This is a genomic window from Pseudomonas sp. GW821-FHT05D12 (genome assembly GCF_059419825.1).
Window position 1 is genome coordinate 171,900 of the sequence record NZ_JBWKSN010000009.1, and the last position, 56,672, is coordinate 228,571.

The window sequence follows — 56,672 nt, forward strand, 5'->3', positions numbered from 1 at the left end:
AAGGCCTGGACCATCCGCGCTGGCTGTATGTATTGCCCAATGGCGACGTGCTGGTGGCGGAAACCAACGCGCCACCCAAGCCGGATGACGCCAAGGGTATTCGTGGCTGGGTCATGGAGAAAGTCATGGGCCGCGCCGGCGCCGCTGTGCCGAGCCCGAACCGCATCACCTTGCTGCGTGACGCCGACCACGACGGCGTCGCCGAAACGCGCACGGTGTTCCTGGAAAACCTCAATTCGCCGTTCGGCATGACCCTGGTCGGTAACGATCTGTACGTGGCCGACTCGGACAAGCTGTTGCGCTTCCCCTACCAACCAGGTGAAACCGCGATCAAGGAGGCCGGCACCAAAGTCGTCGACCTGCCGGGCGGCAGCATCAATCACCACTGGACCAAGAACGTGGTGGCAAGCAAGGACGGCAGCAAACTGTATGTGAGCGTCGGGTCCAACAGCAATGTCGGTGAAAACGGCCTGGATGCGGAACAGGGCCGGGCGGCCATCTGGGAAGTCGATCGTGCCAGCGGCGAGCACCGCATCTTCGCCTCCGGCCTGCGCAACCCCAACGGCATGGCCTGGGAACCACAAAGCGGCAAGCTGTGGACGGCAGTGAACGAACGCGATGAAATCGGCAGCGACCTGGTGCCGGACTACATCACCTCAGTCAAGGACGGCGCGTTCTATGGCTGGCCCTTCAGCTACTACGGGCAGCATGTGGACGTGCGCGTCAGCCCGCAGAACCTGGACCTGGTCGCCAAGGCGATCGCGCCGGATTACGCAGTGGGCCCGCACACCGCCTCCCTGGGATTGACGTTTGCCGAGGGCAGCAAACTGCCAGCCCAGTTCAGCAACGGCGCATTCATCGGCCAGCATGGGTCGTGGAACCGCAAGCCGCACAGTGGCTACAAGGTGATCTTCGTCCCGTTCGAGGCTGGCCAGCCGAAGGGGCAGCCCGTGGACGTGCTGACCGGTTTCCTCGACAAGGATGAGAAAGCCATGGGCCGGCCGGTGGGCGTGGTGATTGATCAGCAGGGGGATTTGCTGGTGGCAGATGATGTGGGGAACAAGGTGTGGCGGGTGTCGGCCGCTAAATGATGGGTAGGAGCCGGCTTGCCGGCTCCTACAGTGATACGGTCCGTCATGGGTTACGCGCCAGATTGCCTGGCAATACGCGCTTGGCACTCAGGTAGGCATTCTGCCAATACGCCTTGGACAAGGTATCCAGCTTCACCGTACCGCCAGTCTGTGGCGCGTGCACGAAACGGCCCTCACCCACATAGATCCCGGCGTGGCTGACCTGGGAGCCGCCACCGGTGGCGAAGAACAACAGGTCGCCGGTTTGCAGGTTCTGCTCGCTGACGTCCTGCGCGCGCATCACGATCAGCTCACGGGTGGTACGCGGCAAGGAAATACCGGCCGCATCGCGAAACACAAAGCCGATCAAGCCACTGCAGTCAAACCCTGAGTCCGGCGTGTTGCCGCCCCATCGATAAGGCGTGCCAACCAGGCCCAAGGCACGGAAGAGCACATCTTCGGCAGCAGGCGAAAAATTCTGTGTGGAGTAGTTGAACACCGGCTTGGGTTTCACCGCTACGGGAGCGGGCGGCGGTGGACGGCTGGCGCAGGCGCTGAGCAGCGCGGCGCAAACAATGAGAATCAGGCGGGCCGAGGTCGACATGTGCAGAACAATCCTGGTCTGGATGCGGCTTTCGCTGCCGAACGCTGAAAACCAGAACGCGCAAGCAAAGCTCGCGCGAACGGATTTCAACAATATCCAGGGATTCTAGCGCTTACACGTCAAACTTCAAGTATCACTTTAAGTTTACTTGCTAGCGGTAACTGTCGTCGGGGCCATGGCGAGTGCGCGCTTGGCTTCGATGAAGGTTTTGCTCCAGTAGCTGTCACCCAGATTATCGACTCGAACACCGCCACTGCGACGGCTGCTGGAGTGGATAAACTGGTTATCGCCCAGGTAGATACCGGCATGGCTGACGCGACCACGACCCGCTGTACTGAAGAAAAGCAGATCACCGGGCTTGAGGTTGTTGCGTGCGACCAACGGTGCATTCACGTTGATCATTTCGCGCGTGGAGCGTGGCAGGTTCATGCCCGCTTCTTCACGAAACAGATAACCGATGAAGCCGCTGCAGTCGAAACCGGCTTCAGAAGTACCGCCGAAACGGTAACGGGTACCGATCAGGGACATGCCGCGTTCGAGGATACTGTCGGCGAGGACTGGAAGCTGGTAAGGCTTGTTGCCGGCGAAGTCGGCCAGTTCCTTTTCAGTTGCCACTTCTTCCTCATAAACAGTGGAAGACTGTGCAGCAACGAATTTTGCCTGATTTTGAACCTGTGGTTTTTGCTGTTCTGCCACCTGTTGAGGGTGGGAGGCGCAACCAAACAACAGGGTAACGAGTGCGAGAGGCACGAGGGGTGCGAAGCGATTTAGCATGGGCACGACCGTGGCTGATATGTAAGGAAGTCGAGACTATGCCTTCTATCACATCGATTTGCAAATTCAATCGTGATCTATGTGACTTCTTGTTTGGACTATGACATCTAAGCCCTTAACACCCCTTACCCGCCTTTCGCGTGGCCAAAACGGCCCAAACGCGGGTTTTCTGACGCCTGGAAATTGCCGAAAGTCCTGAAAACAAAGGGCCGGCTACCAGCCAAGGGTTTCCTTGAGGAAGGGAATGGTCAGCTTGCGCTGGGCTTGCAAAGAGGCCTGGTCGAGCTGTTCGAGCAAATCGAACAACGCGCTCATGCTGCGCGTACCGCGAGTCAGAATGAAGTGTCCGACCTCGTCGGTCAGGTGCAGGCCGCGACGGGATGCGCGCAACTGCAGGGCACGCAATTTGTCTTCGTCGGACAGGGGGCGCATCTGGAAGATCAACGCCAGGGTCAGGCGCGATTTGAGGTCTGCCAGCTTCACCGGCAATTCACGCGGCGACGTGGAGGCGGCGATCAGCAGGCGCCGGCCACTGTCGCGCAGGCGGTTGAACAGATGAAACAGCGCCTCTTCCCACTCCGCCTTGCCGGCAATCGCCTGCAAGTCGTCCAGGCACACCAGCTCGTATTGCTCGAGGTGATCGAAGATGCCGATACCGCGGTCCATCAACTCCGCCAATGGCAGGTACACCGCCGGCTCGCCCATCTGCTCGAAACGCAGGCACGCGGCCTGCAACAGGTGGGTACGCCCTACGCCGTGCTTGCCCCACAGATAGATCAGGCTTTCGGTCCACCCGGCGTCGGCTTCGCAGAGCCGCTCGACATAGCCGAGTGCAGCGGCATTGGCGCCTGGGTAGTAGTTGATAAAGGTGGCGTCATCACGCAGACGCACACCCAAGGGCAGCTGAATCGGTTTCATGCTGACTGAACGGCTCCAAACGAACCGTTAGTGGCCTCTGTGTAAAGTTTGCAAAGTTTATACCCGTGACGCCGGGCGCACAATGCAGCAGACCACAAGCAAAATCAAAGGTTTGCGTTAACTTGGCGGTTTTTCGCAGATTGTTTGACGCCCCGCCCCCAGAAACAACAAACCCGGCTCAGGCCGGGTTTGTGATGAAACGGTTACAGGTCCGGATCTTCGACCCCGGTATACGCATCCGAATCCTTGTACAGATCGTGCACATGGCGCACCAGCACCATGATCACCGCCGCCACCGGCAGCGCCAGCAGGATGCCGGTAAAACCGAACAGCTCACCGCCCGCCAGGATCGCAAAGATCACCGCCACCGGGTGCAGGCCGATCCGGTCGCCCACCAGCAACGGCGTGAGCACCATGCCTTCCAGGGCCTGGCCAACCATGAACACCGCGACAATGCCCAGCATCGGGTACAGGTCGCCGCCAAACTGGAACAACCCGGCAACCAGCGCCGCGCCGATCCCGATCACAAAACCCATGTACGGCACGATAGCCGCCAGGCCGGCGATCAGGCCGATCAACAGGCCCAGCTCCAGGCCGATCGCCATCAAGCCTGCCGCGTAGATGATCCCCAGGGCCAGCATCACCAGCAACTGTCCCCGCACGAAGGCGCCCAGCACCTCATGGCATTCGCCAGCCAGGGCCACGATGCGCTCTTCGCGGTTGCGTGGCAGCAGGCTGCGGATCTTGGCCATCATGATGTCCCAGTCGCGCAGCAGGTAGAACGCCACCACCGGGATCAACACCAGGTTGGTCAGCCAGCCGATCAGCGCCAGGCTGGATGCGGTGGCCTGACTGAGCACCACCCCGACAATGTCGGTGGTCTGGCCCATGTGCTCGCTGATCGCAGCCTTGACCTTGTCGAACTTCCAGAAGCCATCCGCCAACCCCAGCTTGGTCTGCACCCACGGCATGGCCGTGTGTTGCAACCAGTCGAGCATTTGCGGCGCCAACTCGTACAAGCGAAACAGTTGCTTGGCCAGCATCGGCACCAGCACCAGCACCAATGCAGTGATGATCAACGTGAACAGGGCAAACACCGTCACCACGCCCAGGGTCCGCGACAGTCCGGCTTTTTCCAGGCGATCCACCACGGGATCGAACAGATAGGCGAGCAACAACGCCACCAGGAACGGCGTCAGGATCGAATGCAGCAAGAATACAAAAGCGCACAGCAGGACAAGTCCGCCAAGCCACACCCAACGACGCGTATCCGCCATAAACCACTCCATCTGTCTTTGCTTCTATATAAAGGAAGAACGTTTACCAGCGAAAACGCAGCTGCGCCTGCGGCTCAGGAGCGGGCGCCGGCTGGGTGCCATCCCCCACTGACGGCTGGACAGGCGCCTCGCCGGCCGGCACCTCCTGCAACTTGGCCAGGCTCAACTGGGTACGCAACTGGTCGGCGCTGCCGTTGACGCGATACACAATGCGATTGCCATCCACCCGCAGCGGATGGCCACCAAACGGCTCGAGCAGATGACCCAGGGCCGCGTAGCGCTCCAGGTTCATGCCCTGCACTTCCAGCAATTGTTCGGCGCTCGCACCGGGCTTGACCGCAAAACGCGGCGCCAGCTTCTGGCTGACGGCCAACATCACCGCATCGGCCACGGCGGCGGTGTCGGCGCCTTGCGCGGTGCCCTGATCGCTCTTGTCGCCCAGCCACAGGCGCCATTTGGCCTGCCATTGGTTGCCTTCCTGGCGCGCGTGCACGGCGAGCAAGGCATCGGCGCCGTAGCGTTCGGAAGCGGCGCGCAATGGCGTGGCATCGGCGCTTTCAAGGTTCGGCGCGGTGGCAACGACCTGCTCATCCAGATCGCCCAGCGGCAGGCGCAACGGCAAGCCACGGTGTTGTGCCGCACGGCGCAGCGCCTGGGCGACGGTCTGACCATCGCCCACCAGGCTGCTGCCTTCGGTGGAGTCGTTCAGCCACCAACCGAGGATCGACGGCCGGTTGCTGCCCCAGATCGACAAGCCGGCGTCACGCAGGGCGCGATCGGTGCTGACTGGATCGAAATCGACTTGCAGGCTTTCCGGCGGGCCGGCGTCGTAGCCGTATTGACTGATGATTTGCTGCGGATCCTTGCGCACCGCCGCCAGGCCCGGGCCATCGGCGGCCTTGGCATCGCCGGTGAGGCGGATCACCAGCGTCTGCACGGCGCGCTGGGTGGCCTGGTCGCGCTCCTGCGGGGACTGACTGCTGACCGGTTCAAGTACTTGATAAAGACCATTGAGGGTTTCGGCATGACTCGCCAGGCTGACCCAAGACAGGCAGCCCACAAAAAAGAATTTACACAGACGCATGGAAGATTCCCGAACGACAAATTTAGCGGCTGGAACAGACCGCGTGAACTCGGCTTGGCAAGGCTGTGACCACAGCGACCGGTAAAACATTCACAGGGTCTCGGTAAGTTTTCGTACTGTCATAACGATAGCGGATTAAAGGCTATACCTTAATACGCAGCATGGCAGACCCGATTAGCATTTTTTTAACCGGCTTTTTTCAGATATGCAGCCCTGCCCGTCGGCCCGAGGATGGCCGCTGCCCCTCAAGCCTGATAAAATCGCGCGCCTTCGCAGACCGTCAACGGCTGGGCCGCTGTTCAAAAGCCCCTGCCCGCTCGGTCGTTACCCAGAAATCCCCCCTAAAGGCCTGGATCATGAGCAAGCAACCCTCCCTGAGCTACAAGGACGCCGGTGTAGACATCGACGCCGGTGAAGCATTGGTCGAACGCATCAAGAGCGTCGCCAAGCGCACTGCGCGCCCCGAAGTCATGGGCGGCCTGGGCGGTTTTGGCGCCCTCTGCGAAATCCCGGCCGGCTACAAGCAGCCTGTGCTGGTTTCCGGCACCGACGGCGTGGGCACCAAGCTGCGCCTGGCGCTGAACCTGAACAAGCACGACAGCATCGGCATCGACCTGGTGGCCATGTGCGTCAACGACCTGGTGGTGTGCGGCGCCGAGCCGTTGTTCTTCCTGGACTACTACGCCACCGGCAAGCTCAACGTCGAGACCGCCACCCAGGTAGTCACCGGCATCGGCGCCGGCTGCGAACTGTCGGGTTGCTCTCTGGTCGGCGGCGAAACCGCTGAAATGCCAGGCATGTACGAAGGCGAAGACTACGACCTGGCCGGCTTCTGCGTCGGCGTCGTGGAAAAAGCCGAGATCATCGACGGCTCCAAAGTCGCCGCGGGTGACGCCCTGCTCGCCCTGCCTTCTTCCGGCCCGCACTCCAACGGCTACTCGCTGATCCGCAAGATCATCGAAGTGTCCGGCGCCGATATCGAGAACATCCAGCTCGACGGCAAGCCACTGACCGACCTGCTGATGGCCCCGACGCGCATCTACGTCAAGCCACTGCTCAAGCTGATCAAGGACACTGGCGCGGTCAAGGCCATGGCCCACATCACCGGCGGCGGCCTGCTGGACAACATCCCGCGCGTGCTGCCAAAAGGTGCCCAGGCAATCGTCGACGTGGCCAGCTGGCAGCGTCCTGCAGTGTTCGACTGGCTGCAAGAGAAAGGCAACGTCAACGAAACCGAAATGCACCGCGTGCTGAACTGCGGCGTGGGCATGGTCATCTGCGTGGCACAAGAGCACGTGGAAACCGCGCTGAATGTACTGCGTGAAGCCGGCGAGCAGCCATGGGTCATCGGCCAGATCGCCACTGCCCCGGAAGGCGCAGCCCAGGTTGAACTGAAGAACCTCAAGGCGCATTGATGTCCCAGACCTGTGATGTCGTGGTGCTGCTTTCCGGCACCGGCAGTAACTTGCAGGCCCTGATCGACAGCACGCGCACCGGCGACAGCCCGGTGCGCATCGCTGCGGTGATCTCCAACCGCAGCGACGCCTACGGCCTGCAACGCGCCAGGGACGCGGGCATCGAAACCCGCTCCCTGGATCACAAGGCTTTCGAAGGCCGCGAGGCCTTCGACAGTGCCCTGGTCGACCTGATCGACGCTTTCAACCCCAACCTTGTGGTACTCGCCGGCTTCATGCGCATCCTCAGCGCGGATTTTGTGCGGCACTACGAAGGGCGCCTGCTCAATATCCACCCTTCCCTGCTCCCCAAGTACAAAGGCATGCACACGCACCAGCGCGCACTCGACGCCGGTGACAGCGAGCATGGCTGCAGTGTGCACTTCGTCACCGAGGAACTCGATGGCGGGCCTCTGGTCGTACAGGCAGTGGTTCCGGTAGAGTCTGACGACTCGGCGCAGACGCTTGCGCAACGGGTTCACACCCAGGAACACAGGATTTATCCGCTGGCGGTTCGCTGGTTTGCCGAGGGGCGGTTGATTCTTGGCGACCAGGGTGCATTATTGGACGGTCAGTTACTTGCGGCCAGCGGCCACTTGATTCGAACCTAGGAGATTTTATGCGTCGCGCCTTGCTCTTCGCTTTTGCGCTGTTCGCCTTGCCTGCCGTGCAAGCAGCAGACCTTCACCCTTTCTCCGCGAGCTACACCGCCGACTGGAAACAGTTGCCCATGAGTGGATCGGCTGAGCGCAGCCTGACCAAGAACGGCGACGGCACCTGGACCTTGAATTTCAAGGCTTCCATGATGATCGCCAGCCTGACCGAAACCAGCGTGATCCAGTTTGACAAGGATGCCCTGCAACCGAAGAGCTACACCTTCGAGCGCGGCGGCCTGGGCAAGGCCAAGAAGATCAACCTGGACTTCGACCAGGCGGCCAAGAAAGTCACCGGTTTCGAGAACAAGGACCCGGTCAATGTGCCCTTGCAAAGCGGCATGCTCGACAAGTCCACCTACCAGTTGGCGCTGCAGCGCGACGTGGCAGCGGGCAAGAAGAGCATGAGCTACAACGTGGTGGAAGGCACTGACGTCGACACCTACGACTTCCGCGTGATCGGCCCGGAAAAGGTCCAGACCAAGGTCGGCTCCATCGACGCGATCAAGGTCGAGCGCGTGCGTGACCCGACTCAGAGCAAGCGCATCACCCAGATGTGGTTTGCCAAGGACCAGGGCGGCATCCTCGTTGCCCTGCGCCAGGTCGAGACCGACGGCAAGGAATACAACATCATGCTGCAGGACGGTACCGTGGACGGCAAGGCTGTCAAAGGTAGCTGATCGGTAGATGGAATAAAGAGCCTCGCGAATGCGGGGCTTTTTTTCGCCTTGGATGTGTGGCGGCTTGTAGAACGCCATCGCCGACAGGCCCAATACAGGGCTAAAAAGACTTACTCGAACATGAAACTTTTGTCATATAACTCAGCACCCTGCGGCGCAATGTCGCGGTTTTCGCGGCCTGCAGCACTGTTGCGTTTTGCGCAATGATTTGTTGCGTGCAAAATCGGTTTACTTAGCAAGCTAACAAAACATATAACAAAGGCCTGCGACGACTTGCCGCAGATCCACCAGAGATTGGAGCAAGCAGATGACTGTAAAAGTAACTGAACGCGACGACGAACATATGTCCCACGAAGCACTGGGCCATGGGATTCACATCTGGGATGTACACCAACAAGATATGTTGGTCGGCATGTTTCACAATGAGAGCGACGCTCATAATTATAAAAACGAGCTTGAAGCCCTTGAAATGAGAAACCAGGCGCAAGGCTCCTGAGACGCTGAAATCCTGTAGGCATCCCAGCCCCACGCAGCTGGGGTGCCGATAAACAAAAACCCCGCCTTTTGAGCGGGGTTTGTGTTTTGTTGGCTTGGTTTTTTTTGGGGGCGCTTCGCACCCCAACGCAGGGCAAGCCTGCTCGCCACAACACACCTGTCACTCTGACGAGCCTGCTTGCCACGACACTCCTGTCATCCTCACAAGCCTGCTTGCCACGACACACCTGTCATCCTCACAAGCCTGCTTGCCACGACACGCCAGCCATCCTCAAAAGCCTGCTTGCCACGACACACCTGTCACCCTGACAAGTCTGCTTGCCACGACACACCTGCCATCCTCACAAGCCTGCTTGCCACGACACGCCTGTCACCCTGACAAGTCTGCTTGCCACGACACACCTGCCATCCACACAAGCCTGCTTGCCACGACACACCTGCCATTCTCACAAGCCTGTGTGCCACGGCGACGCTGCAGCTCCTCACAATCGGGTCATTGCAATGCTTTGACGCCTTACCACATCAGATCGTCAGGGATCTGGTACGCGGCGTACGGATCATCCTCGTCCGGCACCTGGCTTTCGGTGAGGATGTTGAGCTGCACGATACGTTCCGGGGCGCGTTCCTGGATCTTCAGGGCGGCCTCGCGCGGGATCACCTCGTAGCCACCGCCGTGGTGCACGATGGCCAGGGAGCCGTTGCTCAGCTTGTTGCGCATCAATGTGTTGACCGACAGGCGCTTGACCTTCTTGTCATCCACGAAGTTGTAGTAGTCCTCGGTGGTCAGCTTGGGCAGGCGCGAGGTCTCGATCAGTTGCTTGACCTGGGCCGTGCGGGCCTTGGCCTCGGCTTTTTCCTGCTGCTGGCGATTCAACTCCTGGTCGCGCTTGACCTTCTCGGCCTGCGCCTCGGCAGCCAGGCGAGCCTGGGTATCATCGGCCTCGATCTGGCCCTTGTGGACCAGGCGCTGCTGTTTCTGTTTCTCTTTGCCGACCTGCTTGGCCTGCTTTTGGTTGACCAGACCTGCTTTGAGCAACTGGTCGCGAAGGGAAAGGCTCATGGTGCTTACTCACTTAGGCAACTGCTCAACCGCAGCTGGACACATTCTTTTCCTGACGTTTGGCTTCGCCCCACAGGGCGTCCAACTCTTCGAGGGTGCAATCTTCTATGGGTTGGTGCGTGTCGCGCAATGCCTGTTCGATAAATCGGAAACGGCGTTCGAACTTGGCGTTGGCGCCACGCAGCGCGGTTTCGGGGTCGACCTTGAGATGACGGGCCAGGTTGACTGCCGCAAACAGCAGGTCACCGACCTCGTCGGCGATGGCCACCGGGTCGTTATCGGCCATGGCTTCGAGCACTTCATCCAGCTCTTCGCGCACGTTGTCGACCACCGGCAAGGCCGATGGCCAATCGAACCCGACCTGGCTGGCGCGCTTCTGCAATTTGGCGGCACGCGACAACGATGGCAACGCGGTCGGCACATCGTCCAGCAGCGAGAGCTGCTCCGGTGCGTCGGATTTTTCCGCGCGCTCCTCGGCCTTGATCTGCTCCCAGCGCGCCTTGACCTGCTCCTCGCTTAACTGCGGAATATCCAGCGGCGCGTACAAATCACCGGTCGGGAACACATGCGGATGGCGACGGATCAACTTGCGGGTGATGCTGTCGATCACCCCGGCAAATTCGAAGCGCCCTTCTTCGCGCGCCAGCTGGCTGTAATACACCACCTGGAACAACAGGTCGCCCAGCTCGCCCTGCAGGTGATCGAAATCCCCGCGCTCGATGGCGTCGGCGACTTCGTAGGCTTCTTCCAGGGTGTGCGGGACGATGGTCGCGTAGGTTTGCTTGAGGTCCCACGGGCAGCCGTATTGCGGGTCCCGCAGGCGCTTCATGAGGTGCAGCAGGTCTTCAAGTGAATACATCAGTCAATCTCTGCCCATTGTCTGGAACCGCTGAAAATCTACTGTGGGAGCTGGCTTGCCTGCGATGGCCTCCACTCGGTCTGTCAGACAGACCGAGTCGCCTGCATCGCGGGCAAGCCCGGCTCCCACAGAAAGCAGCCCTCCCACATTTTCAGACCGCATTACGGGGTGCGATTACGCCGGGTTTCAATGATGTTCGGCAACTGGGAAATCCGCCCCAGCAACCGCCCCAGCGCATCCAGTCCCGGGATCTCGATGGTCAGGGACATCAACGCGGTGTTGTCCTCTTTATTCGAGCGGGTGTTGACCGCCAATACGTTGATCCGCTCGTTGAGCAGCACTTGCGAGACGTCACGCAGCAGGCCGGACCGATCGTAGGCGCGGATGACGATGTCCACCGGGTAGGTGAGCACCGGCACCGGGCCCCAGCTGACCTGGATGATCCGCTCCGGCTCGCGCCCGCCCAACTGCAGCACCGAGGCGCAGTCCTGACGGTGAATGCTCACGCCACGGCCCTGGGTGATGTAGCCGACAATGGCATCGCCCGGCAGAGGCTGGCAGCAGCCGGCCATCTGGGTCAGCAGGTTGCCCACGCCCTGGATCTGGATATCGCCGCGCTTGCCCGGCTTGTAGCCCGTGGCCTTGCGCGGGATCAGCTCCAACTGCTCGTTGCCGCGTTCCGGCTCGACAAGTTGCTGGGCCAGGTTGACCAGCTGCGCCAGGCGCAGGTCGCCGGCACCGAGGGCGGCGAACATGTCTTCGGCGATCTTCATGTTGGCTTTTTCGGCCAACTTGTCGAAGTCCACCTGCGGCAGGCCCAGGCGCGCCAGTTCGCGTTCGAGCAGGGTCTTGCCGGCGGCGACGTTCTGGTCGCGCGCCTGCAGCTTGAACCAGTGGACAATCTTCGCCCGCGCCCGCGACGTGGTGATGTAGCCCAGGTTCGGGTTCAACCAGTCGCGGCTCGGCGTGCCATGCTTGCTGGTGATGATCTCGACCTGTTCGCCGGTCTGCAGGCTGTAGTTGAGCGGCACGATACGCCCGTTGATCTTGGCGCCACGGCAGTTGTGGCCGATCTCGGTGTGTACGCGGTACGCAAAGTCCAGCGGCGTGGCGCCCTTGGGCAGGTCGATGGCGTGGCCGTCGGGGGTAAAGATGTAGACCCGGTCCGGCTCGATATCCACCCGCAGCTGTTCCGCCAGGCCACCGATGTCGCCAAGCTCTTCATGCCATTCCAGCACCTGGCGCAGCCAGGAGATTTTCTCTTCGTACTGGTTGGACCCGGCCTTGACATCAGTGCCCTTGTAGCGCCAGTGCGCGCACACCCCCAGCTCCGCCTCTTCGTGCATGGCGTGGGTGCGGATCTGCACTTCCAGCACCTTGCCCTCGGGGCCGATCACCGCCGTGTGCAGCGAGCGATAGCCGTTTTCCTTGGGGTTGGCGATGTAGTCGTCGAATTCCTTGGGAATGTGCCGCCACAGGGTGTGGACGATGCCGAGCGCGGTGTAGCAATCGCGCATTTCCGGCACCAGCACGCGCACCGCACGCACGTCGTAGATCTGGCTGAAGGCCAGGCCCTTGCGCTGCATTTTGCGCCAGATGGAATAGATGTGTTTGGCGCGGCCGCTGATGTCGGCATCCACACCGGTGGCCTGCAGCTCGGAACGCAGCTGGCCCATCACGTCGGTGATGAAGCGCTCACGGTCGAGGCGCCGCTCGTGCAGCAGGGTGGCGATCTGTTTGTATTGATCGGGTTCGAGGTAGCGGAAGGACAGGTCCTCCAGCTCCCACTTGATATGGCCGATGCCCAGGCGGTGCGCCAGTGGCGCGTAGATGTCGAACACCTCGCGGGCCACGCGGTTGCGCTTTTCGTCGTCAGCGGTCTTTACCGCACGGATCGCGCAGGTGCGTTCGGCCAGCTTGATCAGGGCGACGCGCACGTCGTCGACCATCGCCACCAGCATCTTGCGCAGGTTTTCGACCTGGCCCTGGGTGCCCAGCACCATCGACTGGCGCGGGCTCAGGCTGGCACTGATGGCAGCCATGCGCAGCACGCCGTCGATCAGTTTGGCCACCACCGCGCCGAAGCGCTGGCTGACCGTCGGCAACGGAATGTGCCCTTCACGCACGCCGCGATAGAGCACGGCGGCGATCAGCGAATCCTGGTCCAGCTTGAGATCGGCGAGGATCTCGGCGATTTCCAACCCGGTGCGAAAGCTTGAAGTGCCTTCGGCCCACAGGTTCTTGGCCGCATTGTCTTGCTGTTCAGACTCACGAGCGAACTCGCAGGCTGCTTTCAAGGCTTCACGGTCCAGTGCCGGGTCGACACTGATGGCATGATCCAGCCATGCCTCGAGATTGATACTGCCGTCGGTGTTGATCGGCTGGTGTGCTCTCACCTGTACCATCTTGCTTACCTTCCCTACGACGCACCTTCGGTGCGCCAATATCATCGCCGACCTTTTACTGCAGACTCCCTGGCAGATCACAGGCCTTGGAGAATGCAGGCCAGTCGGATTAAACGGGCATCCTAGCCCGCTTCAAATAACGCCATGGCCTCGACATGCGCTGTTTGCGGAAACATGTCGAGGATCCCGGCACGTTTTAGCCGGTAGCCTTGCTTGACCAACTCAACCGTGTCCCGCGCCAGCGTGGCCGGGTTGCAGGACACATACACCAGGCGCTTGGCCCCAAGGGTGGCGAGCTTGCGCACAACCTCCAGGGCACCGTCACGGGGTGGGTCCAAGAGTACCGCAGAAAAGCCCTGTTTGGCCCATTCCGCGTCAGTCAAAGGCTGGGACAAATCGGCCTGAAAAAACTGCACATTATGCAAATTGTTGCTGACGGCGTTGAGTGCCGCGCGGTCCACCATGGTCTGCACGCCTTCCACCGCCACCACTTCACGCACCTGGCGCGCCAGTGGCAGGGCGAAGTTGCCCAGGCCGCAAAACAGATCCAGCACCCGCTCGTCGGGTTGTGGCGCCAGCCATTCCAGGGCCTGGGCGACCATCGCCTCGTTGACGCCGGCGTTGACCTGGACAAAATCCCCTGGCCGGTACGCCAGCTCCAAGTCCCATGCGTCGAGTCGAAAACCTAGTGGCAGATCAGCCTCGACGGGTTCCGGCTGGCCCTCGCCATGCAGCCACAATTGGGCTTCATGGAACGCGCAGAATTCTTTCAGGATCAGCAGATCCGCATCCGACAACGGCGCCATATGCCGCAGCAGCACGGCGACGGACGAGCCACTGAACAGCTCCACATGGCCCAGCGCCTGCGGCTTGCTCAGGCGGCGCAGCATGTTGGGCAGGCGCTGCATGATCGGTTGCAAGGCCTGTACCAGCACCGGGCAATCATCGATGGCAATGATGTCCTGGCTGGCCACGGCGCGAAAACCCACTTCGAGTTTTTTCGCCTTGGCATCCCAGCGCACAGCCACGCGGGCGCGGCGCCGGTAGCCGAATTCCGGCCCGCTCAACGGGGCTGCCCACTCCAGCGGTTCGACCGCCGCCACGCGGGACAGCTGCTCGGCGAGCATGCGCTGTTTCAGGGCAAGTTGTTCGTCATGGGGCAAGTGCTGCACGCTGCAGCCGCCGCAGCGGCCAAAGTGCGCGCATGGCGCCGGGCGGCGCAGTTCGCTGGCCTTGAAGACCCTTTCGGTGCGCGCCTCGACCACTTTGCCATGGGCGCCCAACACCCGCGCTTCAACCTCTTCGCCGGCGAGCGCGCCGTTGACGAACCAGGTGCGACCTTCAAAGAACACGATGCCACGGCCATCGTTGGCCAGGCGCTCGATGGTCAGGCGCTGTTTCTTGCCCACGGGAATCTGTGGGGCCCGGCTGCCGCCCGTCGGTTGGAAGCGCAGGCCTCTCTCGTGCTTGGCCATCAGTTGGGCGCGTCGAAGATGCCGGTCGACAGGTAGCGGTCGCCTCGGTCACAGATGATCGCGACGATCACCGCGTTTTCCACTTCCCGGGACAGGCGCAACATGCCCGCCACCGCGCCACCGGAGGACACGCCGCAGAAGATGCCTTCTTCACGCGCCAGGCGGCGGGTGGTGTCTTCGGCTTCACGCTGGGCCATGTCGATGATGCGATCCACGCGCGTCGAGTTGTAGATCTTCGGCAGGTACTCTTCGGGCCAGCGGCGGATGCCGGGGATGGCCGAGCCTTCCATCGGTTGCAGGCCGATGATCTGGATGTCGGGGTTCTGCTCCTTGAGGTAGCGCGAATTGCCCATGATGGTGCCGGTGGTGCCCATCGAACTGACGAAATGGGTGATGGTGCCCTGGGTCTGGCGCCAGATTTCCGGACCGGTGGAGGTGTAGTGCGCCTCGGGGTTATCGCCGTTGGCAAACTGGTCCAGCACCAGGCCACGGCCTTCGGCGGCCATGCGCTCGGCGAGGTCACGCGCGCCTTCCATGCCTTCTTCCTGGGTGACCAGAATCAGCTCGGCGCCATAGGCGGTCATCGCTGCCTTGCGCTCCGCGCTGCCGTTGTCGGGCATGATCAGGACCATCTTGTAGCCCTTGATCGCAGCGGCCATGGCCAAGGCGATCCCGGTGTTGCCGGAAGTGGCTTCGATCAGGGTGTCGCCGGGCTGGATCTGCCCACGCAACTCGGCGCGGGTGATCATCGACAGCGCCGGGCGGTCTTTTACCGACCCGGCCGGGTTGTTGCCTTCGAGCTTGAGCAACAGGGTATTGCTGGTTTCACCCGCCATGCGTTGCAAGCGGACCAGGGGCGTGTTGCCGACGCAATCGGCGATTGTAGGGTACTGCAAGGTCATGGCGTATTCGCAATCCAGACTGCGGGGGCGAACATCATACCGGGAAAGGCTGGCGGGCCATATCACGCAAAGTGCGGTGCTTATGGCGTAAAGGAATAAGCACGCACTGTGTGGACGCGCGCCTACAGGAAATGTGCGGGCTTGCCGGCGATGGCCGCCCCCCCGGTCAATAGCCTACCCGCCCTGTCCGTCGCCATGATTCTTGCGAAACACCTCCTCCCCCATCGCCGCAATCTGCCCCTCGATCAACGCTTCAAAAGGTTTGAGCAACGGTTCGAAGGAAGTTGGCGCCTCCAGCACCTGTAACGCCTGCACGATCGCCTCGACCGTCGACAGCGCACCCGGCCCCGGCGCCTTGCGCAATCGGTAGCGGGAAACCGCGCCTTCGGCCAGCGTCACCCGTGGCAACGCCGCCAGCAACGGATTGAGGTGCAGCAGCTTGCGCGCCTTGCGCCACGTGCCGTCGGGAACTACCAGCAACAGCGGTTGATCCCCAGACGCGTAGGCGTGCAACGGCTGGGCATCGTCAGCCGGAAACAACAGCCGCGCCTGATAGCCGGGCGGGTTCAATAATGTCGACAGGTCGTCGAATACCTCACCCACGACCAACTGCGCGTTGTTCAACCCCAACGCCGCCAGTCGCGCAGTGTTCAGCGCATGGTTGACCTCACTCGGATGCTGCAGCAGCAACACCCGCGTGCGGCTGTCGAGGCTCGGGATCAGCGCGCACAGGCAGTGAGTGGCGGGCCTCAGGCAGCGGGGGCATTGGGGTCTGGACATGATTATCAGGCCTGGTTGAGCTGAGCTTTGAGCAGATCGCGGAAAGTCTGGATCAGCGGTTCACGGCTGCGACCGCGGCGCATGATCATCGAGAACGGCGCCTGGTAGCCGAAGGTGGCCGGCAACAGGACGCGCAGGTCGCCCTTGTCGGCCCAGGCCTGGGCGTAGTGCTCGGGCAGGTAGCCGATGTAGGCACCGGACAGCACCAGGATCAGTTGCGCCTCCATACTTTCCACGGTCGCCGCGCTGTGCTTGAAGCCATGGCGCGCCAGCTCGGCCTGGCTCCAGTAGCCGCGTCCGACCATGCGTTGCTGGGTGATCACCTGTTCGGGGATGCGTCGCTCGTTGAACAGCGGATGCCGGGTACTGCAATACAACCAGTGCTGCTCACGGTACAGCGGCATGTAGATCAGCCCGCTCATGCGGTTGGAAAAGGCGCCGATGGCCAGGTCCAGGCGGTTGTCCTGCACGCCGAGTTGCAGTTCGTACGGGCTCATCACCGACAGGTGCAGGTGCACCGCCGGGTGCTCGAGGCTGTAGGCGCCGATCACTTCGGCGAACGGCAAGGCCTTGTCGCTGACGGTGGAGTCGAGCACGCCCAGCTTGAGCGTACCGCGCAGCTCGCCCTTGAGCGCGGCGGCGTATTGCTCGAAGCCTTCCAGCTCGCCCAATAGACGCAAGGTTTCCTGATGAAACAACTCGCCCTTGCTGGTCAGGCTGAACCCGCCCCGGCCGCGATGGCACAGCACCAGGCCCAGTGCGCTTTCCAACTGGCTCATATAGGTCGAGATGGCCGAGGTGGACAGGTTGAGTTCGTGCTGCGCGTTGGCAAACCCCTGGTGGCGCACGACGCTGACAAAGATGCGCAGGAGTTTCAGGTCGGGCAAGGCGTTGGCCATCGGGTCTCCAGGTGTCTCGTGGCAAGCGGGCTAGTTTTGGTGCACAGGCTTGTTTGTGTTGCACAAGCCTGCTGGTTGCAGAGGCTTGTTGTGCTGCACAAGCCTGCTGGTTACAGAGGCTTGCTGTGTTGCACAAGCCTGCTGGTTACAGAAGCTTGCTGTGTTGCACAGGCTTGTTGTGGCGAGCAGGCTTGCCCTGCGTTGGGCCGCGCAGCGGCCCCGAAACCTGACGACTCATTACTTCTGGAAAACCGCAGTGTGTTCTGGGGGCTGCTTCGCACCCCAACGCAGGGCAAGCCTGCTCACCACAACAAGCCTGATCACCACAGAAAACCTGATCACCACAGAAAGCCTGCTCCACAGAACCCCCGCTCATCACAGAGAACCTGCTCATCACAGTCTACCTGCTGGCATTAGTTTAGAAAAATCTGAACTAAGTATTTGCCCCTGCCGATTCTTCCCGTCCCGGGCTTTTCGCAGAATCGGCCTCTAATAAACAAAACAACGATGAGGCAATCCCGTGGACAAGATTTTCCACCAACCACTGGGCGGCAACGAAATGCCGCGCTTCGCCGGCATCGCCACCATGATGCGTCTTCCCCACCTGCAAACGGCCAAGGGCCTGGATGCCGCCTTCGTTGGCGTGCCCCTGGACATCGGCACCTCGCTGCGCGCCGGCACCCGCTTCGGGCCGCGTGAAATTCGCGCCGAGTCCGTGATGATCCGCCCGTACAACATGGCCACCGGCGCCGCACCGTTCGACTCGCTGTCGGTGGCGGATATCGGTGATGTGGCGATCAACACCTTCAACCTGCTCGACGCCGTGCGCATCATCGAAGAAGCCTACGATGAGATCCTCGAGCACGACGTGATCCCGCTGACGCTGGGCGGCGACCACACCATCACCCTGCCGATCCTGCGGGCGATCCACAAGAAACACGGCAAGGTCGGGTTGGTGCATATCGACGCCCACGCCGACGTCAACGACCATATGTTCGGCGAGAAAATCGCCCACGGCACCACGTTCCGCCGCGCCGTGGAAGAAGGCCTGCTCGATTGCGACCGCGTGGTGCAGATCGGCCTGCGTGCCCAGGGCTACACCGCCGAAGACTTCAACTGGAGCCGCAAACAGGGCTTCCGTGTGGTCCAGGCCGAAGAATGCTGGCACCACTCTCTCGCGCCATTGATGGCCGAAGTGCGTGAGAAAGTCGGCGGCGGCCCGGTGTACCTGAGCTTCGATATCGATGGCATCGACCCGGCCTGGGCGCCCGGCACCGGCACCCCGGAAATCGGCGGGCTGACCACCATCCAGGCCATCGAGATCATCCGTGGCTGCCAGGGCCTCGACCTGATTGGTTGCGATCTGGTAGAAGTTTCGCCGCCCTACGACACCACCGGCAACACCTCGTTGCTGGGCGCCAACCTGCTGTACGAGATGCTCTGCGTACTGCCCGGCGTGGCGCACCGCTGATGAGCGCGCAAGCCGAGGTGCTGCGTGCCGCCGCCGATCTGGTGGCGGCCTTCGCGCGCAATGACCGCGAGGCCTATTTCGGCGCGTTCACCCACGATGCCAGCTTTGTGTTCTACACCCTCCCCCAGCCGCTGCTCAGTCGCGATGCCTACCAGGCGTTGTGGGACAGCTGGCGTCGGGACGAGGGATTCGAGGTGCTGTCCTGCACCTCAAGCAATGCCTTCGTCAGCCTGCAGGGTGACGTGGCGATATTTATTCATGACGTGGCCACCGAGTTGCGCATGAACGGGGAGCAATTTCATAGCCAGGAACGCGAGACCATTGTCTTCAAACGGCAAGGGTCTGGCGCAGAACAACAAGGCCTGTGGCTGGCCTGTCACGAACATTTGTCCGCTATGCCGGAAGGGCTGCCGCCCCATTAGCCAATGTGATCGGAGCAGATCATGAATAATAAAAACAACGAAAATAGTATTCGCAAAATAGAAACCAACGGGGTCGAACAGATCCCGGACCACGAGCGTACCGCCGGCCCCAAGGATCTGTTTCGACTGATCTTCGGCGGTGCCAATACCTTTGCCACCGCCGTGCTGGGTGCCTTTCCGGTGTTGTTCGGCTTGTCGTTCCAGGCCGGCGTCTGGGCGATCGTGCTGGGCGTGCTGGTGGGTGCGCTGATCCTGGCGCCGATGGGCCTGTTCGGGCCGATCAATGGCACCAACAACGCCGTGTCTTCCGGTGCGCACTTTGGTGTGCACGGGCGGATTGTCGGCTCGTTCCTGTCGCTGCTGACCGCAATTGCCTTCTTCTCACTGTCGGTGTGGAGTTCAGGCGATGCGCTGGTAGGCGGTGCGAAACGCCTGGTGGGCTTGCCTGAAACTGACCTGACCCTGGGCCTGGCCTACGGGCTGTTTGCGCTGCTCGTCCTCACCGTCTGCATCTACGGCTTTCGCTTCATGCTGTGGGTCAACCGCATCGCGGTGTGGGCGGCGAGCCTGTTGTTCCTGCTGGGGATCTTCGCCTTCGCGCCGGCCTTCGACAGCCACTTCGCCGGCACCGTCGCCATGGGCCAGGCCGGGTTCTGGGCGGCCTTCATCGGCGCCGCGCTGGTAGCCATGAGCAACCCGATTTCCTTCGGTGCATTCCTCGGCGACTGGTCGCGCTACATCCCGCGTGAGACGCCGAAAATGCGCATCATGCTGGCGGTGGTCCTCGCACAGATCGCCACGCTGATCCCGTTCCTGTTCGGCCTGGCCACCGCGACCATCGTGGCGGTCAAGGCACCGGACTACATAGCGGCCAACAACTACGTCGGCGGCCTGCTGGCGGTTGCGCCCAGCTGGTTCTTCCTGCCGGTGTGCCTGATCGCGGTGATCGGCGGCATGTCCACCGGCACCACCTCGCTGTATGGCACGGGACTGGACATGTCCAGCGTATTCCCGCGCCTGCTGTCGCGGGTCAAGGCCACGCTGCTGATCGGCGTGATGTCGATTGCCTTCATCTTTATCGGACGTTTCGCCGCCAACCTGGTGCAGAGCGTGTCGACCTTCGCCGTGCTGATCATCACCTGCACCACGCCCTGGATGGTGATGATGATCATCGGCCTGATCGTGCGTCGCGGCTTCTACTGCCCGGATGACCTGCAGGTCTTCACCCGCGGTGAAACCGGCGGCCGCTACTGGTTCAGCCATGGCTGGAACTGGCGCGGGCTGGGGGCCTGGATCCCGAGCGCGCTGGTCGGCCTGTGCTTCGTCAACCTGCCTGGGCAGTTTGTCGGGCCGCTGGGCAACCTGGCCGACGGGATTGATATCAGCCTGCCGGTGACGCTGGGACTGGCTTCGGTGGTGTACCTGACCTTGCTGCGTGTGTTCCCGGAACCAGCGGCCGTTTATGGCCCCAGGGAGCTGCTGCACAGCCCCACGGGAGCAAGCTCCCCCGCCACAAAAAGCGCCTCAATAGCCTAAAAAAATAATCGGAGAACCGCCGTCATGGCTTTGGATTTATTCGTCGTACTCATCTACGCCGCCGGCATGCTCGTGCTCGGCTATTACGGCATGCGCCGCGCCAAGACCCACGAAGACTACCTGGTGGCTGGCCGCAACCTGGGCCCGTCGCTGTACATGGGCACCATGGCCGCCACGGTGTTGGGCGGGGCGTCCACCGTCGGCACCGTGCGCCTGGGTTACGTGCACGGCATCTCCGGCTTCTGGCTGTGTGCCGCGCTGGGCATGGGCATCATTGCGCTGAACCTGTTCCTGGCCAAGCCGCTGCTGAAGCTGAAGATCTTCACCGTGACCCAGGTCCTGGAAAAACGCTACAACCCCATGGCCCGCCAGGCCAGTGCGGTGATCATGCTGGCCTACGCGCTGATGATCGGCGTGACCTCGATCCTGGCTATCGGCACGGTGCTGCAGGTGCTGTTCGGCCTGCCGTTCTGGATCTCGGTGCTGCTCGGTGGTGGCGTGGTGGTGGTGTACTCGACCATCGGCGGCATGTGGTCGCTGACCCTGACCGACATCGTGCAATTCGTGATCAAGACCGTCGGCCTGATGTTTATCCTGCTGCCGATCTGCCTCTACCGCGTGGGCGGCTGGGATGAACTGGTGGCCAAGCTGCCGGCATCCAGCTTCAGCTTCACCGCGATCGGCTGGGACACGATCATTACCTACTTCATGATCTACTTCTTCGGCATCCTGATCGGCCAGGACATCTGGCAACGGGTATTCACCGCCCGTGACGAAAAGGTCGCCAAGTACGCAGGCACGTTCGCCGGCTTCTACTGCATCCTCTACGGCCTGGCCTGTGCACTGATCGGCATGGCCGCCCATGTGCTGATTCCGGACCTGGACAACGTCAACAACGCCTTTGCGGCCATCGTCAAAATGTCGCTGCCGGACGGCATTCGTGGCCTGGTGATCGCCGCTGCACTGGCTGCGATGATGTCCACCGCCAGCGCCGGCCTGCTGGCCGCCTCTACCGTGCTGACCGAAGACCTGCTGCCGCGCCTGCGCGGTGGCAAGCAGTCGAGCCTGAGCATCAACCGCCTCTTCACGATGCTGACCGGCATTGCCGTGCTGGGTATCGCGCTGGTGGTGAGCGACGTGATCAGCGCCCTGACCCTGGCCTACAACCTGTTGGTGGGCGGCATGCTGATCCCACTGATCGGGGCGATCTTCTGGAAACGCGCGACCACCTCGGGGGCGATTACGTCCATGACCCTGGGCTTTGTGACAGCGCTGGTGTTCATGATCAAGGATGGCTTGGATGCCAACACACCGATCTACTACAGCCTGGCAGTAGGGCTGGTGAGTTTTGTGCTGGTGAGTTTGTTGTCGCGCCGGCCAGCGGGTGTAACAGCCAGCGCGGTTTGAGATACAGCGGGATTTAGAGCGGTTTCTTCAGCGGGCGCGACGTCGGATGTCGCGCCCGTTTTTTTATCAGTGCATTGCCGAACCCGAGGGCGCTCTAGCCTGGATGATTTCCTGGACCAGGCAGGCCCAAATCAACCCATGTGCTGTGCAATCGGAATAGGTTGCTTCGGACACGATCTGGTTGTATGCAGCGCAATACACTATCGAAAGCCCATCCAGTTCGCCTTCCCCCAGCGCAGTAACGACAAACTGCTCTTTGCTCAACTCTGCAATTTGCACCGGGCTTAGAGGCCGGGGACGGAACTGAACCCCAGACTGCAGCAACAACGCCGAAACCCCTTCCCTAAAACGGCTGGATTGCAGACCTTCAATTGATGCGTCAATCGAAGGATTGTCCGCCAGGAGCTTTTCAAACAGCTCGATGCCGACGCGATTTAACTCGTCATTCAAATACTGATTCGCGAGCAGTAGATAATCGTTATGCAGCGGTTTGACAGTCGTCATCACAGGCCTGCGAAGGGCTCCCTCGCCGGGCTGATTTGCGCCGTATACGGTGACTCGATAATTTACCAACCGGAACATCATGGCTTGCAACAAGCCGTTGACACCTCGACCGATGATCGAGACGCGTGGCGCATCGGCATAGGCGTGCAGGGAGGGGATCACCAATGATTGTGCACGCTTGCGCCTGACAATGCAGTGCAAGGCCTTGACGCTCAGTTGGACTGAAACCGCGTAGTCAAGGTCGCATTGGCAGGCGTCGGTGCTGGCCGCCTGCGTCGTCAGCGTCGCGGGTTTGCACCAGGTGGAGAGACTGCAACCGAGCGCTTCTGTGCGCATCCGAAATGCATGCAATATCCCGGGATCGGAGTCCAATACAAGCTGGGTGTGTTCAGCGGTTGCCAGGGTCCGCAAAGCGTCATCACTGAAGACATCCGGGTTGGCGATACAGACCAGGCGAGCGAGTGTGTGCATACGCTGGATGAGATTCCCGTCGATACGATGAGCGAAGTCATCATTCAGGGATAAGCACAGGGCGACAGCAGAGGCTCCCTTTAGCGCCTCGGACCAATCCTTAACAAATGACACTCGACTGTCGATATTGCCCGGTGCTCGGCCGTGTCTGTCCAACACTTTGACCCGCACATTCGGATCTCGATCAAGTAACAGTTTGACAAGCTCTTTACCCACATTGCCGTATCCCAACACACAGATATCGGGCGGTAGTGAGCCATCGGCCCGTTTCAACCAGTGTGCGATATAGACCGCGACATGCGGGGCGTCGACCCCCAGCGTGTTGGCCACTCGAATGCCATTGGACTCGCATAGATCCAGCCGCACGTTATCCAGGCTTGTGCCTCTGCGGATTAAATGAAGGTCTCCAAACGGATGAGAGATACGCCATTGCTCAATGACATCTGCATCGACGGCTTGGTCCCCGAGAATAATCGTCGAGGGACGCAGGAGTCCGATCTGTATGAGCAGGGCCTGCTTGGCTATTGTCGGGGGAAGAAACACTACGTTACCGGGCGCCTGCGCCTTCCAACTCTTCGAGGCCGGTGCGATATGCAGAATATTTTCGGTCGTGGCAATGAGCGACGCGGCGACGGGCGGAACTGAAGAGAGCAACATGGCTTTGTCTCCAACAATTCTGAATTACTGATACCTCGAAGTGAGGAACTCAATAAAGTTGGGCGCTACGGAGCGGCGCTTGAGCTTCAACCTATGCCGATTCTTGGAATTAGATAAGCCAGCTATTTCTGACGAACAGGTAGTCCAATTCCGACAGTTGCACGCCAAAGCCTGACCCACGCCCCGCTACTGCTTGAGCGCTTTAAACAAATCATCGCAGTCCTTGCAGCCAAAATATTGCGCGGATGCCGAGCATTCGACCTCACCCGTAGCGCCTGCCCTAACCCGCCAAATACAGGCGTTTCCCTGATATTTCAGCGTGCCTTCAAGGTAACAAGGCGCCCAATCAAACTGGTCATGCAGTGTGCGGCCGTCGATAGGCTCGGCACGTTTAAAAAAGGACGACACCTGTCGCTCATCCAGTGCAACGTCACTGGGTCGGCACCGTTCAGGCTCGTCGGAATGGAAGCCAGAGATGAGAATGTCCTCGATAACCGCATGGGAGGACGAACATCCGGCAAGTAATACACACACGCCGAAAGACAATGACCTTAAATTCATTGCCATACCGCACTGCTGGCTTCACCTGGATGCTTATATGAGATTTGCGGGTGTGTGTAGACGTCAGCCGGTGTCAGACGAAAATGCCCATACAACTCAGACACGAGCCACTGCAGGGACTCATTCTGCATAGCGGTCACCTCCTCATAACGTGCAGCATCCAGATGTTTGCCAACCAGTTCGATACCCAGGGAATCAGCATTCATGGGGTATCGCTCAGGATAGTCCTTGGTACGCTCATATCTGTCCAATGCCCGAATCTGCAACGTCCAGGTGAGTGCCTGGATAGTTTGGATCTGAGGGGTATCGCACGTCGTCTTATCAACGGCCAGGCACTTGGAACGAAGGTAGCGCCCAACGTGATAACAGCATTTTTTCAGGCTGGCCGTCTGGTAGATAACGCCATTTTTTTCGATGAGAAAGTGCGCACCGCTGCCTTTGGCAAGGTAGCCATTAAAGGTGTGCTGCGCCGTGGGCGCGTCGGTCTGGTGGACCACTAAAGCACGCACACTGCGCAAATCGCCGTGTTCGATCGTTTGAAACCGACGATGCTCGACTCTTTCGGAAATCAACATTCCTTCGCTATCAACACTCGACATTTCAATGCCTTTTCATCCCTGTAAAGACAAAAATATAGGAGAGCGAATGGGGAAAAGGCAGGGATGACGTAACAAGCAGAAGGGTCCGACATTGAGGCGTGCCTCATCAGACAATCAAGCGGTGCGAATAGTACGAAACGTGCACTCGGATTACAGGGAACCGGTGAGGCCCTGAAGAACGACTGACGGCGTCAGCGCTCGCGCGATTGAATCCCGTGAGCGCCTCAAGACTTACCTGCGACGTGGACGACGCTGCTCATCGTCGGTGCGGATCGGCACCGGCTGCAGTGGCGGCTCGATCAAGCCCAGTGCAACACCGAGGTCGTGGAGCCAGTTCTGGATTTTCTCTTTCATGGTTGCCCCCTTTGAGGGTAATGCTGGTAGGCGCAAGTTCTGTCGCCCTTTCCTACACTGATAGTAGCCCGAAGTCCTACGTATTGCTTGAACGAAACCACAACGAACTATTACTGGATTGATCAAAATCCTGACAGATCGTTCAAGCGATTGCGCGCGTGTCCGGCAGGAACTCGGCCTTGCCCTCTTGCTGCAGGTCGATCCACGCATTGAGGTTAGCGCCGAGCATACCCTTTCGCCACATCAGCCAAGTGGTAGCAGTGGCGAAAGGCCCTGTCAGCGGATGAACGGACACGCTGTCCTTGCCCGGCAGGCTGTCGAGCATGGATTCAGACATCAGCGCCACGCCGGAGCCTGCGATCACGCAGGCGAGCATGCCTTGATAGGACTCGATCTCAATCGCCCGGCCCATGGCCACGCGCTCGTGGGAAAACCAGGTTTCCAACCGCGCCCGGTAGGCGCAACTGCGTCGGAAGGTGAACACTGCGCGGCCGGCGACATCCTGCGGCCCGCGCACTGGTGGATGGTCGGCTTCGCAAATCAGCACCAGGCGCTCTTCACACAAGGCCACGCCGTCCAGCGTGGCGATCGTGATCGGGCCGTCCACAAATGCAGCATCCAGGCGACCGGTAATCAAACCTTCAAGCAGCTCGCCACTGGGCGCCGATTGCACCTGCAGGTTCACCATCGGGTAAGCCTTGTGATAACGCGCCAGCAGCTTCGGCAAATGCACGGCAGCCGTGCTGTACATGCTGCCGAGTACAAAATCACCCGCCGGTTGCCCGCCTTGCACGGCGCCATGGGCTTCATCATGCAGAGCCAGCAGGCGCGTGCTGTAGTCCAACAACACCTTACCTGCAGGAGAAAGCTGCAAACGCTGGCGCTCGCGCACGAACAGCTCTACGCCGAGCTGCTCCTCCATTTGCTTGAGGCGCGTAGACAGGTTTGACGGCACCCGGTGCAACCGGTCAGCCGCCCGCGTGATGGAGCCCTCTTCCGCCACGGCCTGGAAAATGCGCAATTGACTGAACTCCATACCTTTCTCCAAAACAGAACAAGTTACTCACTATTATTCATTTTTACAGAAAGTCAATCCGCTTTAGCCTGAGGGTATTCGCTGACCCGCAGGAAACCTGACCATGTCCCCTTTGATCCGCTTACTTGCCAGCTTTGTCGCCTTGATGATGGCGATGGGCATCGGCCGCTTCGCCCTCACCCCGCAAATGCCGCATTTGCTCAGCGAGGGGCAGATCGACTTGACCGGCGCTGGACTGATCGCTGCCGCCAATTACCTGGGCTACTTTGTCGGCGCGGTGGATTCGATCTTCGCCCGCAGCCATCACCACGTACGCGGTCGCTTGTACGGCGGGCTGTGGCTGTGTGTGCTGCTGACGCTGGCGTCGTACTGGGCCCACGGGTTCTGGCCGCACCTACTGCTGCGTTTCGGCACGGGTGTGGCAAGCGCCTGGGCGCTGGTGATGATCACCAGCCTGAGCCAGCCGCTGGCGATTGCCGCCGGCCGCCCACGCCTCGGCGCCCTGGTGTTTGCCGGGCCGGGGCTGGGGATTCTGCTGACCGGGTTGCTGGCGCTGGGCTCGAACCTGCTGGGCCAAAACTCCGCAACGCTGTGGCTGGTGTATGGCGGGGTGGCATTGGTGATGCTGCTGGCGATCCTGCCATTCTTGCCCAAGCCTTCGGCCGCCAGCGCGCCCGTTTCCAGCCACACCGAGGTGGCCAGTAATGGCAGCATCACGCACCTGTGCTGGGTCTACGTGCTGTATGGCCTGGGCTACATCATTCCGGCGACGTTTCTGTCACAGATGGCCAGCGCGCAATTCAAGGGCGCTTGGCAGGCCGATCTGTTCTGGCCCTGCTTTGGCCTGGCCGCGGCGATTGGCGTGGTCGCCGCGAGCCTGCGCCGCAAGGACCCGCACACCACCCGTCGCTGGTTGATGGCGACCCTGTGGTTGCAAGCGGCCGGGGTGTTCGCCTGCCTGCTGGGCAATGGCTGGGGGTTGGCGCTGGGCGTGCTGCTGTGCGGCGGGCCGTTCCTGGCGTGCATGCAGTTGGTGATGGCGCGCTTGCGCGAAGTCGCCCCCCACGGCTACCAGCGCAGCACCGGGCTGTTGACCGCGAGCTTTGCGATCGGCCAACTGAGCGGGCCATTGCTGGCGTCGGTCAGCAGCCAACTCAGCGGCGGCCTGCAACCGGCGCTGGTAGTCGCCGGTGCGGGCCTGCTGGTAGCGGGCGGGGTGTTGGTCAGCCGGCAACCATCGGTGCAGGCACTCGCACCTGTTCGCGCCGCGACAACACCAGGAAAAACAGCCCACCCAGGAAGCATCCGGTAAACCAGGCAAAATTGGCCATGCCCTGCAACGCCGGGGTGAAGGTGATCGCGACGCCCACCAGCGTCGCCGGCACCAGCGCCTTGACCGCCGTCCAATTCACGCCGCCGTCGAAGTAATAGCGCCCGCCTGGGCTGTCATCGAACAGCGCATCGACATCGATCTTCTGCTTTTTGATCAGGTAGAAATCCACCAACAGAATCCCGAACAACGGCCCGATGAAGGCGGCGAGGATGTCCAGGGTGTAGTGAATCATCAGCGGGTTGTTGAACAGGTTCCAGGGGGTGATGAAGATCGATGCCACGGCCGCGATCATCCCGCCGGCGCGCCAGCTGATTTTGCTCGGTGCGACGTTGGCGAAGTCAAACGCCGGGGAGACGAAGTTGGCGACGATATTGATGCCGATGGTCGCCGTGACAAAGGCAAAGGCGCCCAGCAACACCGCCATGCTGTTATCGATGCGCGAAACCGTCGCGATCGGGTCATGGAGCATTTCACCAAACACCGGCAAAGTGCCCGAGACGATCACCACGGTGACCAGGGAAAACGCCAGGAAATTCACCGGCAGCCCCCAGAAGTTGCCGCGCCGCACGTCGCGCATGCTGCGGCAGTAACGGCTGAAGTCGCCAAAATTCAGGGTCGGCCCGGAAAAGTACGACACCACCAGCGCCGTCGCCACGATCACCTGACCGAACGCCTGCCAGCCCGACAGCGACTTTTCTGCCAGGGTGAAGCTGATATTCGCCCAGCCGGCCTTCCACACAATCCATCCAGCCAGGGCAAACATCACCGCGTAGACCACCGGACCGGCCCAGTCGATGAAGCGGCGAATCGACTCCATGCCGGCCCAGAAGACCGCTGCCTGCAGCACCCACAGGCTGAGGAAACCAAACCAGCCCAAGTACGACAAGCCTGCGAAATGCGGCTCTGCATACACCGCCATCTGTGGGAAAAAGCGCAGCACCACGATGATCAAGGCACTCGACGCCAGGTACGTCTGAATCCCGTACCAGGCCACGGCGATCAGGCCGCGAATCACCGCAGGAATATTCGCTCCGAATACCCCAAAGGCCAGCCGGCAGATCACCGGAAAAGGCACTGCCGCTTGCTGGCTCGGCTTGGCCACCAGGTTGGCGATCAATTGCACGATGCAGATGCCGGCGAGCAAGGCAATCAAGACCTGCCAACTGGCCAGCCCCAACGCGAACAGGCTGGCGGCGAACACGTAGCCGCCGACGCTGTGCACGTCACTCATCCAGAAGGCAAAAATGTTGTACCAGGTCCACTTCTGCGGCAGCGGCCCCAGGTCCTGGTTGTACAGGCGCGGGCTGTAGCCTTTGGGCAAGTGTTCGGTCATCGCTGGGCTCCTCGAAATACCTGCCTGCGCTACCGTAGCGGGTGCATACGGAAGGCGGCATGGTTTGTATACGAGGTATTCAGCAGAATACATGCCAATGGCACACAATCCCTGTGTAACGGCGTTCCAAAGGGGTTTGTCAGCGGTTAGCGACTGGGTTTCGCTCAGTAACGGTGCACGTAAATCCTGTACACAATCATTGGTGCACTCGATGTGCACACAGGTATCCCACCGTGCAGCAGGCCGCCGTCAGGAAGGTGCCCCACGCCATGTCCATGATCGCAAGAGCAGCCGACCAGCCGTGCAGCGTGGCCCAATTGCTCAGGTCATAGGTGCCGTAGGCGACCAGCCCAAGCAAGGCGCCAAGGCGCGCGGCGCGTTGCCAGCTGGCGCTGGGCAAGACCACGAAGACGACACAACCGAGGGCATAAAGGAGGTAAAACAGCACCGCGGGCAACAGGCGCGGCTGATCAAGCATCAGCGGGCCCAGCAAGGATTTGTAGGTCGGGCCCATCAGGACGCCGAGCCAAAGGCCGTCAAGGACGAGAAACGCGAGCAACGTGCCGAGGTAGGCGAACAGCGATCGTTTGGACATTGCAGTGACCTTCTGTAGGCGCTGGCTGGCCAGCGACGGCGTGTGAGGAAACACCTTAAAGGCCACTGGCCTCATCGCCGGCAAGCCGGCGCCTACAGGAGAGCAAATCGCACTCAGCTTAGTTCAATGCGATCCGCATGAATCACGATCTGGCCCTGCTTGTAGAGCGCACCGATGGCTTTTTTGAAGTTGCCCTTGCTCACGCCGAACAAGTTGCTGATCACCGCCGGGTCGCTCTTGTCGCTGACCGGCAGGGTGCCATTGTTTTCACGCAACTTGGCGAGGATCTTGGAGTTGAGGCTGGACGCCGCTTCCTGGCCGACCGGCTGCAGGCTCAGGCTGATGTTGCCATCGGCGCGGATCTCTTTGATAAAGCCTTTCTCTTCCTTGCCCGGGCGCAGGAACTTGAACACTTCGTTCTTGTGGATCAAGCCCCAATGCTTGTTGTTGATGATCGCCTTGAAGCCCATGTCGGTGGCTTCTGCGACCAGCAGGTCGACTTCCTGGCCCACCTGGTAGTTGGCAGGCGTCTTGTCGAGGTAGCGATCAAGCCGCGCAGTGGCGGTAATGCGCTTGGTGTGTTTGTCGAGATAAACATGCACCACGCAGTATTCACCGGCGCTCAACTGGCGTTTTTCTTCCGAATACGGCAGCAACAGATCCTTGGGCAAGCCCCAGTCGAGGAACACGCCGATACTGTTGACTTCAACAACTTTCAAACTGGCAAACTCGCCAACTTGAACTTTGGGTTTTTCGGTCGTGGCGATAAGTTTGTCATCGCTGTCCAGATAAATGAAAACGTTAAGCCAGTCTTCATCTTCACTGGGAATATCTTTGGGGATGTACCGATTAGGCAAGAGGATTTCACCGTCTTGCGCACCGTCCAGGTACAAACCGAAGTTCGTGTGTTTAACCACTTGCAAGCTGTTGTAGCGCCCGACTAAAGCCATTTCCAAATACCCTCATTGCGTGGGCGGCATTCTACCCGAGTTGCGCTCGCCACGCGCGCGCGCCTGAAAAATCGCGGCGTGCGTGGCGTTCTACTGGCACCGCCCCGCTCGTCCGATCATTCGGCTGAATTTCGGCGCGCCCGTCACGCCTCACAGCCCACTGGTTTCCAGTTAAAACAGTAAGTTAGGGGGTTAATTCAGAAACCAAGTTTGCGCATTTCCCGCCTCACGACTTATTCCCGGGGGATATTTGCCAAGCAATTGTCAAGTATTTCCTGTACGATGCCTGGCCAAGTTAATTTTCTACAGGTTAGTGGCCGCCATGCGCGTAAAAGCATCCAACAGCAAAGCAAAGCCAGCTCCCGCCGTTGAAACCAGCGAATCGATCAACAGCCAGATTGCTGCTTTCCTCAAGTCCGGTGGCGAAATCCAGCAAATTGCCAAGGGCGTCAGCGGCCAGACTTTCGGCCCGTCCAAGCAGATCAGCCTGGGTAAAAAGTAACACCGCGCAACACACCTGGTCCCTAAGCGCCTTGCCATCAAGGCGCTAGGACTAGAGCCGCAAATTCCCTCTTAAACACACTCAATCTCGCGCCAATCGACGAACGGGGCTCAGCTCCTGGCATTCGCCGGTATGCTTGCACACGTCTAGCACGGGCATCTCCCCGACTTTCTTCGTCACTGCTCCTCGCTTTTCACGGAGTGAAGCATGTTCAAACCCTGCATTTTCCTGGTCGCAGCCCTGGCCGCCAGCCCCCTCGCCGAAGCGCAGATCTTCCAGCGCGAATTGGGCGACTTCGACCTCAAACTGGGCACCACACCTACCCGCAGCATGGCACAGGGCCTGGTCAAACCGACTTCTCCCGGCAGCGACTCGTTCCACGGCGGGCTGGACCTGAGCCACGACAGCGGCCTGTATGTCGGCCAGTTTTCGCCGAACATGGGACTGTCCTCGACCAGCAATCTTGAGGTCGACTCGTACATGGGCTTCAAACACCCCTTCGACCAGACCCTGGGTTATGAAGTGGGCCTGATCCATTACAGCTATCCCAAGCTCAGCCCTCTCGACAGCCAGGAGTTCTACGGTGGCCTGAACCTGCTGGGCAACCGCTTCGGTGCATCGTTCAGCAATGATCCGGACCGCCAGGACAGCACGCTGTTCGCCGACCTCGGCGGCACGCAGCCGTTCGGCATCGGTGTGAGCATGAAATACACCACCCATCAGTTGGGCACCCCGGTCTCGGTGGAGGGCGGCTCCATCAGCACGTTCAGCGACTGGTCGGTGCAGTTCTCCCGCCAGTGGATGGGCGTGGACCTGAACCTGATCTACAGCGACTCCAGCCTCAGCGGCGGCGACTGCTCGGCGTACTCCGGACACAACTCGCAATGCGACGGCCTGTTGACCTTGAAGGCCGCGCGGTCGTTTTATTGACGGGCTGAACTGTCGCGCCTGCCGCGGGTTCACATGCACTAACCCCCTCAGCGCAAGGACCCGCCCATGCTGCGTCGGCTCAAACTACTGGTGATATTGCTGACCCTGAGCCTGGTGCTCGCCGGCTGCAATCGCGTGGGCCTGGCCTATCGCAACCTCGACGTCATCATCCCGTGGACCCTCAACGACTACCTGGACATGAATGCCGGGCAGAAGAGCTGGTTCAACGACAAACTCAAGGAACACCTGGCCTGGCACTGCACCACGCAACTGCCGGGTTATCTGGATTGGCTGGACCGCCTGCAGCAGATGGTCGACACCAACCAGGTCACCGACGCCGCTTTGCAGACGCGTACCGCCGAAGCCAAACAGGCCATTGCCGATGTCGCCCGCGAGATTACCCCTTCGGCCATCGAACTGCTCAAGGGGCTGGACGACCAACAGGTCAAGGACATGAACGATGCGCTGGCCAAAGACCTGCGCAAGCGTCAGGACGAGTACCTCAAGCCGCCGCTTGAGCAGCAGATCAAGGAACGCGCCCAACGCATGAGCAAACGCCTGGACGCCTGGATGGGCCCGCTGAGTGCCAGCCAGCAGAATCGCGTGACCGCCTGGTCCATCGCCCTGGGTGAACAAAACCAGGAATGGATCGGCAACCGCGCGCATTGGCAGGCGCAATTTATCGAAGCGGTGCAGCAGCGCCAGAGCCCCGACTTCCCGCAGAAAATGCAGCAACTGCTGATAGATCGCGAAAGTCTGTGGACCCCGCAATACCGCACGGCCTATGCCCAGACCGAAGCGGCTGCGCGCAGTTTGATCGTCGACTTGATGGCTGAGAGCACCGTGCAGCAGCGACTGAAGCTGAGGCAAAAAATCGACGGTGTGCGCAGTGACTTCAAGGCACTCAAATGCCTGAAGGGTGCTGCGAGCTAAAATGTGGCCGCGGGTTTGCTCGCGAAGGCTGTGGATCAGCCAGCATCTTCGTTGACTGACACACCGTATTCGCGAGCAAGCCCGCTCCCACAGGGAGAGAGGCGTGATCCACGCCTGCGGTGCAAGGTCCGACTATTCCAGCCACGCCGCCAAACCCCAGGTTTCACCGCGATCAAAAATGTGGGAGCGGGCTTGCCCGCGAAGGCGGCATGTCAGTCACTGAAATATCGACTGACACACCTCTTTCGAGGACAAATCCGCACGTTGGCCGCTCAGGCAATCTGGGCCTTCGACGCCACCTCGGCAAACGTTGCCGGGTCCAGCGCATCCGCTTGCTCATCGAGCACCTGGCGCGGGTGATCATTGCCGGGTATCGAGCTGTCGATCAGCGCCAGCAGTTGCGCGCCGAGCGCGGTCAGGATGAAATTCTCACCATTGCCGCCCTCCTCCTCAGGCCGCGACTCAATAAACCCTCGCTTGAACAGCAGCGCTTCGTAATCGGCAGCGGTCTTTTTCAGCGCGTCCAGATTGCCGGTGGATTCGCCCGCCGTGGCCTTCTCGGCGGCTTCCTGCTCGGCATATTTGCGAGGGGCAAAGCTGCCTTCGCCGCTCTGCACTTCATGCAGCAGACGTTCGATCAAATCCCAGTTGTAAGTCGTCATCCTGATTCCTCCTGCAGGCCTAAGGAAAGTAGCCCGTCTAAAGGTGTGACACGCCACGCCACTCGCCGTTCAGCCGACCGGACGGGCGTGATTTCTCTGAACTTTCCAGACGTTCGCCCCTCAACTGAGCATAACCGCCAAGGAGGTCCCCCATGAAAACCCTGATGAACCTGGCCATCGCCGCCACGCTCCTGACCGCCCTGCCCGCCTGGGCCTGCACGCCCGAAGAGGCCACCGCCAAGCGCGAGCAACTCGCCCAGGAAGTGGCCAAGCTCACCGAGCAGAACCCGACCAAGGCCAAGGAAATGAATGATGAATTGCAGAAAATGAACCTGGACACGGAAAGCGCGAAATTCCCCGACAAGTGCCAGCTGATCGACGCCCGCTTGAAAGAATTGAAAGAAGCCGCCGCCAAGGCGAAAAACTGAAGGCATAAAAAAACCGGACATTGTCCGGTTTTTTCATATCAGCCCTGAATCACTCAGCAGCCGGTGCTTCTGGCTTGCGGCGCTTGAGGGGTGCCATGCCGTCCTTGCTGACCAACGACAGGTTGTCGGTCTTCGGGCGGTTGGCAATCTTGCGCTTGGTCGGCGACTTGGCACCGGCCTTTTTCTTGTCGCCCTTGGCGTCGGTCTTTTTCTTCTTCACGCCCACGGCCTTGCCCGACGCCTTGACCTTCTTCGGCCCGGTGTAGGTGCCTTTGACTTCCTTGATGGTACGGCGCTCGAACGACTGCTTGAGGTAGCGCTCGATGCTCGACATCAGGTTCCAGTCGCCGTGGCAGATCAGCGAGATCGCCAGGCCATCGTTGCCGGCACGCCCGGTACGGCCAATACGGTGCACGTACTCGTCGCCGCTGCGGGGCATGTCGAAGTTGATGACCATATCCAGGCCGTCCACGTCCAGGCCGCGAGCGGCGACATCGGTGGCCACCAGGATCTTCACGCCACCGGCCTTCAGGCGGTCGATGGCCAGCTTGCGGTCTTTCTGGTCTTTTTCGCCGTGCAGCACGAACGCTTTGTAATCCTGGGCCACCAGGCGACCGTAGATACGGTCGGCCGCTGCACGGGTGTTGGTGAACACAATGGCTTTCTGGTAGGTCTCGTTGGCCAGCAGCCAGTTGAGAATCTGCTCTTTGTGCACATTGTGGTCGGCGGTGACGATCTGCTGGCGCGTGGTAGCGTTCAGGTCGCTGACGTTGTTGACTTGCAGATGCTCAGGATTGTTCAGGACCTTGGCGACCATGTCGCGCAGGGTCGAACCGCCGGTGGTGGCGGAGAACAGCATGGTCTGCTGGCGGTTGACGCATTCGCCGACCAGACGCTGCACGTCGTCGGCAAAGCCCATGTCGAGCATGCGGTCGGCTTCGTCGAGTACCAGCACTTCGACTTCCTTGAGGTCGAGGTTGCCGGCATTCAGTTGCTCGATCATGCGGCCCGGGGTGCCGATCAGGATGTCCGGCACCTTGCGCAGCATGGCGGCCTGGACCTTGAAGTCTTCGCCACCGGTGATCAGGCCGGACTTGATGAAGGTGAACTGCGAGAAGCGTTCCACTTCCTTCAAGGTCTGCTGGGCCAGCTCGCGGGTTGGCAGCAGGATCAGGGTCTTGATGCTGACGCGGACTTTGGCCGGGCCGATCAGACGGTGAAGAATCGGCAGGACGAAAGCGGCGGTCTTGCCACTCCCGGTTTGAGCCGTCACCCGCAGGTCACGCCCTTCGAGCGCGAGCGGGATGGCCGCTGCTTGCACAGGCGTAGGCTCGACAAATTTAAGCTCGGCCACGGCTTTGAGCAGGCGTTCGTGCAGGGCGAATTGGGAAAACACGGGTGCTACCTCGAAGAAATACAAAAAATCAGCTGCATAGGGTACCGGTTTCGGGCGTCCAAACCGAGTGTCTTTACGCGAACGGTGCTAATCAGCTGCTTTTTTGTCAGGGCATTTGTCCGGAACATCAACTTTGTTGCACTTAAATGCTCTAATCGCCTCGTCTTGTCTTACAGAAGAATCGGTTTCACCCATGGATATCAAACAGCTCTGGCTCAACGCCCAGGACCTCTGGGGCGCCCTCGATCAACACCCGCTGCTGCACGCCAGCCTGGGCTTGCTGGTGTTGCTGGTAGTGGCGCTGCTGCTCGGACGGGTGGCGCGCTACCTCATCCTCCACGCCGTCAAATTGCTCGGCCGGCAGCCGGCGCTGCACTGGCTCAACGACCTGCGGCACAACAAAGTCTTCCACCGCCTGGCGCAGATGACGCCGTCGCTGGTGATCCAGTTCGGCCTGTACCTGGTGCCGGACCTGAGCAAGACCGCCATCCTGTTCATCGGCAACGTGGCCCTGGCGCTGACCATCCTGTTCATGGTGCTGGCGATCAGCGCGCTGCTCAGTGCACTGCTGGACATCTACGCGCGCACCGAACACGCCCGCACCCGCTCGATCAAGGGCTACGTGCAACTGGCAAAAATGGTGCTGTTCGTGTTCGGCGCAATCATCATCGTCGCCACCCTGATCGACCGCTCGCCGCTGTTGCTGCTGTCGGGCCTGGGTGCGATGTCGGCGGTGATCCTGTTGGTGTACAAGGACACGCTGCTGTCGTTCGTCGCCAGCGTGCAACTGACCAGCAACGACATGCTGCGCGTCGGCGACTGGATCGAAATGCCTCAGGTCGGCGCCGACGGTGACGTGGTGGACATCACCCTGCACACGGTCAAGGTGCAGAACTTCGACAAGACCATCGTCTCGATTCCCACCTGGCGCCTGATGTCCGAGTCGTTCAAGAACTGGCGCGGCATGCAGGCTTCCGGCGGGCGGCGGATCAAGCGCAGCCTATTTATCGACGCCAGCGGCGTGCGCTTCCTGCGTGACGATGAAGAACTGCGCATGACCCAGGTGCACCTGCTCACCGACTACATCGGGCGCAAGCAAGCTGAACTCAAGGCCTGGAACGAAGCCCAGGGCAACAGCGCGCAACTGTCGGCCAACCGCCGCCGCATGACCAACCTCGGCACCTTTCGCGCCTACGCCCTGGCCTATCTGAAAAGCCACCCCGACATCCAGCCGAACATGACCTGCATGGTCCGCCAGATGCAGACCACCGCCCAGGGCGTGCCGCTGGAGATCTACTGCTTTACCCGCACCACCGCGTGGGCGGATTACGAGCGGATCCAGGGGGATATCTTCGATTACCTGCTGGCCGTGCTGCCGGAGTTTGGCTTGAGCCTGTATCAACAGCCGAGTGGCAGTGATTTGCGCGCGGGGATGTTGCCGGCGGTGCTGGGGGCCAGCCATTTGCCAGCCCCGGAAAGTCGCGCGATTTAAACCACGGAGCGGTTGGGCGGTTTTACGCCCAACCGACTGATCCACACCGCCCCCACGATCACCAGCCCGCCCAACGCCAGCCGTCCCAGCGGCTCATGCTGGTTCCAGATCAGCAAATTCAGCAGCAGGCCCACCGGCACGTGGAGGTTGTTCATCACCGCCAGGGTGCCGCCCTGCACCAGGCAGGCGCCCTTGTTCCACCAGTACATGCCCAGCGCAGTGCTGACCAACCCGAGGAACACCAGCACGCCCCACTGCAGCGGCGCGTCGGGGAGGAAGTCGGCTTTGCCGAACAGCAGGAATGCCGGCAGCACTACCAGCAGCGCCCCCACGTAGAAATAACCGAAACGTCGGTAGTGCGGCAGATCGCTCGGGTAACGCGCCACCAGGTGCTTGTACATCACCTGCCCGGCGGCGTAGGTGAAGTTGGCCAATTGCAGCAGCAAAAAACCCATGAGGAAGTGCGGCGTGATCTGGTCGAAACGAATCACCGCCGCGCCCGCTACCGCGACCAGCGCGGCGATCAGCGCCCAGGGATTGAAGCGGCGGTTGAGGGCGTCTTCGATCAGGGTCACATGCAGCGGCGTAAGGATGGTGAACAGCAGCACCTCCGGCACCGTCAGCACGCGAAAGCTCAGGTACAGGCACACGTAGGTCACGCCAAACTGCAAGGCGCCGATCAGCAGCATGCCGCGCATGAAGGCCGGCCCCACCGAGCGCCAGCGGGTCAGTGGGATAAACACCAGCCCGGCCAGCACCACGCGCACCAGCACCGCGAAGTAGCTGTCGACGTGACCGGCGAGGTATTCGCCGATCAAGCTGAAGGAAAAAGCCTGAATCAGGGTGACAACCAGTAGATAGCCCATGCGCGCCTCGTTTCGAATGGGCGGGACATTAAAGGTTTTCGGCGCTTGACGAAACTCGAGGCAAAAAAAACCCGACCTCGCTAAAGCGTCAGTCGGGCAGGAGCACTCAGGAGCAAAAGTGCAAAGGGAGGTTCGTTACGCGTACTTGAAGGGTTTGCGTGGCACTAGATAAACACCGCGCGATTATCTGGCGATTAACGGATCAGGCCACCTGTGCCAACAAGGCCTTGGCGTGGTTGATGCCCTTTTCCTGGAAGTCCCCGCTCAGGTTCACTCCTTCGGCGTGGATGAAGGTCACGTCGTGAATCCCGATAAACGCCATGACCTGGCGCAGGTACGGTTCCTGGTGATCGGAGCTGGCGCCGGTGTGGATGCCGCCGCGAGCGGTCAACACTATCGCGCGCTTGCCGGTGAGCAAACCCTGCGGGCCGGTAGCGGTGTACTTGAAGGTCACACCGGCGCGCAACACGTGGTCCAGCCAGGCCTTGAGGGTGCTTGGGATGGCGAAGTTGTACATCGGCGCAGCCATCACCAGCACATCGGCGGCGAGTAATTCGTGGGTCAATTCATCGGAGCGGTCGAGCGACATCTGCTCATCGTCGTTGCGCTGCTCGGCAGGCTTCATCCAGCCGCCGAGCAGGTTGGCGTCCAGGTGCGGAACCGGGTTGAGGGCCACGTCGCGCACGGTGATCTGGTCTACCGGATGGGCGGCCTGCCATTGGCTGATGAACTGGCGGGTCAGTTGGCGGGAAATCGAATCCTGCTGGCGAGCGCTGCTTTCGATGATCAGAACATTGGACATGGCTTCGTAGGCTCCATCTGTAAATGCTGTAAGGCGATGGAGAAAAGGTTAACCAGGGCTCATTCGATTGAAAAGCGCAAAAAACTGCTATAACCCATCTATAAATTTGTTTATATGTGCAGTGTTCCTGTCGACCTGCTCTGCTGCTTTATTTCGGCGCACAGTCCAAGGCGATTCGCATCTTGATGATGGCGCGGTTGAACTTGACCGTGGTGTTGGTGCTTTTGCCGGCGGGCACCGTCACCGTACGGCGACGTGGGGACTCCGGACCGTTGGTGAAGGTTACCGAACACACGGCATCCTGGGTGCCGTAGTTATTGAGCTGGATCGAGCTGATGTCGCCGTCCACATCGGAAGCGGTGTAATCGATTTGTACCCCACTGATCTTTTTAGTCACGTCGATGGGGTAGGCAAACGCGGTCATCGGCAGCAGTGCCAGCAACACGCAACAGAATTTTCTCATTCGGCAGTCTCCAATAAGGACTGTCAGCTTAGGACAAGAGGAGCCCATCTTGAAAGCGCCCCGCGTTACCCTCGATCAATGGCGCACGTTGCAAGCCGTGGTCGACCACGGCGGCTTCGCCCAGGCGGCTGAAGCGCTGCACCGTTCGCAGTCCTCGGTGAGCTATACCGTGGCCCGCATGCAAGACCAGCTCGGCGTGCCCTTGCTGCGCATCGATGGGCGCAAGGCGGTGCTCACCGACGCCGGAGAAGTGCTGTTGCGCCGCTCCCGGCAACTGGTGAAAAACGCCAGCCAATTGGAAGACCTCGCCCATCATATGGAACAGGGCTGGGAGGCCGAGGTCCGCCTGGTGGTGGACGCTGCCTACCCCAACGCGCGCCTGGTGCGTGCCCTCACCGCCTTTATGCCGCAGAGCCGTGGTTGCCGCGTACGACTGCGCGAAGAAGTACTGTCGGGCGTTGAAGAACTGTTGCTCGATGGCATGGCCGACCTGGCCATCAGTGGGTTCATCATCCCGGGTTACCTGGGCACGGAAATGAGCGACGTGGAATTCATCGCCGTGGCTCACCCCGATCACCCCCTGCATCGGCTCAACCGCGAACTGAGCTTCCAGGACCTCGAAAGCCAGATGCAGGTGGTGATCCGCGATTCCGGCCGCCAGCAGCCGCGGGATGTGGGTTGGCTCGGCGCCGAACAGCGCTGGACCGTCGGCAGCCTGGCCACCGCCGCCACGTTCGTCAGCAGCGGCCTGGGCTTTGCCTGGTTGCCCCGCCACCTGATCGAGCGCGAGCTCAAGGAGGGCCTGCTCAAGCAACTGCCCCTGGAAAAGGGCGGGAGCCGCAACCCGACGTTCTACCTCTACTCGAACAAAGACAAACCCTTGGGCCCGGCCACGCAGATCCTCGTGGAACTGCTGCGCACCTTTGACACTGCGCCGCTGGACGCACCGTTCGCGGCCCCCCAGCAAGCCTGAAACGGAGTTCACCCATGGCCTGGTTCGAACATGAAGGATGCAACCTGCACTACGCGCAATACGGTCGCGGCAGCCCGCTGATCCTGATCCACGGCCTGGGCTCCAGCAGCCAGGATTGGGAGTTGCAGGTCCCGGTGCTGGCCCGTCACTATCGGCTGATCGTGGTGGATGTACGTGGCCACGGCCGTTCGGACAAACCCCGCGAGCGCTACAGCATCCAGGGCTTCACCAACGACCTGCTCGCGCTCATCGAGCATCTGGACCTGCCCGCCGCGCACGTGGTGGGGCTGTCCATGGGTGGCATGATCGCGTTTCAACTTGCGGTGGACGAACCCGCACGGGTCAAGAGCCTGTGCATCGTCAACAGCGCGCCCGAGGTCAAGGTGCGCAGTCTCCAGGAGTACGGGTGGTGGGCCAAGCGCTGGACGCTCGCCCGGGTGCTCAGCCTCGCGACCATCGGCAAGGCCCTCGGCGACCGGTTGTTCCCCAAGCCGGAACAGGCCGACCTGCGGCGCAAGATGGCCGAACGCTGGGCAAAAAACGACAAACGTGCTTATCTCGCCAGCTTCGATGCGATTGTGGGCTGGGGCGTGCAGGAACGACTTTCGAGAATTACCTGTCCAACCCTGGTCATCAGCGCCGACCACGACTACACCGCCGTGGCGCACAAAGAAAACTATGTAAAACTGCTGCCCGATGCGCGGCTGGTGGTGATCGAAGATTCACGCCATGCCACGCCCTTGGATCAACCCGAAGTCTTTAATACCACCCTGCTCGATTTTCTAGAGACAGTCGAAACCACTACCCAGGATCACTGACCCATGCTGAAAAAAATCGCCTTCTTTGCCGGTTCCGTTCTGTTCGCTGCCAACCTGATGGCCGCCGAGCCCGCCAAGGCGCCTCACGTGCTGATCACCACCACCAACGGCGAGATTGAAATCGAACTGGACCCGGTCAAGGCGCCGATCAGTACCAAGAACTTCCTGGCCTATGTCGACAAGGGCTTCTACACCAACACGATTTTCCACCGTGTGATCCCGGGCTTCATGGTCCAGGGTGGCGGTTTTACCCAGTCGATGTCGCAGAAGCCGACCGAAGCACCGATCAAGAACGAAGCCAGCAACGGCCTGCATAACGTGCGTGGCACCTTGTCCATGGCGCGTACCAATGACCCGAACTCGGCTACCAGCCAGTTCTTCATCAACGTGGCCGACAATGCCTTCCTCGACCCAGGCCGCGATGCCGGTTACGCCGTATTCGCCAAAGTGGTCAAGGGCATGGACGTAGTCGACATCATCGTCAACTCGCAGACCACCACTAAACAAGGCATGCAGAACGTGCCAATCGATCCTGTCCTGATCAAGTCGGCCAAGCGCATCGACTGAGGTCTGCAGGTAGTTCCGCGCGCGCGGCCCACGAGGCGGCGCGCGCATTTGAACAGGAGAGCCCGCCAGGCGGGCGTCAACCTAATGCTCTATCGTCGTTTTGAAAAGCTGATCGATATTTTCCGCGACGCGCCCAGCGCCGCCCCTCCCGATAAAGTCCTGCCCTTCTATCTCTACTACCTGCGCCAGGTGTGGCCAAGTTTTGCCGCATTGCTGGTGGTGGGCCTGATCGGTGCGCTGATCGAAGTCGCGCTGTTCAGCTACCTGAGCCGCATCATCGACCTGGCCCAAGGCACGCCGCCGGCGAACTTCTTCCAGCTGCACAGCTCCGAGCTGATCTGGATGGCCGTGGTCGCCCTGCTGCTGCGCCCGATCTTCGGCGCCCTGCATGACCTGCTGGTACACCAGACCATCAGCCCGGGCATGACCAGCCTGATTCGCTGGCAGAACCATAGCTATGTGCTCAAGCAGAGCCTGAATTTCTTCCAGAACGACTTCGCCGGGCGCATCGCCCAGCGCATCATGCAGACCGGCAATTCCCTGCGCGACTCCGCCGTGGCGGCGGTCGATGCGATCTGGCACGTGGCGATCTACGCCATCAGCTCCCTGGTGCTGTTTGCCGAGGCCGACTGGCGCCTGATGATCCCGCTGGTGACGTGGATCATCGGCTACAGCCTGGCGCTGCGCTACTTCGTGCCACGGGTGAAGGAACGCTCGGTGATCTCGTCCGAAGCGCGATCCAAGCTGATGGGCCGCATCGTCGACGGCTACACCAACATCACCACCCTGAAGCTGTTCGCGCACACTCAATACGAGCAGGAATACGCCAAGGAAGCGATCATCGAGCAGACCGAAAAAACCCAGCTGGCCAGCCGCGTGGTCACCAGCATGGACGTGGTGATCACCACCATGAACGGCCTGCTGATCGTCACCACCACCGGCCTGGCCCTGTGGCTGTGGACCCAGTCGCTGATCTCCGTGGGTGCCATCGCCCTGGCCACCGGCCTGGTGATTCGGATCGTCAACATGTCCGGTTGGATCATGTGGGTGGTCAACGGTATTTTCGAAAACATCGGCATGGTGCAGGACGGCCTGAAGACCATCGCCCAACCGCTCGCCGTAATCGACCGTGACCAGGCCCCGCGCCTGAGCGTGCCGCACGGCGAAGTGCGCTTCGAGCAGGTGGATTTCCACTACGGCAAGAAGAGCGGGATCATTGGCGGCCTGAACCTGACCATCAAGGCCGGGGAGAAAATCGGATTGATCGGCCCTTCCGGCGCGGGCAAATCGACCCTGGTCAACCTGCTGCTGCGCCTGTACGACCTGCAAGGCGGGCGCATCCTGATCGATGGCCAGGACATCGCCGAGGTGGCCCAGGAAACCCTGCGCGAACAGATCGGCATGATCACCCAGGACACCTCGCTGCTGCACCGCTCGATCCGCGACAACCTGCGGTATGGCAAGCCGGACGCCACCGATGAAGAACTCTGGGCCGCCGTGCGCAAGGCGCGGGCCGATGAATTCATCCCGCTGCTGTCCGACTCCGAAGGCCGCACCGGGCTGGATGCACATGTGGGTGAGCGCGGGGTCAAGCTCTCGGGCGGACAACGCCAGCGCATTGCGATTGCGCGCGTGTTGCTCAAGGATGCGCCGATTCTGATCATGGACGAAGCCACCTCAGCGCTCGACTCGGAAGTGGAAGCGGCGATCCAGGAAAGCCTGGAGACCCTGATGCAGGGCAAGACGGTGATTGCGATTGCGCACCGGTTGTCGACCATCGCGCGCATGGACCGCCTGGTGGTGCTGGAGAAAGGCCAGATTGCCGAAAGTGGCAGCCATGCCGAACTGCTGGCCCATGGCGGCTTGTATGCGCGGTTGTGGCAGCACCAGACCGGCGGTTTTGTCGGCATCGACTGAGACAACACCGTTAACTCCCCGTAGTAGCCGGCTTGCCGGCGATGAGGCCCAAAAGATCACCGAGGTGTTTGGGCGCCATCACCGGCAAGCCGACTCCAGGTTAAAACGGCGCCAGCCCTCTGTTTCAAAGGGCTGGCGCTTTTTTTCGCCTGGATTTGTGCCGTATCCGTGCTGTACTTCAGAGCAGTGCCCAGACGGGCGCTGAAGTAAATCTGCAGGGAGCATCACTGATTTACGGATTGGGTAGAGCGATCTATCAAGGACGGGTTGCATGTCTTTGTTCAAGCGTTCAGTCACAGAGGGGTTAGGTACGTTTTGGCTGGTGTTGGGCGGTTGCGGGAGTGCGGTGTTGGCCGCAGCGTTTCCTGCAGTCGGGATCGGATTGTTGGGGGTGGCCCTGGCGTTCGGGCTCACGGTGCTGACCATGGCAGTCGCCATCGGGCACATCAGTGGTTGTCACCTCAACCCGGCGGTCTCGGTGGGGCTGGTCGTGGGCGGAAGATTTCCGGCCAGGGAGTTACCGGCGTACATCGTGGCTCAAGTCATTGGCGGCACACTCGCCGCCGCCTTGCTGTATTTCATTGCCAGCGGCAAACCGGGGTTTGAACTCGCGTCGGGCCTGGCCTCCAATGGCTATGGCGAGCATTCGCCGGGCGGCTATTCAATGGCAGCGGGGTTTGTCTGTGAGCTGGTGATGACAGCCATGTTCCTGCTGATCATCCTCGGCGCCACTGACCACCGCGCGCCCAAGGGCCTCGCGCCCATCGCCATTGGCCTGGCCTTGACCTTGATCCACCTGATCTCCATCCCCGTGACCAACACCTCGGTCAACCCGGCCCGCAGTACGGGCCCGGCGCTGATCGTGGGCGGGTGGGCGATCCAGCAGTTGTGGATGTTCTGGCTCGCGCCATTGCTGGGTGCGGCGATAGCCGGCGTGGCCTATCGATGGCTGGGCAAGGAGGAGCCGGCTTAAGGCAAACCGGTCAGCCCTGCCGATACGGTAGGGCTGCCCGCGCTTCTTCGGCATACGCCAGGATTCCCACCTGTTCGCGTGCCAGGAAGTCCTCCACCGCATTCTTCAACCCCGGATGACGCAAGTAGTGCCATGAGCGGGTAATCACCGGCTCGAACCCGCGAATGAGCTTGTGCTCGCCCTGGGCGCCGGCGTCGAAGCGTTGCAGGCCGTGGGCGATGGCGTAGTCCATGCCCTGGTAGAAACAGGTTTCGAAATGCAGTCGATCAAACTCGGCCAGGCAGCCCCAGTAGCGGCCATAGAAGCTGTCGCCACCGATCAGGCTGAAGGCCATGGCCACCGGGCGACTACCTTGCTTGGCCAGCACCACTCGGATCGCCTCGGGCATGCGTTCGGCCAGCAGGCTGAAAAACGCGCGGGTCAGGTAGGGCGATTGGCGGCGTACCGCGTAGGTATTGGCGTAGCAGGCGTAGACAAAATCCCATTGCGCTTCGCTCAGCTCATGGCCTTGCAGCCACTCGAAGTCGATGCCCTGCCCCGCCACCTGTTCGCGTTCTTTGCGCATCTGTTTGCGCTTGCGCGAACTGAGCGCGTCGAGGAAATCCTGGAAGTCGCGGTAGCCACGGTTCTGCCAGTGAAACTGACACCCCAGGCGCTGCAACCAGCCGGGTTGCCGGGCCAGCGCATCATCGGCCAACGCGTCGGTGAAATTGATATGGGCGCTGGAGAGGCCTTCGATTTCCAGATAGCCCGAGAGGCTGTTGAGCAGCTCAAACCCGTCCTCGGCATTGGCCGCCAGCAGGCGCGGCCCGCTGACCGGACTGAACGGCACGGCCGTCAACAGCTTGGGGTAATAGTCGATGCCCGCCCGCTCACAGGCATCCGCCCAGCCGTGGTCGAACACGTACTCGCCATAGGAATGCCACTTGCGATAACTGGGCAAGGCCGCCACCAGCCGATCGCCCTCCCAGTGCAACAAGTGCTCCGGTTGCCAGCCCGATTGGGGGCCCAGGCTGGCGCTGTCTTCCAGCGCGCTGAGGAAGGCGTGTCGCACGAAAGGTTGGGCCTGCGGCACCAGTGCATCCCAAACCTGCGGGGCGATTTCGGACAGGCTGTCCAGGCGTTGCAACGGCATCGGCATCCTCACTACGTCATGGCGTGAAAGCCTCGCGAGTATCGCTTATCGCCGAGCCCAGCACACCCTCAAATCGCCGGACAAGGCTCTAAACCGATAGTTCCATTCTTAAATAATTTGTCATCTAGATGACATCACTTCGCCACTGTTGCGTCATAAACGATCGTGATACTGACGCCTGTTTTTAGAGCGCCTGGTTCTAACAGGTGGTTATTTTTCCGTCCGTCATCGGTCGGTTGTGTCCTGGATGGTTTGCCATCCCTCCTCACTTTCGGAGATTGATATGCGTCTTGCTTCCACTAAAACTGCGGCGGTCCTGTGCGGCGGCCTGTTACTGGCCCTGAGCGTTCCGGCCAGCGCTGCAGTCGACGCTAAATTGCTCGACATGCTCAAGGCCAATGGCCAGATCACTGCGGCGCAGTACACCGAGCTGCAAGCGGAACTGGCCAAGGATCAGAAAGAAAAGCAGATCGCACAGCAAGCTCAACAAGAGACCAACGAACAGATCGCGGCCACCGCGAAAAAAACCAACGACCTCAGCGTGTTCGACCAGAAGTTGGCCTGGGCCGCGAAGACCCAGCTCAAGGGTGATGTGCGTTTCCGCCAGGAAACCGTCAAGATCGACGGCACCCCCAACAACGGTGGCAAGGACAAGGATCGCCAGCGCATCCGTGCCCGACTGGGCGCCTATACCGAAATCAACTCGCAGGTCGACACCGGTATCCGTATCGCCACCGGCAACAGCGAAGACGCGCGCTCCACCAACCAGGACCTGGACAGCTACTTCAACAAGAAGTCGCTGTGGCTGGACCTCGGCTACATCGACTATCACCCGGACCAGATCAAGAACCTGCACGTGATTGGCGGCAAGATGCTGCAACCCTGGGTCAGCATGGGCGATGTGATCTGGGACAGCGATGTCAACCCGGAAGGCCTGGCGGTGACCTACAAATACCCATTGGGCACCAGCGCCGAGCTGTTCGGCAGCCTGGGTAACTACACCCTCAAGGACAACGTCAACGGCGAAGGCGTGCAATTTCGCAATGACCTGCGCATGACGGCCGGCCAGTTGGGCTCGCGTTTCTCCCTCACCGACAACCTGAAAGTCACCCTGGGTGGCAGCGTCTACGCCTTTCAGAACGACCAGGACAGCCGCTGCCCCACCGCTGGCTCGACTCAATGCCTGACGCCGGCCGAAACCATTGCCAACACCGCAGCCGGCAATGCCAGCGAATACCGTTTGTATGAAGGCTTCAGCCAAGTCGATATCGGCGGCCTGGCCGTACCGTTGTCGTTCTACGGTCAATACGTGAAGAACAACGAAGCCACTCAAAAAGATCAGGACACTGCCTGGTTGCTGGGTGCCAAGTCCAAGGTGTTCGGCTTCAACCTGGACTACAACTACCGCGACGTACAGCGCTACGCAGTGGTTGGCGCCTTCACCGACTCCGACTTCGCCGGCGGCTTCACCGGTGCGCGCGGTCACAAGTTCAAGGTCGGCTACGACATCGACAAGAACTTCGCCATCGGCGCCACGTACTTCCTGACCAAGGCCGATTACGCCAGCGCCCCGGGCTACCGCGACGCGAACGCCAACACCCTGCAGCTGGATGCAGAAGCCAAGTTCTAAGTGCCAGCGTTGAACGCCTTGGGCCAGGACGGCCCGAGGTGGTTGTAACAGTCTTGCGTGGGCGGGGAGATCCCCATCATCCGTTCGCCCCACCCACGCGAGCCTGCCTATTCCTCGCCTTTCTGATCCTTGAGTCGCTCGTCAGCCAGGCGCTGCGCCAAGGCATCCACATCCTTTACCGGCGCTTGCGGCATGATCTTCAGCGTCGCCTGCATCAGGCGCATCTGACGGATGAACCGTCGGCAGTTCGGGCAGAACATCAAGTGATGACGCACCAGCAGACGCTCGCGAAAGGTCAATTGCCCATCGAGATAGTCACTGGACCGCGCCACTTGCTCTTTACAGGTCAACATTCGCCCGTTTCCTCAAAATGCTCCACCGTGGCGAAGACTTTAAGCCGTGCTCGATGCAACAGCACACGGACATTGGAGAGCGAGAGTGTCAGAAGATTACAGATCTCTTCCAACTCCAGGCCCTGGCGTTCGCGCAATACCAGCACGCTGCTTTGCAAATCAGACAGGTTCAGCAACGTATGCTCCAGGCACTTGCGCAGTTCATCCTCGGTCAGCAAGGCTTCGGGGGTGTCCTGGTGCCAGGCGTAGGGCGCGACAGCCCAGTGGCCATCATCGGGGGTAAAACGATCGTCGCCAATGGTGCCATGGGGCGAAGGCAGATCGTCGAGCAGCACTTCCCGGCGATTCTGCTTATAGCGACCCTTGGCGGCGTTGGCCGTGATGGTCAGCAGCCAGGTCTTGAGGCTGGAGCGCCCCTCGAACCGGGCCAGGTTGCGTACCACCGACAGCCAGGCGTCCTGCACCACCTCATCGGCATGGCGCTGCCCGACAATGGCATAGGCCACCGCGCGCATCGCGCTTTGATAGGTGGTGACCAATTCCTTGTAGGCCCGCTGCTCACCCTTGAGCAAACGTTCAAGCAGGTGCGCGTCGTCCGCTGCTGCCATGTCTACCTCGATTCCACTGTGCAAGCCCGCTAATGCAGCAACCAGGCCCTGGTAGGAGTTGGCTTGCCAGCGTTGCAGGCACCTGGGTGATTCAGTCGCACCGCGCTGATGCGATCGCTGGCAAGCCGTCGCCTACAGGGACGGCGTTACCCCGGTAGATCAGCGCTTGCGCAGGATCACGCTACCGATCGAATAGCCTGCGCCAAACGAACTGAGTACCGCGACAGCGCCCTTGGGCAGGTCGTCCTGGTAGGTGTGGAACGCAATCACCGAGCCGGCCGAGCTGGTGTTGGCGTAAGTATCGAGGATCACCGGCGCTTCTTCCACCGAGGCTTCGCGGCCCAGCAGTTTCTTCACAATCAGGTGGTTCATGCTCAGGTTGGCCTGGTGCAGCCAGAAGCGCTTCACGTCTGCCACGTTCAACTGGTTTTCTTCCAGGTGCACACCGATCAGCTCGGCGACCATCGGGCAGACATCGCGGAACACTTTGCGGCCTTCCTGCACGAACAGCTTGTCGGGCGCGCCGATGCCCTCTTCCGCCGCGCGGTTGAGGAAGCCGAAGTTGTTGCGGATGTTGTTCGAGAACTTGGTCAGCAGCTTGGTGCTGACCACGTCGAACTGGTGCTCGGAGGTGGCCAGGTCGGCACGCTCGAGGATCACCGCGGTGGCGGCGTCGCCGAAGATGAAGTGGCTGTCGCGGTCACGGAAGTTCAGGTGGCCGGTGCAGACCTCCGGGTTGACCATCAGGATCGCCCGCGCCTGGCCCAGCTGAATGCTGTTGGCGGCGTTCTGGATGCCAAAGGTCGCCGAGGAACACGCCACGTTCATGTCGAAACCGAACCCTTCGATGCCCAGGGCTTCCTGGACTTCGATGGCAATGGCCGGATAGGCGCGCTGCAGGTTGGAGCAGGCGACGATCACGCCGTCGATGTCGGCGGCGGTCTTGCCGGCGCGCTGCAGGGCCTGTTCGGCAGCGCCGACGGCCATCTGGCAAAGCACCGACCACTCGTCATTGCTGCGCTCGGGCAGACGCGGGGCCATGCGCTGCGGGTCGAGAATGCCGTCCTTGTCCATGACAAAGCGGCTCTTGATGCCCGAGGCTTTTTCGATAAAGGCGGCGCTGGATTCGGTCAGCGGCTGAACGTCACCACGCTCGATGGCGGCGGCGTTGTCGGCGTTGAACTGCTGCACGTAGGTATTGAAAGACTGCACCAGCTCTTCGTTGGAGATGCTGTTGGCCGGGGTATACAGGCCAGTGCCGCTGATGACGACGTTATGCACGGTCGTTCCTCTAAATCTGTCAGGCAGAAGATATTGGTACCGTCGTACCAAACTGTAAGTCGTTCGATTCCGTCCAGCGGCATCAAACTGGCAACGCTTTATTCCATCGCGCCGTGGCTGTACGCCAGCCCATCCCGACGATCCCGGCATTTATAACCGCGAAGTTTGCCACAAACCCTGGGATTTGGCGCCATGTGCCCGATAAACCCGCTGTGCAGTGGTGTTGGCCCTGTGGCAAGCAGGCTTGTTGTGGTGAGCGGCCTTGTTGTGGCTGGCGAGCCTGTGGTGGCAAGCAGACTTTTTGTGGTGAGCAGGCTTGTTGTGGCGAGCAGGCTTGCCCTGCGTTGGGCTACGCAGCAGCCCCAGTCCAACCTCCTCGGTCTGCCAGATAGATCCGGTGAGCTGGTTTTAGGGCTGCTTCGCAGCCCAACGCAGGACAAGCCTGCTCACCACGAAAAGCCCGCCAGCCACAACAGGCCTGCTCACCACACAGGGCTGCTCACCCCAACAAGCCTGCTCACCACAAAAAGGCCACTCACCACCAAGAAAACCCATCTGCCACGACAAGCCCGCCAGCCTTAGCAAGCCCGCTCACCACAATTTCAAGCCTCGACCAGGCTCCATTGCTTGCTCAGGCGCTTGTCGGAAATCGGCACTTTGGTGCCGAGCTGCTGGGCAAACAACGACACCCGATACTCCTCCAGCCACCAGCGATAGAGCTCCAGCTGCGGGTCGCGCTTGCCTTCCTGGGTGTGTTTGTTCAGGCGGTTCTGGTATTGCGCCCACAGGCCGCTCAGTTCGGTGCTCCACACCCGATCCTTTTGCACCTGGCTCGGCAGTTTCTCCAGACGCAATTCGATGGCCTTGAGGAATCGCGGCAGCTCCTTGAACCACTGCGCCGGGGTTTCGCGCACAAAACCGGGATACACCAGGTTACTCAATTGTTGCTTGATGTCGTTGAGGGCCACCGCCTGGGCCAGGTCGATCTTGCCCTTGAAGCGCTTTTGCAGGCCGTGCCAGAGTTTCAACACCTCCAGGGTCAAGCGTGCCAGGCGTTCGGCATGTTCGGTCCAAGTGCCACGCTTGCGTTCGGCCAACGCGGCGAGGCCGGCGCCGTCACGCGGCAAGCTGGCTTCGCCTTCCAGCACGCAGCTGTCGAGGCTGGCCAGCAGGATGTCTTCGACCAGCGCGTCGATGCGCCCCAGTTCGCGGTACATCAGGCCCAATTCAGTGAGGCCGGGCAATTTGCCGCGCAGGAATTTCGCCGGTTCCGCCAGTTGCTGCATCAGCAGGCGCTGCAACGCGCGGCGATGCTGGAACTCGGCTTCGGCAGCGGTGGAGAAACGCCCTTCCTTGACCGTGCCGTTTTCCTCCACGAGCGCCGGGTAGACGGTCATCGACAGGCCGGCGATGTTCTGCTGGGTCTTCTCGGCCACCGCGGCGAACACCTTGGCCTCCACCGGCTGCTGGCTCTTCGCCGTCTGCGGTACCGCCAAGGCCGCTTGGCTGGCTTGCGCAAAACGTGCCGTCAGCTCCGCCAGGTCGCGGCCTTCGCCGAGGAACTTGCCCTCGCCATCGACCACTTCCAGGTTCATCTTCAGGTGGCTGTCCACCTGCTGCGCGGCCTCGGCCCAGGCTTCATCGCTGACCCGTGCGCCGGTCATGCGCAGCAGTTCCCGGCCCAGGGCCTGGGGCAGCGAGCCCTGGCCGAATTCAATGCGCTGCAACGCCGCCTTGACGAAATCCGGCACCGGTACGAAGTTCTTGCGCAACGCCTTCGGCAAGTTGCGCACCAGGGCGATACATTTGGCTTCGATCACCCCGGGCACCAGCCATTCCAGGCGCTCCGGCGGCAACGCCGGCAGCAGCGGTGCGGGGACGCGCAGGGTTACGCCGTCGCGTGGATGATTGGGCTCGAAGTGGTAACTCAAGGCCAGCGCCAGGTCGCCCAGGTGCAGGGTGTCCGGATAATGCGCGGCGGTGACCTCGCTGGCCTCGCGGGCCAGCACGTCTTCTTCGCGCATGATCAGCAGTTGCGGGTCTTTCTGGCTGTTGACCTTGTACCAGCTGTCGAACGTGGCGGTCTGGTGGATCTCCGCCGGCAGGCGCGCATCGTAGAAGGCGTACAGGGTTTCTTCGTCGGCGAGGATGTCCCGCCGACGCGCCTTGGCCTCCAGCTCATCAAGCTGTTCAAGCAGTTGCTGATTGGCCGTGAGGCACTTGGCCCGCGACTGAATTTCGCCACGCACCAGGCCTTCGCGGATAAACAGCTCGCGCGACACCACCGGGTCAATCGGCCCGTAATGCACCGGACGACGCCCGACCACGATCAGCCCGAACAGGGTGATCTGTTCAAAGGCGACGACCTGGCCGCGCTTCTTTTCCCAATGCGGTTCGAAGTGGTTTTTCTTGATCAGGTGCCCGGCCAGCGGCTCGATCCAGTCGGCATCGATCTTCGCCACCATGCGCGCGTAGAGCTTGGTGGTTTCCACCAGTTCGGCGGTCATCAGCCATTGCGGGCGCTTCTTGCCGATGCCCGAGGACGGGTGAATCCAGAAGCGTCGCTGGCGTGCACCAAGGTAATCGCCCTCTTCAGTCTTCTGGCCGATCTGGCTGAGCAGGCCGGACAGCACCGCCTTGTGCAGTTTCGGGAAGTCCGCCGGCTCTTTATTGACGGTCAGCTGCATGTCGCGGCAGATCAGGCTCAACTGGCGGTGGGAATCACGCCACTCGCGCAGGCGCAGATAATTCAGGAAGTTCTTGCGGCACCAGTTGCGCAGCGGGCTGGCGGTCAATGCCTGGCGCTGCTCTTCAAAGCCGCGCCACAGATTGACCAACCCAGCGAAGTCCGAGTCGGCGTCTTTCCACTGGGCGTGCGCCTGGTCGGCGGCTTGCTGGCGTTCCGGCGGACGCTCGCGCGGGTCCTGGATCGACATGGCGCTGGCGACAATCAACACTTCCTGCAGGCTGCCGAGCTTGGCCGCTTCCAGCAGCATGCGGCCCATGCGCGGGTCCACCGGCAGGCGCGCCAGTTGGCGGCCCAGCGGCGTCAACTGGCTGTTGCGGTCTACCGCCGAGAGTTCTTGCAGCAAATTGAAACCGTCGCTGATGGCCTTGCCATCCGGCGGTTCGATAAACGGGAAATCGGTGATTTCGCCCAGGCGCAGGTGCAGCATCTGCAGGATCACAGCGGCGAGGTTGGTACGCAGGATCTCCGGGTCGGTGAATTCCGGACGGGCGATAAAATCCTCTTCGCTGTACAAGCGCACGCAGATGCCCGGCTCAACCCGCCCGCATCGGCCCTTACGCTGGTTGGCACTGGCCTGGGAAATCGCCTCGATCGGCAGGCGCTGCACTTTGGCGCGGTAGCTGTAGCGGCTGATGCGCGCGGTGCCGCTGTCGATGACATAGCGGATGCCCGGCACGGTCAGCGAGGTTTCGGCGACGTTGGTCGCCAGTACCACGCGCCGCCCAGGGTGGGACTGGAAAATCCGCTGCTGTTCGGCCGGCGACAGCCGCGCGTACAACGGCAAAATTTCGGTGTGCTTGAGCTGGGCCTTGCGCAGCATCTCGGCAGCGTCACGGATCTCGCGCTCGCCGGGCAAAAACACCAACACGTCGCCGGGGCCGCGGCGCTCGCTGCGCTCATAGGCGGCAATTTCATCGAGGGTGGCGAGGATCGCCTGGTCAACCGTCAAGTCGTCCTCGACGCGGTTGCCCTCCTCGTCCTGCTCCAGGGTCAGCGGGCGGTACCAGGTATCGACCGGGAAGGTGCGGCCCGACACTTCGACAATCGGCGCATCGTCGAAATGTTTGGAGAAACGCTCCAGGTCGATGGTCGCCGACGTGATGATGACTTTCAGGTCGGGGCGACGCGGCAGCAGGGTTTTCAGGTAACCCAGCAGGAAGTCGATATTGAGGCTGCGTTCGTGGGCTTCGTCGACGATGATCGTGTCGTAGCGTTCCAGATACCGGTCGTTCTGGGTTTCGGCGAGCAGGATGCCATCGGTCATCAGCTTGATCAGGGTGTTGGAATCGCTCTGGTCTTCAAAGCGCACCTGATAACCGACCAGCGCGCCCAACGGCGTCGCCAACTCTTCGGCAACCCGGCTGGCAACGCTGCGCGCAGCAATCCGGCGCGGCTGGGTGTGGCCGATCAGGCCGTACTGGCCGCGGCCGATTTCCAGGCAGATCTTCGGCAACTGGGTGGTTTTACCCGAGCCGGTTTCACCGGCAATGATCAGCACCTGATGCTTGTTCAGCGCATCCTTGATCTCGTCACGCTTGGCCGCAATCGGCAGGCTGTCGTCGTAACGAATCACCGGCAGGCTGGCGCGCCGCGCCGTCACCTGGGCACAGGACGCCTGCATGCGCGTCACCCACTGCGCCAACTTCTCCTCGTCGGGTTTCTTGCGCAGCTCGAGCAACTGCCGCCGCAAGCGGTGGCGGTCGGCGAGCATGGCGTGATCGAGGTTTTTCAGCAGTTGGTCGATAGCGGGCGCTTGGTCAGTCATCAGGGCGGCAAGGGTCTTTTGGGTGAGGCAGGTGAGGCCTGCGCAGCATTAATCAATGGTATGGAGGGGATTGTCGCAGATTTCGCCACGGCAGGAGACGCTCCATCACTTTGCAATGGTCCCTTTCCCGCCACCAGTAACGACTTTTACTACAAGGCTTTGAGCGCCCTTCACACTGTTAAAAAGAGAAAGTCCGATTTGATGGGTGAGATACGCAGGCTTCAATGAATCGCCGGAAACCTCAAGCAAATCAAAATATTCCCTATTCAAAACGGAGCTTAATATGCCAATCGATTCTGTCACGCCGCGCCTGCCGAGTTACCAGGAATCTATCGATGCCCAACCACGCTCGGCAAAAACCCAGCCACCGCCAAGCTATGAATTCCCTCCGGCCTATACCGAAAAGCCGTCATCAACATCCGCCAGCCGCCAAGCCTCATCGGAGCGCCCAACAAACCTGACGGCGAATCGAATCTCGGAGTTCCACTCTAGAAGCCAGGCCAATCGGGGAATGAACTTCATGAGCAGTCTATGACGCGCAAAAATCAGGAAGTCGCCTGATTGAATGTTGCGCCGAACACAAGGGGGCGGGCCAATTACAGCATGTGATGTTTGAAGTCACGACTCTTGCTCCCTTGACGGCAGGCTGACGCGTCACTCACGCGCCAGCTTCAGTCATCGCCCACGGCGACATTTACTACAACACTGAGTGGATCATTCTGTGTTTTCAACAGCAGAAGTCCGATGGGATGGAGGGCATAGGAAAGGTTAAATGAGACTTCCAGACAACAACTTCCATTTTTAACATGAACCGGAGCTTCCATGCTGATCCCGCCGACCACTACGCGCCCAGATAACCCGCCCTCTTACGCTGTAGTAATGAGCCCTGAGAGCCCGCCGCCCTACGAACATCTTCCCAGCTATGCGCAAGCAACAGGCATTCAGTCTTCGCCCCGTAATAGCCATGATCCATCCGCGCCGGCCACCAACCTGACGGCAAATCGAATCGCAAACAGCGTTACGAACGGACTGATGAGCCTCTTGTCTCGCGTTTAAAATGAAAGCTCACGATTAAGCCCACTTGGTAAATTACGCTACTTTCTGGTTTCACATTACCTAGAACTATTGGCATCCAGTGCCTGGGTGCCAATAGTGCATAATCTACTGGAACACGGACACAACCTTGCACTACCGGCACTCCTTCTTAGAGCACCAGCAGCCAAGGCCTTCAACACTTGCAATTACGCTAGAGCAAACGCCTCACTTTGGCAAAAAGGATATATCTTTATTGGTATTAAGCAATATATCGCTCCAGTTGCTCAGGCGGTTCCTGTTTTGTTCGCTGGGGTTATGAAGTTGGCCATGGGCAGACTCTTTATGCAGATCCTGCATTGACCCCTTATAGTGTTCTTGATTTGCCTTGAGCGCGTTGTTGATCCGAAATTTTTGCGTCGGATCAGTGGTTGTTTCGCTGCGGTCAAGCAATGCTATTCTTCGCTCCAACAAGCCCGCAGGCCTATCAAGTGATTGCCTGTCGACGGCGGTTTGTGGAAAAACCTTGGGAAGGCTATCGAGAGTGTTAAGCACTTTCTGTGCCTTCTCACGTTCCTGGTGTCGAGGTGAAGCGCTGGGTGCCCCCCAGGAACTCTCCGACGGTTTTACCGGCGCCATACTTTGGGTTTTATTAGAAAAAGAATGCTCACCATAAGTGGCCACACGATGGGGTGAAAAACGATCTATAGGCATAAACACCTCCGCCCGCTGAGATTAATAATTGACTGACAGCAACTAAATTTAGTTGTGAAACCTATGAGAGGCCATCGGACTTATCTCAATAGACCGTACTACCTTTTACGCGGCGGTGATAAAATCGCTTATCAGAACATTCACACCGCGCCGGTTAAAAACCTTGTTCAAAACCCACCCCACCACATAAAACATCTGACCGCACAGCTGATTACTCAAACAATGACCTGTGCGTCATGACTCTCTTTACGCCGATACGGAAACACATCAATCACCTTCCCCGCGCGAATCGCGTCCTGCAAACCCTTCCAGTAATCGGCGTTGTACAACTCGCCATGCAGTTCATTGAACAACTTGCGCTGGCCCGCATCGGCGAACAGGAACGGCGGAAATTCTTCCGGGAACACGTCCAGCGGGCCGATGGAGTACCAGGGTTCAGAGGCCATTTCGTCCTCGGGCGTGCGCGGCGCAGGAATATGGCGGAAGTTGGCTTCGGTGAGAAAGCAGATCTCGTCGTAGTCGTAGAACACCACGCGGCCGTGGCGGGTGACGCCGAAGTTCTTCAGCAGCATATCGCCGGGGAAGATATTCGCCGCCGCCAGTTGCTTGATCGCCAGGCCGTAGTCTTCCAGGGCTTCGCGCACCTGGGCGTCGTTGGCGTTGTCGAGATAAAGATTGAGCGGGGTCATGCGCCGTTCGGTCCAGCAGTGGCGAATCAGCACGGTGTCGCCTTCGACTTCGACGGTGCCGGCGGCGACTTCGAGCAGCTCGGCCAGGCATTCCGGCTCGAATTTGCTCAAGGGGAAGCGGAAGTCGGCGAATTCCTGGGTGTCGGCCATGCGCCCGACGCGGTCGACGCTTTTGACCAGGCGGTACTTCTCGATCACCGTGGCGCGGTTGACATTTTTCGACGGCGAAAAGCGGTCCTTGATGATCTTGAACACGGTGTTGAAACCGGGCAGCGTAAACACGCTCATGACCATGCCACGCACGCCGGGGGCCATGATAAAGCGGTCGTCGGTGGTCGCCAGGTGGTTGATCAGCGCGCGGTAGAACTCGGATTTG

General features: G+C 60.6%; 53 protein-coding genes (2 of these 53 cut by a window edge). 21 read left to right on the forward strand and 32 right to left on the reverse strand.

What is annotated here, in order from left to right:
• A protein-coding gene (locus AC07SI_RS18425; RefSeq protein WP_495006228.1) for a PQQ-dependent sugar dehydrogenase crosses the window boundary here: on the forward strand, nt 1-1,091 show its 3' portion. It extends 223 nt beyond the left edge of the window; only the last 1,091 of its 1,314 coding nucleotides appear in the window; its start codon lies beyond the left edge, outside the window; its stop codon occupies nt 1,089-1,091.
• 43 nt (nt 1,092-1,134) lie between these two features.
• Here AC07SI_RS18425 and AC07SI_RS18430 read toward each other — a convergent pair whose 3' ends face one another.
• The 5 genes from AC07SI_RS18430 to AC07SI_RS18450 all read right to left on the reverse strand — a co-directional run bounded on the left by AC07SI_RS18430 (nt 1,135) and on the right by AC07SI_RS18450 (nt 5,727).
• A complete protein-coding gene (locus AC07SI_RS18430; RefSeq protein WP_025855819.1) occupies nt 1,135-1,674 on the reverse strand; it encodes a C40 family peptidase in 540 nt (179 codons plus the stop codon).
• A gap of 144 nt (nt 1,675-1,818) precedes the next feature.
• On the reverse strand, nt 1,819-2,448 hold the full coding sequence (locus AC07SI_RS18435; protein WP_065909715.1) for a C40 family peptidase: 630 nt from the start codon (nt 2,446-2,448) through the stop codon (nt 1,819-1,821).
• Nucleotides 2,449-2,661: 213 nt separating this feature from the next.
• The gene (gene hda, locus AC07SI_RS18440) at nt 2,662-3,366 is read right to left on the reverse strand and encodes a DnaA regulatory inactivator Hda (protein ID WP_058422138.1); all 705 of its coding nucleotides are present in this window, start codon (nt 3,364-3,366) and stop codon (nt 2,662-2,664) included.
• 203 nt (nt 3,367-3,569) lie between these two features.
• Nucleotides 3,570-4,643, reverse strand: coding sequence for an AI-2E family transporter (locus AC07SI_RS18445; RefSeq protein ID WP_065909713.1), 1,074 nt, complete (start codon nt 4,641-4,643; stop codon nt 3,570-3,572).
• 43 nt (nt 4,644-4,686) lie between these two features.
• Nucleotides 4,687-5,727 (reverse strand): DUF2066 domain-containing protein, encoded by a 1,041-nt coding sequence (locus tag AC07SI_RS18450; protein WP_495006229.1) that lies wholly within the window; start codon nt 5,725-5,727, stop codon nt 4,687-4,689.
• Between the two features lie 356 nt (nt 5,728-6,083).
• Between AC07SI_RS18450 and purM the strand changes: the two genes are divergently transcribed.
• The 4 genes from purM to AC07SI_RS18470 all read left to right on the forward strand — a co-directional run bounded on the left by purM (nt 6,084) and on the right by AC07SI_RS18470 (nt 9,010).
• Nucleotides 6,084-7,142, forward strand: a complete 1,059-nt coding sequence (gene purM / locus AC07SI_RS18455; RefSeq protein ID WP_005790182.1) for a phosphoribosylformylglycinamidine cyclo-ligase — start codon at nt 6,084-6,086, stop codon at nt 7,140-7,142.
• Nucleotides 7,142-7,792, forward strand: a complete 651-nt coding sequence (purN, locus tag AC07SI_RS18460) for a phosphoribosylglycinamide formyltransferase (protein ID WP_120449379.1) — start codon at nt 7,142-7,144, stop codon at nt 7,790-7,792. Before purM ends, purN begins: the two co-directional genes overlap by 1 nt.
• An 8-nt stretch (nt 7,793-7,800) precedes the next feature.
• Nucleotides 7,801-8,514: a DUF3108 domain-containing protein gene (locus tag AC07SI_RS18465; protein ID WP_065909705.1), complete on the forward strand. Its 714-nt coding sequence runs from the start codon at nt 7,801-7,803 to the stop codon at nt 8,512-8,514.
• Nucleotides 8,515-8,821: 307 nt separating this feature from the next.
• Complete coding sequence (locus AC07SI_RS18470; RefSeq protein ID WP_495006230.1) at nt 8,822-9,010, forward strand: hypothetical protein; 189 nt, start codon at nt 8,822-8,824, stop codon at nt 9,008-9,010.
• Nucleotides 9,011-9,523: 513 nt separating this feature from the next.
• On the opposite strand, the gene AC07SI_RS18475 is transcribed toward AC07SI_RS18470, so the two are convergent.
• The 7 genes from AC07SI_RS18475 to AC07SI_RS18505 all read right to left on the reverse strand — a co-directional run bounded on the left by AC07SI_RS18475 (nt 9,524) and on the right by AC07SI_RS18505 (nt 17,389).
• Nucleotides 9,524-10,069, reverse strand: coding sequence for a DUF2058 domain-containing protein (locus AC07SI_RS18475; protein ID WP_010208656.1), 546 nt, complete (start codon nt 10,067-10,069; stop codon nt 9,524-9,526).
• Nucleotides 10,070-10,094: 25 nt separating this feature from the next.
• Nucleotides 10,095-10,928 carry a nucleoside triphosphate pyrophosphohydrolase gene (mazG, locus tag AC07SI_RS18480; RefSeq protein ID WP_065909700.1) on the reverse strand — a complete coding sequence of 278 codons (834 nt, stop codon included), beginning with the start codon at nt 10,926-10,928 and terminating at the stop codon, nt 10,095-10,097.
• A gap of 161 nt (nt 10,929-11,089) precedes the next feature.
• Entirely contained in the window at nt 11,090-13,333 is a 2,244-nt protein-coding gene (gene relA, locus AC07SI_RS18485) for a GTP diphosphokinase (protein ID WP_065909697.1), read from the reverse strand.
• Nucleotides 13,334-13,455: 122 nt separating this feature from the next.
• On the reverse strand, nt 13,456-14,808 hold the full coding sequence (gene rlmD / locus AC07SI_RS18490) for a 23S rRNA (uracil(1939)-C(5))-methyltransferase RlmD (RefSeq protein ID WP_495006231.1): 1,353 nt from the start codon (nt 14,806-14,808) through the stop codon (nt 13,456-13,458).
• Entirely contained in the window at nt 14,808-15,710 is a 903-nt protein-coding gene (gene cysM / locus AC07SI_RS18495; RefSeq protein WP_065909693.1) for a cysteine synthase CysM, read from the reverse strand. The genes rlmD and cysM overlap by 1 nt, the downstream gene beginning before the upstream one ends.
• Nucleotides 15,711-15,884: 174 nt before the next feature.
• A complete protein-coding gene (locus AC07SI_RS18500; protein WP_495006232.1) occupies nt 15,885-16,490 on the reverse strand; it encodes a tRNA-uridine aminocarboxypropyltransferase in 606 nt (201 codons plus the stop codon).
• A gap of 5 nt (nt 16,491-16,495) precedes the next feature.
• The gene (locus AC07SI_RS18505) at nt 16,496-17,389 is read right to left on the reverse strand and encodes a LysR family transcriptional regulator (protein WP_017134867.1); all 894 of its coding nucleotides are present in this window, start codon (nt 17,387-17,389) and stop codon (nt 16,496-16,498) included.
• 520 nt (nt 17,390-17,909) lie between these two features.
• Between AC07SI_RS18505 and speB the strand changes: the two genes are divergently transcribed.
• From speB to AC07SI_RS18525, 4 genes are read left to right on the forward strand one after another with little or no spacing between them, the layout of a single operon-like run.
• On the forward strand, nt 17,910-18,860 hold the full coding sequence (speB, locus tag AC07SI_RS18510; RefSeq protein ID WP_065909690.1) for an agmatinase: 951 nt from the start codon (nt 17,910-17,912) through the stop codon (nt 18,858-18,860).
• Nucleotides 18,860-19,282 carry a YybH family protein gene (locus tag AC07SI_RS18515; protein WP_120449387.1) on the forward strand — a complete coding sequence of 141 codons (423 nt, stop codon included), beginning with the start codon at nt 18,860-18,862 and terminating at the stop codon, nt 19,280-19,282. The genes speB and AC07SI_RS18515 overlap by 1 nt, the downstream gene beginning before the upstream one ends.
• A 21-nt stretch (nt 19,283-19,303) precedes the next feature.
• Nucleotides 19,304-20,818, forward strand: coding sequence for a purine-cytosine permease family protein (locus tag AC07SI_RS18520; protein WP_106803007.1), 1,515 nt, complete (start codon nt 19,304-19,306; stop codon nt 20,816-20,818).
• A gap of 24 nt (nt 20,819-20,842) precedes the next feature.
• Entirely contained in the window at nt 20,843-22,225 is a 1,383-nt protein-coding gene (locus tag AC07SI_RS18525) for a sodium:solute symporter family protein (protein ID WP_106803006.1), read from the forward strand.
• A gap of 66 nt (nt 22,226-22,291) precedes the next feature.
• Here the strand turns inward: AC07SI_RS18525 and AC07SI_RS18530 are convergent, their stop codons facing one another.
• From AC07SI_RS18530 to ptrR, 5 genes are all read right to left on the reverse strand, one after another.
• Nucleotides 22,292-23,857 carry an NAD(P)-dependent oxidoreductase gene (locus tag AC07SI_RS18530; protein ID WP_495006233.1) on the reverse strand — a complete coding sequence of 522 codons (1,566 nt, stop codon included), beginning with the start codon at nt 23,855-23,857 and terminating at the stop codon, nt 22,292-22,294.
• Nucleotides 23,858-24,043: 186 nt separating this feature from the next.
• Nucleotides 24,044-24,424, reverse strand: a complete 381-nt coding sequence (locus tag AC07SI_RS18535) for a hypothetical protein (protein ID WP_495006234.1) — start codon at nt 24,422-24,424, stop codon at nt 24,044-24,046.
• On the reverse strand, nt 24,415-25,017 hold the full coding sequence (locus tag AC07SI_RS18540; protein WP_495006235.1) for a peptidoglycan recognition protein family protein: 603 nt from the start codon (nt 25,015-25,017) through the stop codon (nt 24,415-24,417). The genes AC07SI_RS18535 and AC07SI_RS18540 overlap by 10 nt, the downstream gene beginning before the upstream one ends.
• Before the next feature lie 231 nt (nt 25,018-25,248).
• Complete coding sequence (locus AC07SI_RS18545; RefSeq protein WP_003193089.1) at nt 25,249-25,371, reverse strand: PA1414 family protein; 123 nt, start codon at nt 25,369-25,371, stop codon at nt 25,249-25,251.
• Nucleotides 25,372-25,513: 142 nt separating this feature from the next.
• The gene (gene ptrR / locus AC07SI_RS18550) at nt 25,514-26,407 is read right to left on the reverse strand and encodes a putrescine utilization regulator PtrR (protein WP_065909679.1); all 894 of its coding nucleotides are present in this window, start codon (nt 26,405-26,407) and stop codon (nt 25,514-25,516) included.
• A gap of 103 nt (nt 26,408-26,510) precedes the next feature.
• On the opposite strand from ptrR, the gene AC07SI_RS18555 reads away from it, so the two are divergent.
• Nucleotides 26,511-27,719: an MFS transporter gene (locus AC07SI_RS18555; RefSeq protein WP_495006236.1), complete on the forward strand. Its 1,209-nt coding sequence runs from the start codon at nt 26,511-26,513 to the stop codon at nt 27,717-27,719.
• Here the strand turns inward: AC07SI_RS18555 and AC07SI_RS18560 are convergent.
• The 3 genes from AC07SI_RS18560 to AC07SI_RS18570 all read right to left on the reverse strand — a co-directional run bounded on the left by AC07SI_RS18560 (nt 27,631) and on the right by AC07SI_RS18570 (nt 30,618).
• Nucleotides 27,631-29,073, reverse strand: coding sequence for an NCS1 family nucleobase:cation symporter-1 (locus tag AC07SI_RS18560; RefSeq protein WP_495006237.1), 1,443 nt, complete (start codon nt 29,071-29,073; stop codon nt 27,631-27,633). The two genes, AC07SI_RS18555 and AC07SI_RS18560, sit on opposite strands and share 89 nt — an antisense overlap.
• Before the next feature lie 196 nt (nt 29,074-29,269).
• On the reverse strand, nt 29,270-29,668 hold the full coding sequence (locus tag AC07SI_RS18565) for a DUF2177 family protein (protein WP_065909674.1): 399 nt from the start codon (nt 29,666-29,668) through the stop codon (nt 29,270-29,272).
• 113 nt (nt 29,669-29,781) lie between these two features.
• Complete coding sequence (locus AC07SI_RS18570; RefSeq protein WP_034099624.1) at nt 29,782-30,618, reverse strand: CvfB family protein; 837 nt, start codon at nt 30,616-30,618, stop codon at nt 29,782-29,784.
• A gap of 322 nt (nt 30,619-30,940) precedes the next feature.
• Between AC07SI_RS18570 and AC07SI_RS18575 the strand changes: the two genes are divergently transcribed.
• From AC07SI_RS18575 to AC07SI_RS18585, 3 genes are all read left to right on the forward strand, one after another.
• The gene (locus AC07SI_RS18575; RefSeq protein WP_003193095.1) at nt 30,941-31,120 is read left to right on the forward strand and encodes a PFL_1563 family small protein; all 180 of its coding nucleotides are present in this window, start codon (nt 30,941-30,943) and stop codon (nt 31,118-31,120) included.
• 207 nt (nt 31,121-31,327) lie between these two features.
• Complete coding sequence (locus tag AC07SI_RS18580) at nt 31,328-32,050, forward strand: TorF family putative porin (protein WP_065909672.1); 723 nt, start codon at nt 31,328-31,330, stop codon at nt 32,048-32,050.
• 66 nt (nt 32,051-32,116) lie between these two features.
• Nucleotides 32,117-32,983 (forward strand): DUF6279 family lipoprotein, encoded by an 867-nt coding sequence (locus AC07SI_RS18585; RefSeq protein WP_495006238.1) that lies wholly within the window; start codon nt 32,117-32,119, stop codon nt 32,981-32,983.
• 272 nt (nt 32,984-33,255) lie between these two features.
• Here the strand turns inward: AC07SI_RS18585 and AC07SI_RS18590 are convergent, their stop codons facing one another.
• Entirely contained in the window at nt 33,256-33,645 is a 390-nt protein-coding gene (locus tag AC07SI_RS18590; protein WP_495006239.1) for a transcriptional regulator, read from the reverse strand.
• Between the two features lie 152 nt (nt 33,646-33,797).
• Here AC07SI_RS18590 and AC07SI_RS18595 point away from each other — a divergent pair, with 152 nt between their 5' ends.
• Complete coding sequence (locus AC07SI_RS18595; RefSeq protein WP_495006240.1) at nt 33,798-34,073, forward strand: hypothetical protein; 276 nt, start codon at nt 33,798-33,800, stop codon at nt 34,071-34,073.
• 49 nt (nt 34,074-34,122) lie between these two features.
• Here AC07SI_RS18595 and AC07SI_RS18600 read toward each other — a convergent pair whose 3' ends face one another.
• The gene (locus tag AC07SI_RS18600; RefSeq protein WP_065909664.1) at nt 34,123-35,469 is read right to left on the reverse strand and encodes a DEAD/DEAH box helicase; all 1,347 of its coding nucleotides are present in this window, start codon (nt 35,467-35,469) and stop codon (nt 34,123-34,125) included.
• A gap of 193 nt (nt 35,470-35,662) precedes the next feature.
• On the opposite strand from AC07SI_RS18600, the gene AC07SI_RS18605 reads away from it, so the two are divergent.
• Nucleotides 35,663-36,961 carry a mechanosensitive ion channel family protein gene (locus tag AC07SI_RS18605; RefSeq protein ID WP_106802997.1) on the forward strand — a complete coding sequence of 433 codons (1,299 nt, stop codon included), beginning with the start codon at nt 35,663-35,665 and terminating at the stop codon, nt 36,959-36,961.
• Here the strand turns inward: AC07SI_RS18605 and AC07SI_RS18610 are convergent.
• The 3 genes from AC07SI_RS18610 to AC07SI_RS18620 all read right to left on the reverse strand — a co-directional run bounded on the left by AC07SI_RS18610 (nt 36,958) and on the right by AC07SI_RS18620 (nt 39,092).
• A complete protein-coding gene (locus AC07SI_RS18610; protein ID WP_495006241.1) occupies nt 36,958-37,827 on the reverse strand; it encodes a carboxylate/amino acid/amine transporter in 870 nt (289 codons plus the stop codon). The genes AC07SI_RS18605 and AC07SI_RS18610 overlap by 4 nt on opposite strands.
• A 202-nt stretch (nt 37,828-38,029) precedes the next feature.
• A complete protein-coding gene (locus tag AC07SI_RS18615; RefSeq protein WP_495006242.1) occupies nt 38,030-38,629 on the reverse strand; it encodes an FMN-dependent NADH-azoreductase in 600 nt (199 codons plus the stop codon).
• Nucleotides 38,630-38,777: 148 nt separating this feature from the next.
• On the reverse strand, nt 38,778-39,092 hold the full coding sequence (locus AC07SI_RS18620) for a 3-phosphoglycerate kinase (protein ID WP_120449401.1): 315 nt from the start codon (nt 39,090-39,092) through the stop codon (nt 38,778-38,780).
• A gap of 49 nt (nt 39,093-39,141) precedes the next feature.
• Here AC07SI_RS18620 and AC07SI_RS18625 point away from each other — a divergent pair, with 49 nt between their 5' ends.
• The 5 genes from AC07SI_RS18625 to aqpZ all read left to right on the forward strand — a co-directional run bounded on the left by AC07SI_RS18625 (nt 39,142) and on the right by aqpZ (nt 44,340).
• On the forward strand, nt 39,142-40,065 hold the full coding sequence (locus tag AC07SI_RS18625; protein ID WP_065909653.1) for a PA3225 family LysR-type transcriptional regulator: 924 nt from the start codon (nt 39,142-39,144) through the stop codon (nt 40,063-40,065).
• Nucleotides 40,066-40,079: 14 nt separating this feature from the next.
• The gene (locus tag AC07SI_RS18630; RefSeq protein WP_495006243.1) at nt 40,080-40,883 is read left to right on the forward strand and encodes an alpha/beta fold hydrolase; all 804 of its coding nucleotides are present in this window, start codon (nt 40,080-40,082) and stop codon (nt 40,881-40,883) included.
• A gap of 3 nt (nt 40,884-40,886) precedes the next feature.
• Nucleotides 40,887-41,450 carry a peptidylprolyl isomerase gene (locus tag AC07SI_RS18635; RefSeq protein WP_065909649.1) on the forward strand — a complete coding sequence of 188 codons (564 nt, stop codon included), beginning with the start codon at nt 40,887-40,889 and terminating at the stop codon, nt 41,448-41,450.
• An 84-nt stretch (nt 41,451-41,534) separates the two neighbouring features.
• Nucleotides 41,535-43,367 carry an ABC transporter ATP-binding protein gene (locus tag AC07SI_RS18640; protein ID WP_495006244.1) on the forward strand — a complete coding sequence of 611 codons (1,833 nt, stop codon included), beginning with the start codon at nt 41,535-41,537 and terminating at the stop codon, nt 43,365-43,367.
• A 271-nt stretch (nt 43,368-43,638) separates the two neighbouring features.
• Nucleotides 43,639-44,340, forward strand: coding sequence for an aquaporin Z (gene aqpZ, locus AC07SI_RS18645; RefSeq protein WP_065909644.1), 702 nt, complete (start codon nt 43,639-43,641; stop codon nt 44,338-44,340).
• Nucleotides 44,341-44,350: 10 nt separating this feature from the next.
• Here the strand turns inward: aqpZ and AC07SI_RS18650 are convergent, their stop codons facing one another.
• A complete protein-coding gene (locus tag AC07SI_RS18650; RefSeq protein WP_495006245.1) occupies nt 44,351-45,475 on the reverse strand; it encodes a GNAT family N-acetyltransferase in 1,125 nt (374 codons plus the stop codon).
• 283 nt (nt 45,476-45,758) lie between these two features.
• Here AC07SI_RS18650 and AC07SI_RS18655 point away from each other — a divergent pair, with 283 nt between their 5' ends.
• The gene (locus AC07SI_RS18655; protein WP_065909643.1) at nt 45,759-47,105 is read left to right on the forward strand and encodes a putative porin; all 1,347 of its coding nucleotides are present in this window, start codon (nt 45,759-45,761) and stop codon (nt 47,103-47,105) included.
• A 107-nt stretch (nt 47,106-47,212) separates the two neighbouring features.
• Here AC07SI_RS18655 and AC07SI_RS18660 read toward each other — a convergent pair whose 3' ends face one another.
• From AC07SI_RS18660 to aceK, 6 genes are all read right to left on the reverse strand, one after another.
• Nucleotides 47,213-47,458, reverse strand: a complete 246-nt coding sequence (locus AC07SI_RS18660) for a zf-HC2 domain-containing protein (RefSeq protein WP_201145684.1) — start codon at nt 47,456-47,458, stop codon at nt 47,213-47,215.
• Complete coding sequence (locus AC07SI_RS18665; protein ID WP_065909639.1) at nt 47,452-48,066, reverse strand: RNA polymerase sigma factor; 615 nt, start codon at nt 48,064-48,066, stop codon at nt 47,452-47,454. Before AC07SI_RS18665 ends, AC07SI_RS18660 begins: the two co-directional genes overlap by 7 nt.
• 159 nt (nt 48,067-48,225) lie before the next feature.
• Nucleotides 48,226-49,347, reverse strand: a complete 1,122-nt coding sequence (locus tag AC07SI_RS18670; RefSeq protein WP_065909636.1) for a beta-ketoacyl-ACP synthase III — start codon at nt 49,345-49,347, stop codon at nt 48,226-48,228.
• Nucleotides 49,348-49,949: 602 nt separating this feature from the next.
• Nucleotides 49,950-53,861 (reverse strand): ATP-dependent RNA helicase HrpA, encoded by a 3,912-nt coding sequence (hrpA, locus tag AC07SI_RS18675; protein WP_495006246.1) that lies wholly within the window; start codon nt 53,859-53,861, stop codon nt 49,950-49,952.
• Between the two features lie 1,260 nt (nt 53,862-55,121).
• Nucleotides 55,122-55,607: a hypothetical protein gene (locus tag AC07SI_RS18680; protein ID WP_495006247.1), complete on the reverse strand. Its 486-nt coding sequence runs from the start codon at nt 55,605-55,607 to the stop codon at nt 55,122-55,124.
• Nucleotides 55,608-55,822: 215 nt separating this feature from the next.
• A protein-coding gene (aceK, locus tag AC07SI_RS18685) for a bifunctional isocitrate dehydrogenase kinase/phosphatase (RefSeq protein WP_495006248.1) crosses the window boundary here: on the reverse strand, nt 55,823-56,672 show its end. Its footprint extends 884 nt past the window's final position; 850 of the gene's 1,734 nt are visible here — the last part of the coding sequence; its start codon lies beyond the right edge, outside the window; its stop codon occupies nt 55,823-55,825.

Coding starts and splice junctions, on each gene's coding strand:
- AC07SI_RS18430 (WP_025855819.1), bottom strand. CDS start 1,674: ATGTCGACCTCGGCCCGCCTGATTCTCATTGTTTGCGCCGCGCTGCTC.
- AC07SI_RS18435 (WP_065909715.1), bottom strand. CDS start 2,448: ATGCTAAATCGCTTCGCACCCCTCGTGCCTCTCGCACTCGTTACCCTG.
- hda (WP_058422138.1), bottom strand. CDS start 3,366: ATGAAACCGATTCAGCTGCCCTTGGGTGTGCGTCTGCGTGATGACGCC.
- AC07SI_RS18445 (WP_065909713.1), bottom strand. CDS start 4,643: ATGGCGGATACGCGTCGTTGGGTGTGGCTTGGCGGACTTGTCCTGCTG.
- AC07SI_RS18450 (WP_495006229.1), bottom strand. CDS start 5,727: ATGCGTCTGTGTAAATTCTTTTTTGTGGGCTGCCTGTCTTGGGTCAGC.
- purM (WP_005790182.1), top strand. CDS start 6,084: ATGAGCAAGCAACCCTCCCTGAGCTACAAGGACGCCGGTGTAGACATC.
- purN (WP_120449379.1), top strand. CDS start 7,142: ATGTCCCAGACCTGTGATGTCGTGGTGCTGCTTTCCGGCACCGGCAGT.
- AC07SI_RS18465 (WP_065909705.1), top strand. CDS start 7,801: ATGCGTCGCGCCTTGCTCTTCGCTTTTGCGCTGTTCGCCTTGCCTGCC.
- AC07SI_RS18470 (WP_495006230.1), top strand. CDS start 8,822: ATGACTGTAAAAGTAACTGAACGCGACGACGAACATATGTCCCACGAA.
- AC07SI_RS18475 (WP_010208656.1), bottom strand. CDS start 10,069: ATGAGCCTTTCCCTTCGCGACCAGTTGCTCAAAGCAGGTCTGGTCAAC.
- mazG (WP_065909700.1), bottom strand. CDS start 10,928: ATGTATTCACTTGAAGACCTGCTGCACCTCATGAAGCGCCTGCGGGAC.
- relA (WP_065909697.1), bottom strand. CDS start 13,333: ATGGTACAGGTGAGAGCACACCAGCCGATCAACACCGACGGCAGTATC.
- rlmD (WP_495006231.1), bottom strand. CDS start 14,808: ATGGCCAAGCACGAGAGAGGCCTGCGCTTCCAACCGACGGGCGGCAGC.
- cysM (WP_065909693.1), bottom strand. CDS start 15,710: ATGACCTTGCAGTACCCTACAATCGCCGATTGCGTCGGCAACACGCCC.
- AC07SI_RS18500 (WP_495006232.1), bottom strand. CDS start 16,490: ATGTCCAGACCCCAATGCCCCCGCTGCCTGAGGCCCGCCACTCACTGC.
- AC07SI_RS18505 (WP_017134867.1), bottom strand. CDS start 17,389: ATGGCCAACGCCTTGCCCGACCTGAAACTCCTGCGCATCTTTGTCAGC.
- AC07SI_RS18515 (WP_120449387.1), top strand. CDS start 18,860: ATGAGCGCGCAAGCCGAGGTGCTGCGTGCCGCCGCCGATCTGGTGGCG.
- AC07SI_RS18520 (WP_106803007.1), top strand. CDS start 19,304: ATGAATAATAAAAACAACGAAAATAGTATTCGCAAAATAGAAACCAAC.
- AC07SI_RS18525 (WP_106803006.1), top strand. CDS start 20,843: ATGGCTTTGGATTTATTCGTCGTACTCATCTACGCCGCCGGCATGCTC.
- AC07SI_RS18530 (WP_495006233.1), bottom strand. CDS start 23,857: ATGTTGCTCTCTTCAGTTCCGCCCGTCGCCGCGTCGCTCATTGCCACG.
- AC07SI_RS18535 (WP_495006234.1), bottom strand. CDS start 24,424: ATGGCAATGAATTTAAGGTCATTGTCTTTCGGCGTGTGTGTATTACTT.
- AC07SI_RS18540 (WP_495006235.1), bottom strand. CDS start 25,017: ATGTCGAGTGTTGATAGCGAAGGAATGTTGATTTCCGAAAGAGTCGAG.
- AC07SI_RS18545 (WP_003193089.1), bottom strand. CDS start 25,371: ATGAAAGAGAAAATCCAGAACTGGCTCCACGACCTCGGTGTTGCACTG.
- ptrR (WP_065909679.1), bottom strand. CDS start 26,407: ATGGAGTTCAGTCAATTGCGCATTTTCCAGGCCGTGGCGGAAGAGGGC.
- AC07SI_RS18555 (WP_495006236.1), top strand. CDS start 26,511: ATGTCCCCTTTGATCCGCTTACTTGCCAGCTTTGTCGCCTTGATGATG.
- AC07SI_RS18560 (WP_495006237.1), bottom strand. CDS start 29,073: ATGACCGAACACTTGCCCAAAGGCTACAGCCCGCGCCTGTACAACCAG.
- AC07SI_RS18565 (WP_065909674.1), bottom strand. CDS start 29,668: ATGTCCAAACGATCGCTGTTCGCCTACCTCGGCACGTTGCTCGCGTTT.
- AC07SI_RS18570 (WP_034099624.1), bottom strand. CDS start 30,618: ATGGCTTTAGTCGGGCGCTACAACAGCTTGCAAGTGGTTAAACACACG.
- AC07SI_RS18575 (WP_003193095.1), top strand. CDS start 30,941: ATGCGCGTAAAAGCATCCAACAGCAAAGCAAAGCCAGCTCCCGCCGTT.
- AC07SI_RS18580 (WP_065909672.1), top strand. CDS start 31,328: ATGTTCAAACCCTGCATTTTCCTGGTCGCAGCCCTGGCCGCCAGCCCC.
- AC07SI_RS18585 (WP_495006238.1), top strand. CDS start 32,117: ATGCTGCGTCGGCTCAAACTACTGGTGATATTGCTGACCCTGAGCCTG.
- AC07SI_RS18590 (WP_495006239.1), bottom strand. CDS start 33,645: ATGACGACTTACAACTGGGATTTGATCGAACGTCTGCTGCATGAAGTG.
- AC07SI_RS18595 (WP_495006240.1), top strand. CDS start 33,798: ATGAAAACCCTGATGAACCTGGCCATCGCCGCCACGCTCCTGACCGCC.
- AC07SI_RS18605 (WP_106802997.1), top strand. CDS start 35,663: ATGGATATCAAACAGCTCTGGCTCAACGCCCAGGACCTCTGGGGCGCC.
- AC07SI_RS18610 (WP_495006241.1), bottom strand. CDS start 37,827: ATGGGCTATCTACTGGTTGTCACCCTGATTCAGGCTTTTTCCTTCAGC.
- AC07SI_RS18615 (WP_495006242.1), bottom strand. CDS start 38,629: ATGTCCAATGTTCTGATCATCGAAAGCAGCGCTCGCCAGCAGGATTCG.
- AC07SI_RS18620 (WP_120449401.1), bottom strand. CDS start 39,092: ATGAGAAAATTCTGTTGCGTGTTGCTGGCACTGCTGCCGATGACCGCG.
- AC07SI_RS18630 (WP_495006243.1), top strand. CDS start 40,080: ATGGCCTGGTTCGAACATGAAGGATGCAACCTGCACTACGCGCAATAC.
- AC07SI_RS18635 (WP_065909649.1), top strand. CDS start 40,887: ATGCTGAAAAAAATCGCCTTCTTTGCCGGTTCCGTTCTGTTCGCTGCC.
- AC07SI_RS18640 (WP_495006244.1), top strand. CDS start 41,535: ATGCTCTATCGTCGTTTTGAAAAGCTGATCGATATTTTCCGCGACGCG.
- aqpZ (WP_065909644.1), top strand. CDS start 43,639: ATGTCTTTGTTCAAGCGTTCAGTCACAGAGGGGTTAGGTACGTTTTGG.
- AC07SI_RS18650 (WP_495006245.1), bottom strand. CDS start 45,475: ATGCCGTTGCAACGCCTGGACAGCCTGTCCGAAATCGCCCCGCAGGTT.
- AC07SI_RS18655 (WP_065909643.1), top strand. CDS start 45,759: ATGCGTCTTGCTTCCACTAAAACTGCGGCGGTCCTGTGCGGCGGCCTG.
- AC07SI_RS18660 (WP_201145684.1), bottom strand. CDS start 47,458: ATGTTGACCTGTAAAGAGCAAGTGGCGCGGTCCAGTGACTATCTCGAT.
- AC07SI_RS18665 (WP_065909639.1), bottom strand. CDS start 48,066: ATGGCAGCAGCGGACGACGCGCACCTGCTTGAACGTTTGCTCAAGGGT.
- hrpA (WP_495006246.1), bottom strand. CDS start 53,861: ATGACTGACCAAGCGCCCGCTATCGACCAACTGCTGAAAAACCTCGAT.
- AC07SI_RS18680 (WP_495006247.1), bottom strand. CDS start 55,607: ATGCCTATAGATCGTTTTTCACCCCATCGTGTGGCCACTTATGGTGAG.